The organism is Methylobacterium variabile (assembly GCF_001043975.1).
In the GTDB taxonomy this organism is placed as follows: Bacteria; Pseudomonadota; Alphaproteobacteria; order Rhizobiales; family Beijerinckiaceae; genus Methylobacterium; species Methylobacterium variabile.
Window position 1 is genome coordinate 1 of the sequence record NZ_LABY01000162.1, and the last position, 47,361, is coordinate 47,361.

The 47,361-nt window shown below is 67.3% G+C and carries 46 protein-coding genes and 1 pseudogene; 16 read left to right on the forward strand and 31 right to left on the reverse strand.

The annotated features are described in order from the left end of the window. From VQ02_RS21885 to VQ02_RS21910, 7 genes are all read left to right on the forward strand, one after another. Positions 1 to 809 (forward strand): DotH/IcmK family type IV secretion protein (locus tag VQ02_RS21885; protein ID WP_048446339.1); only part of this gene is annotated, 809 nt, incomplete at its 5' end. Positions 810 to 820: 11 nt separating this feature from the next. Next, positions 821 to 2,116, forward strand: coding sequence for a DotG/IcmE/VirB10 family type IV secretion system protein (locus VQ02_RS21890; RefSeq protein ID WP_048446373.1), 1,296 nt, complete (start codon positions 821 to 823; stop codon positions 2,114 to 2,116). Continuing rightward, a complete protein-coding gene (locus VQ02_RS37425; protein ID WP_157080746.1) occupies positions 2,116 to 2,274 on the forward strand; it encodes a hypothetical protein in 159 nt (52 codons plus the stop codon). The genes VQ02_RS21890 and VQ02_RS37425 overlap by 1 nt, the downstream gene beginning before the upstream one ends. Further along, the gene (locus VQ02_RS21895) at positions 2,274 to 2,528 is read left to right on the forward strand and encodes a hypothetical protein (protein WP_048446340.1); all 255 of its coding nucleotides are present in this window, start codon (positions 2,274 to 2,276) and stop codon (positions 2,526 to 2,528) included. The genes VQ02_RS37425 and VQ02_RS21895 overlap by 1 nt, the downstream gene beginning before the upstream one ends. A gap of 13 nt (positions 2,529 to 2,541) precedes the next feature. Next, entirely contained in the window at positions 2,542 to 3,027 is a 486-nt protein-coding gene (locus VQ02_RS21900; RefSeq protein ID WP_048446341.1) for a hypothetical protein, read from the forward strand. Next, the gene (locus VQ02_RS21905; RefSeq protein ID WP_048446342.1) at positions 3,024 to 6,011 is read left to right on the forward strand and encodes a hypothetical protein; all 2,988 of its coding nucleotides are present in this window, start codon (positions 3,024 to 3,026) and stop codon (positions 6,009 to 6,011) included. Before VQ02_RS21900 ends, VQ02_RS21905 begins: the two co-directional genes overlap by 4 nt. Before the next feature lie 14 nt (positions 6,012 to 6,025). Continuing rightward, positions 6,026 to 6,436: a hypothetical protein gene (locus VQ02_RS21910; RefSeq protein WP_245239812.1), complete on the forward strand. Its 411-nt coding sequence runs from the start codon at positions 6,026 to 6,028 to the stop codon at positions 6,434 to 6,436. Between the two features lie 81 nt (positions 6,437 to 6,517). Here VQ02_RS21910 and VQ02_RS21915 read toward each other — a convergent pair whose 3' ends face one another. The 4 genes from VQ02_RS21915 to traA all read right to left on the reverse strand — a co-directional run bounded on the left by VQ02_RS21915 (position 6,518) and on the right by traA (position 12,940). Then, the gene (locus VQ02_RS21915) at positions 6,518 to 7,429 is read right to left on the reverse strand and encodes a hypothetical protein (RefSeq protein ID WP_048446344.1); all 912 of its coding nucleotides are present in this window, start codon (positions 7,427 to 7,429) and stop codon (positions 6,518 to 6,520) included. Further along, on the reverse strand, positions 7,426 to 8,727 hold the full coding sequence (locus VQ02_RS21920) for a Fic/DOC family protein (RefSeq protein WP_048446345.1): 1,302 nt from the start codon (positions 8,725 to 8,727) through the stop codon (positions 7,426 to 7,428). The genes VQ02_RS21915 and VQ02_RS21920 overlap by 4 nt, the downstream gene beginning before the upstream one ends. Next, entirely contained in the window at positions 8,724 to 9,011 is a 288-nt protein-coding gene (locus VQ02_RS21925) for a hypothetical protein (protein WP_048446346.1), read from the reverse strand. The genes VQ02_RS21920 and VQ02_RS21925 overlap by 4 nt, the downstream gene beginning before the upstream one ends. Positions 9,012 to 9,229: 218 nt before the next feature. Next, the gene (gene traA / locus VQ02_RS21930; protein ID WP_053080495.1) at positions 9,230 to 12,940 is read right to left on the reverse strand and encodes a Ti-type conjugative transfer relaxase TraA; all 3,711 of its coding nucleotides are present in this window, start codon (positions 12,938 to 12,940) and stop codon (positions 9,230 to 9,232) included. Positions 12,941 to 13,492: 552 nt separating this feature from the next. Between traA and VQ02_RS21935 the strand changes: the two genes are divergently transcribed. Genes VQ02_RS21935 through VQ02_RS21945 form a run of 3 tightly spaced genes read left to right on the forward strand, consistent with a single transcriptional unit; the run spans position 13,493 to position 15,946 of the window. Then, positions 13,493 to 13,771 carry a TraC family protein gene (locus VQ02_RS21935; RefSeq protein ID WP_048446347.1) on the forward strand — a complete coding sequence of 93 codons (279 nt, stop codon included), beginning with the start codon at positions 13,493 to 13,495 and terminating at the stop codon, positions 13,769 to 13,771. Beyond that, a complete protein-coding gene (locus VQ02_RS21940; RefSeq protein ID WP_048446348.1) occupies positions 13,755 to 13,952 on the forward strand; it encodes a conjugal transfer protein TraD in 198 nt (65 codons plus the stop codon). Before VQ02_RS21935 ends, VQ02_RS21940 begins: the two co-directional genes overlap by 17 nt. Beyond that, on the forward strand, positions 13,949 to 15,946 hold the full coding sequence (locus tag VQ02_RS21945) for a type IV secretory system conjugative DNA transfer family protein (protein WP_048446349.1): 1,998 nt from the start codon (positions 13,949 to 13,951) through the stop codon (positions 15,944 to 15,946). Before VQ02_RS21940 ends, VQ02_RS21945 begins: the two co-directional genes overlap by 4 nt. A gap of 172 nt (positions 15,947 to 16,118) precedes the next feature. Here VQ02_RS21945 and VQ02_RS38325 read toward each other — a convergent pair whose 3' ends face one another. Further along, positions 16,119 to 16,292 carry a hypothetical protein gene (locus tag VQ02_RS38325; protein ID WP_167350778.1) on the reverse strand — a complete coding sequence of 58 codons (174 nt, stop codon included), beginning with the start codon at positions 16,290 to 16,292 and terminating at the stop codon, positions 16,119 to 16,121. A gap of 578 nt (positions 16,293 to 16,870) precedes the next feature. Continuing rightward, positions 16,871 to 17,044: a hypothetical protein gene (locus tag VQ02_RS37430; RefSeq protein ID WP_157080747.1), complete on the reverse strand. Its 174-nt coding sequence runs from the start codon at positions 17,042 to 17,044 to the stop codon at positions 16,871 to 16,873. Positions 17,045 to 17,593: 549 nt separating this feature from the next. On the opposite strand from VQ02_RS37430, the gene VQ02_RS21950 reads away from it, so the two are divergent. Next, entirely contained in the window at positions 17,594 to 18,064 is a 471-nt protein-coding gene (locus VQ02_RS21950; RefSeq protein WP_053080496.1) for a hypothetical protein, read from the forward strand. A 39-nt stretch (positions 18,065 to 18,103) separates the two neighbouring features. Here VQ02_RS21950 and VQ02_RS21955 read toward each other — a convergent pair whose 3' ends face one another. The 3 genes from VQ02_RS21955 to VQ02_RS21965 all read right to left on the reverse strand — a co-directional run bounded on the left by VQ02_RS21955 (position 18,104) and on the right by VQ02_RS21965 (position 24,813). Continuing rightward, entirely contained in the window at positions 18,104 to 19,030 is a 927-nt protein-coding gene (locus VQ02_RS21955) for a DUF2493 domain-containing protein (protein ID WP_157080748.1), read from the reverse strand. 335 nt (positions 19,031 to 19,365) lie between these two features. Next, positions 19,366 to 20,433 carry a DUF7146 domain-containing protein gene (locus VQ02_RS21960; RefSeq protein WP_048446350.1) on the reverse strand — a complete coding sequence of 356 codons (1,068 nt, stop codon included), beginning with the start codon at positions 20,431 to 20,433 and terminating at the stop codon, positions 19,366 to 19,368. 27 nt (positions 20,434 to 20,460) lie between these two features. After that, on the reverse strand, positions 20,461 to 24,813 hold the full coding sequence (locus VQ02_RS21965; protein WP_048446351.1) for a strawberry notch family protein: 4,353 nt from the start codon (positions 24,811 to 24,813) through the stop codon (positions 20,461 to 20,463). A gap of 242 nt (positions 24,814 to 25,055) precedes the next feature. Here VQ02_RS21965 and VQ02_RS34870 point away from each other — a divergent pair, with 242 nt between their 5' ends. After that, positions 25,056 to 25,676, forward strand: a complete 621-nt coding sequence (locus tag VQ02_RS34870; protein WP_053080497.1) for a Ros/MucR family transcriptional regulator — start codon at positions 25,056 to 25,058, stop codon at positions 25,674 to 25,676. 69 nt (positions 25,677 to 25,745) lie between these two features. Here the strand turns inward: VQ02_RS34870 and VQ02_RS21975 are convergent, their stop codons facing one another. From VQ02_RS21975 to VQ02_RS21995, 5 genes are all read right to left on the reverse strand, one after another. After that, a complete protein-coding gene (locus VQ02_RS21975; protein WP_048446352.1) occupies positions 25,746 to 27,965 on the reverse strand; it encodes a ParB/RepB/Spo0J family partition protein in 2,220 nt (739 codons plus the stop codon). Between the two features lie 113 nt (positions 27,966 to 28,078). Beyond that, positions 28,079 to 28,564: a hypothetical protein gene (locus VQ02_RS21980; RefSeq protein ID WP_048446353.1), complete on the reverse strand. Its 486-nt coding sequence runs from the start codon at positions 28,562 to 28,564 to the stop codon at positions 28,079 to 28,081. Positions 28,565 to 28,978: 414 nt separating this feature from the next. Beyond that, on the reverse strand, positions 28,979 to 29,278 hold the full coding sequence (locus VQ02_RS21985; RefSeq protein ID WP_048446354.1) for a hypothetical protein: 300 nt from the start codon (positions 29,276 to 29,278) through the stop codon (positions 28,979 to 28,981). Between the two features lie 61 nt (positions 29,279 to 29,339). Then, positions 29,340 to 30,107 carry a hypothetical protein gene (locus VQ02_RS21990; RefSeq protein ID WP_048446355.1) on the reverse strand — a complete coding sequence of 256 codons (768 nt, stop codon included), beginning with the start codon at positions 30,105 to 30,107 and terminating at the stop codon, positions 29,340 to 29,342. Next, a complete protein-coding gene (locus tag VQ02_RS21995) occupies positions 30,107 to 31,129 on the reverse strand; it encodes an ArdC family protein (protein WP_048446356.1) in 1,023 nt (340 codons plus the stop codon). The genes VQ02_RS21990 and VQ02_RS21995 overlap by 1 nt, the downstream gene beginning before the upstream one ends. A gap of 253 nt (positions 31,130 to 31,382) precedes the next feature. On the opposite strand from VQ02_RS21995, the gene VQ02_RS22000 reads away from it, so the two are divergent. Next, entirely contained in the window at positions 31,383 to 31,682 is a 300-nt protein-coding gene (locus VQ02_RS22000; RefSeq protein ID WP_048446357.1) for a hypothetical protein, read from the forward strand. Between the two features lie 49 nt (positions 31,683 to 31,731). On the opposite strand, the gene VQ02_RS37435 is transcribed toward VQ02_RS22000, so the two are convergent. From VQ02_RS37435 to VQ02_RS22020, 5 genes are all read right to left on the reverse strand, one after another. Continuing rightward, on the reverse strand, positions 31,732 to 31,896 hold the full coding sequence (locus VQ02_RS37435; RefSeq protein WP_156295503.1) for a hypothetical protein: 165 nt from the start codon (positions 31,894 to 31,896) through the stop codon (positions 31,732 to 31,734). A 99-nt stretch (positions 31,897 to 31,995) separates the two neighbouring features. Beyond that, positions 31,996 to 32,232, reverse strand: coding sequence for a hypothetical protein (locus VQ02_RS22005; protein ID WP_048446358.1), 237 nt, complete (start codon positions 32,230 to 32,232; stop codon positions 31,996 to 31,998). Positions 32,233 to 32,297: 65 nt separating this feature from the next. Continuing rightward, positions 32,298 to 32,621 (reverse strand): DUF736 domain-containing protein, encoded by a 324-nt coding sequence (locus VQ02_RS22010; RefSeq protein ID WP_048446359.1) that lies wholly within the window; start codon positions 32,619 to 32,621, stop codon positions 32,298 to 32,300. Between the two features lie 494 nt (positions 32,622 to 33,115). Next, entirely contained in the window at positions 33,116 to 33,511 is a 396-nt protein-coding gene (locus tag VQ02_RS22015; protein WP_048446360.1) for a type II toxin-antitoxin system VapC family toxin, read from the reverse strand. Continuing rightward, positions 33,511 to 33,753 carry a type II toxin-antitoxin system VapB family antitoxin gene (locus tag VQ02_RS22020; RefSeq protein WP_048446361.1) on the reverse strand — a complete coding sequence of 81 codons (243 nt, stop codon included), beginning with the start codon at positions 33,751 to 33,753 and terminating at the stop codon, positions 33,511 to 33,513. The genes VQ02_RS22015 and VQ02_RS22020 overlap by 1 nt, the downstream gene beginning before the upstream one ends. Before the next feature lie 198 nt (positions 33,754 to 33,951). On the opposite strand from VQ02_RS22020, the gene VQ02_RS22025 reads away from it, so the two are divergent. Then, entirely contained in the window at positions 33,952 to 34,851 is a 900-nt protein-coding gene (locus tag VQ02_RS22025; protein ID WP_048446362.1) for a MobA/MobL family protein, read from the forward strand. Between the two features lie 99 nt (positions 34,852 to 34,950). Here VQ02_RS22025 and VQ02_RS38330 read toward each other — a convergent pair whose 3' ends face one another. The 5 genes from VQ02_RS38330 to VQ02_RS22045 form a co-directional block, all read right to left on the reverse strand. Next, positions 34,951 to 35,124, reverse strand: coding sequence for a hypothetical protein (locus VQ02_RS38330; RefSeq protein WP_167350779.1), 174 nt, complete (start codon positions 35,122 to 35,124; stop codon positions 34,951 to 34,953). Between the two features lie 309 nt (positions 35,125 to 35,433). Then, positions 35,434 to 35,646: a hypothetical protein gene (locus VQ02_RS39375; RefSeq protein ID WP_245239813.1), complete on the reverse strand. Its 213-nt coding sequence runs from the start codon at positions 35,644 to 35,646 to the stop codon at positions 35,434 to 35,436. 210 nt (positions 35,647 to 35,856) lie between these two features. Further along, on the reverse strand, positions 35,857 to 36,117 hold the full coding sequence (locus tag VQ02_RS22035) for a type II toxin-antitoxin system prevent-host-death family antitoxin (RefSeq protein ID WP_048446364.1): 261 nt from the start codon (positions 36,115 to 36,117) through the stop codon (positions 35,857 to 35,859). Between the two features lie 72 nt (positions 36,118 to 36,189). After that, positions 36,190 to 36,576, reverse strand: coding sequence for a hypothetical protein (locus VQ02_RS22040; protein WP_048446365.1), 387 nt, complete (start codon positions 36,574 to 36,576; stop codon positions 36,190 to 36,192). Continuing rightward, positions 36,573 to 37,112 carry a hypothetical protein gene (locus tag VQ02_RS22045; RefSeq protein ID WP_048446366.1) on the reverse strand — a complete coding sequence of 180 codons (540 nt, stop codon included), beginning with the start codon at positions 37,110 to 37,112 and terminating at the stop codon, positions 36,573 to 36,575. Before VQ02_RS22045 ends, VQ02_RS22040 begins: the two co-directional genes overlap by 4 nt. A 229-nt stretch (positions 37,113 to 37,341) precedes the next feature. On the opposite strand from VQ02_RS22045, the pseudogene VQ02_RS39380 reads away from it, so the two are divergent. Both VQ02_RS39380 and VQ02_RS22050 read left to right on the forward strand, forming a co-directional pair. Then, a pseudogene (locus VQ02_RS39380) lies at positions 37,342 to 37,542 on the forward strand (hypothetical protein); the annotation flags it as partial. Further along, on the forward strand, positions 37,481 to 38,344 hold the full coding sequence (locus tag VQ02_RS22050; RefSeq protein WP_048446367.1) for a metallophosphoesterase: 864 nt from the start codon (positions 37,481 to 37,483) through the stop codon (positions 38,342 to 38,344). The pseudogene VQ02_RS39380 and the gene VQ02_RS22050, both read left to right, overlap by 62 nt. A gap of 210 nt (positions 38,345 to 38,554) precedes the next feature. Here VQ02_RS22050 and VQ02_RS35915 read toward each other — a convergent pair whose 3' ends face one another. From VQ02_RS35915 to VQ02_RS22080, 7 genes are all read right to left on the reverse strand, one after another. Then, positions 38,555 to 39,811 (reverse strand): hypothetical protein, encoded by a 1,257-nt coding sequence (locus VQ02_RS35915; protein WP_083469367.1) that lies wholly within the window; start codon positions 39,809 to 39,811, stop codon positions 38,555 to 38,557. Between the two features lie 376 nt (positions 39,812 to 40,187). Next, entirely contained in the window at positions 40,188 to 40,754 is a 567-nt protein-coding gene (locus VQ02_RS22055; protein ID WP_048446368.1) for a recombinase family protein, read from the reverse strand. A 485-nt stretch (positions 40,755 to 41,239) separates the two neighbouring features. After that, on the reverse strand, positions 41,240 to 41,482 hold the full coding sequence (locus tag VQ02_RS40065) for a DUF6894 family protein (protein ID WP_048446369.1): 243 nt from the start codon (positions 41,480 to 41,482) through the stop codon (positions 41,240 to 41,242). A gap of 728 nt (positions 41,483 to 42,210) precedes the next feature. Continuing rightward, the gene (locus tag VQ02_RS22070; protein ID WP_048446371.1) at positions 42,211 to 42,846 is read right to left on the reverse strand and encodes a recombinase family protein; all 636 of its coding nucleotides are present in this window, start codon (positions 42,844 to 42,846) and stop codon (positions 42,211 to 42,213) included. A gap of 906 nt (positions 42,847 to 43,752) precedes the next feature. Continuing rightward, entirely contained in the window at positions 43,753 to 44,190 is a 438-nt protein-coding gene (locus tag VQ02_RS22075; protein ID WP_053080499.1) for a ProQ/FINO family protein, read from the reverse strand. Positions 44,191 to 44,494: 304 nt separating this feature from the next. After that, positions 44,495 to 45,046, reverse strand: coding sequence for a hypothetical protein (locus VQ02_RS37440; RefSeq protein ID WP_157080749.1), 552 nt, complete (start codon positions 45,044 to 45,046; stop codon positions 44,495 to 44,497). A gap of 930 nt (positions 45,047 to 45,976) precedes the next feature. Continuing rightward, the gene (locus tag VQ02_RS22080) at positions 45,977 to 47,011 is read right to left on the reverse strand and encodes an IS110 family RNA-guided transposase (RefSeq protein WP_048446372.1); all 1,035 of its coding nucleotides are present in this window, start codon (positions 47,009 to 47,011) and stop codon (positions 45,977 to 45,979) included. Positions 47,012 to 47,361 lie beyond the last annotated feature (350 nt).

Here is a 47,361-nt window from a genome sequence, read left to right on the forward strand (position 1 = left end):
CCCGCGCGGTCCAGGATGCGCAGGGCGCCGGCAATTTCCCGGGCCGCGACGGGCGCATGCCCCGGGCGGAGCCGCGGCTCCTCACCGTGACGCAGGAGATCAGCCGCTCGGCGCCCGAGACGCTGCACCTGGCCTACGGCGTGGTCTCACCGATCACCTTCGTCGACGCCAAGGGCGCGCCCTGGCCGATCGCCTCGGTCGCCTACGATCCGCGCCTGTTTGCTCAGGACGGCACCGGCTGCGGCCAGGACACCGCGATGGGGGCGGCCCAGGTGCCGGCCGCGACGGGCGCCGACCGGCCGACCTCGATCAACCTGATGCCGTGCCGGTACGACACCTGGGGCAACATCCTGATCCGGCTCGAGGCCGTGCCCTACCCGATCCCGCTGATGATCCTCTCCGGGCAGAGCGAGACGGTGGACATCCCGGTCACGGTGCGGGTCGCCGGCACCTCGCCGCTCACCCCCGTGAAGGTGGTCACCGCGAGCACTGCCCCGGTGCGCAAGGCCGGCCCGCCGGGTCCGCCGCGCGGGACGGGCCCGATCGACACCACGGCGCTCCTGCATCTCTTCGGCTCCGGCACCCCGCCGGCCGGCGCCCAGAAGCTCGCCGCGACCGGCGGGGCGCAGGCCTGGCTCTACCGCGAGCGGATGTACGTGCGCGTCCAGGGCGATCTCGTCAGCCCGCAGCCGGTCGCCTCGGCCGACGCGTCGGGGGGCTACCGCGTCTACGAGTTCCTGCGCCCGGCCTCGCGCCTCGTCGCCGAGCGCGGCGACGGGGCCGAGACCGCCATCAGCGTCGAGTTCTAGGGGGGATGGCGATGCTCTCATCGAAAGTTGTCGCGGCACTCGGCGGTGTCGCCCTGTTCGGCGCCCTCGGCTCGGCCGCCTTCATCCTGCGGGACGTGCCCGGTGCCGACCAGGGCGCGGGGCTGGCCTCCGAGATCCGGGGCCAGACCCCGAACCCGCCAAACGACATGATGAAGCCGGTCAGCAAGGCCGAGGCGGACCGGCGCGCCGGCGTCAACCGCCAGGCGGCCGACGAACGGGACAGCGCCGGCAAGCCCTTCGTGGCGCCGACGGTGATCGCCGAGAAGCGCGGCGCGACGATGGGCGAGCTGCCCGACGCCAATCCGGAGCCGAAGCCCCCTGAGCCGCCTCCGGAGCCGAAGGTGGTCGAGCGGATCATCTACCAGGACCGGCCGGTCATCCAGACCGTGTACCGGGACGTGCCGGTCCAGCCGACGGCCGACCCCGAGCAGGTCGCGGCGATCAACGAGCAGATCAAGGCGCTGCTGAAGCCGACCCCGGGCGGGTTCCTGGTGCGGAGCTTCGCCAAGGGCGAGCGGCCCAAGCCCCCCGTGCCGCGGGCTGCCGCCGTCGCCCCGCCGCCTCCGACCGGGCCGTTCGGGATGGGCGTTCGGCACGCGACCGTGGCGCGTGCCGGCGACGTCGCCTACGCGGTGCTCGATCGCGGCTTCAACTCGGACGATCCGGCGGCGCCGATCTTCGCCACCATCGTCGACCTCGACGAGCGCCAGCAGCCCGGACCGCTCAACGGGATCCGGCTGCTCGGCCAGATCGTCTACTCGCAGACGCAGGCCTCGATCCGGTTCACCACCATGATCCTGCAGGACGGCCGCCAGGGGCCGATGCAGGCGGTCGCGATCACGGTCGACCAGGCCCGCACGGGCGTGGCCGAGGACGTCGACAACCACACCCTGGAGCGCTACGGCGGCCTCGTCATCGCCGGGCTGATCCAGGGCGTGGGCCAGGTCGGCCAGCAGCTCACCCAGCTCAACACCCAGACGGTGGTCGGCAACGGCTTTGCGGTCCAGTCCGGCCGCAACGTCGACTGGCTGACGGCGGGCCTCGGCGCCGCGCAGCCGGTGGGCCAGGCCCTGACCGCGGCGGCGGCGCGCAGCTTCAGCCGGCCGCCGACCCTGTCCTCTCCGACCAACTTCCCGATCGGCATCGTCTTCCTGCAGCCCGTCGTGGTGCCGCTCGACGCCGCCCGGGTCACGGTCGGGGCCGGCACCGGCTACGGGCCGGATCCGGCTTATGGCCCGAGCTACCGGCCCGAGACCCTGCCGATCTCCTTTGTGAGGAAGCCGTGATGGGTCCGTCCAAGGGGCTGGCCGACGTCCTGCGCGGCCTGATCGACCTCGTCCTTCTGCCCGTCGTGGTGCCTCTCGACGCGGCTCGGGTCACGGTCGGGGCCGACACCGCTTACGGGCCCGAGACCCTGCCGATCTCCTTTGTGAGGAAGCCGTGATGGATGGCTCGAAAGGCCTGGCCGACGTCCTGCGCGGCCTGATCGACCTCGTGCCGGTCCTGGCCTGGCTCGTGGTCGTCATCACGGCGGTCGCCGGCATCTTCCTCACTGGCTACGCGATGCTGCGGATCTACCAGGCCAACAACTCCGGCGACGGCACGGCGGGCAACTGGATCGTCGCCGGGGTGATCGGCTGCGCGATGACGATCCCCACGATCATCATCGCGCAATTCTCCTTCTACTTTGCCGAGTGAGGGTCTGGACGCGATGAACGACGGATCCTGGCACCTCATCGACAACCTGACCGCCAACGCGGCGGCCTATCTCGACGATCACCCCCTGGTGAGTAAGGCCGCCATCGCGCTCACCCTCGCGGCGGGCTGCTACGCGATCGTGGCCGCGCGGGCCTGGTCGGTATCGGTCTGCTCGGACCGGAGCTTGCGCCGGATCCTGCACGTTTGCGCCATGGCGGGCGGCGGCTGCCTGTTCCTGACCGGGCTGTTCTACGACAGCCTGACGCGCGGTCTGGACGGCGCGATCACGTCCCTGCCGCTGATCTACGTCTACTACCCGGCCTCGATCACGCTCTCCTGCGCCGCGATGGTGTTTGCCCTCGCGCAGGTCTACTGCGCCCTGCACGTCCGCCCGGCGCCTCTCATGCGGGGGATCGTCCCGGGCCTGCTCGGCGCCTGGCTCTTCGCGCTCGCGGTGCCCGTGTACCAATTCTCGGTCATCCTGCGAGGCGTCCAATGAGGACGGCGGACAAGTTCTGCGACCTCGCCGGGTTCGATCCCGAGCGTGAGGAGGCGGTGGTCTACGCCCATGACGGGTCGCAGGTCACCCTGATCGAGATCGACGGCATCCGCTCGATCGTCTCGCCCGACGACTACCTCGTCAACGTGGTCGAGCGCTTCGCCGGCGGGATCGCCCAGATCCTCAAGCGGCCCGGCCACCAGCTCACGATCTCCTACGAGTCCTCGCTCAACACCGCCAAGGTCATCGAGCCCTTCGTCGAGCGCCAGGGCCGGCGCGCCCGCCAGAAGGGGCTCTCGGTCGAGGCGCTGATCGAGGAGGGCCGGGCGGTCCTGGAGGAGCGGGCGCGCTCCGAGACCATCCTGCTCGCCGCCTGGACCCGGCCGACGGCCGGCACGCCCGAGGAGGTCCGCCGCGAGCAGCGGGACAACCGCCGGGCCTGGCAGGAGCTGCCCCCGGCCCATGACGCCCAGAACCCCTATTTGCGGCTCGGCTCGCTCGACGGCGTCCACGCCGCGTTCGTGCGCCGGGTCATGGAGGCGCTCGGCGAGGCGCGCCTTCAGGGGCGGATCCTGGCTCCCGATGGTCAGGGCCGGCGGCGCGATCTGGAGCAGATCCGGGCGGCCGTCCTCTACCACGAGACCCCCGACGGCTGGACGCCCTACGGGCCGGGCACGAGGCGCTACCCGGGTGCCAAGGAGCGCCACGACGACGACGTCAGCGACTTCTTCACGCCGACCGTCGCGCGCCAGATCATGACCTCGAACGCGCAGGCCTCGAGCAACATGCGCGCCCTCGACATGGGCGGGCGCCGCTACGCGCTCGCGGTCATGCGGATGTTCCCCTCGTCGATCCTGCCGTTCAACCGGCTGCTCGACTCGCTGCTCGAGAGTTCGTCCCGCTCGGCCGACATGCCGTTCCGGGTCTGCTTCCACCTCGAGGCACTGCGCGACGCGGATGTCGGCTTCCGGCTCAAGAAAGTCCTGGCGGGTCTCCTCGCCTTTGCAAGCCCGAGCAACAAGAACCTGTTCCGGGCGCTGCGCCAGCTCGAGGAGGTGGTCGAGAAGGACGGCGAGGCGATCGTCAAGGGCCGGGTGATCGCCACGACCTGGACCGAGCCGGGCGAGGATCCGGGGCTCCTGGAGCGGCGGCGCTCGTACCTGATGAGCGGGATGATGACCTGGGGCGAGGCGGTGATGACCGACGCCCCCCACAACCCGCTGCGGGCTCTCTGCGAGACGGTGGCCGGGATGACGGTGCAGGCCGAGATCCCGCCGGGCTCGATCGCGCCCCTCGGGGATCTCGCGGCGATGCTGCCGTTCCACCGCACGGCGCCGATCTTCAAGCAGGGCCAGAGCATGCTGGTCACGCCCGACGGCAAGCCGGTGCCCTACGAGGCGCTCTCGCCCGAGCAGCTGTTCTGGCTGACGCTGATCTACGCCACGCCGGGCTCGGGCAAGTCGGTGCTGATGAACAGGCTCAACGTCGAGTTCGCGTCGTTCTCCGCCGGCGCGGCGCTGCCGTTCCTGGCCGTCATCGACGTCGGCGTCAGCTCGTCCGGGTTCATCGAGCTGGTGCGCAACGCGCTTCCCCCGGAGCGGCGGCACGAGGCGTACTATGTCCGGCTCCTCAACACGCCGGACTTTGCTGTCAACTTCCTCGACCTCGGGCTCGGCCGGCGCATGCCGCTCGAGCGCGAGCGCAGCTTCATCGAGAACTTCCTGACGACGCTCCTCAACGTGTCGAACTCAGAAGTGGCGTTGCTGATCCCGCGCCTCATCACGCGGGTCTACCAGCTCAAAAGCGACCTCCAGTTCTCGTCCTCGCCGGCGGTCTACCAGCCCAACGTCGACCCCGAGCTCGATCGGCTGATCGCGCATTACGGCATCAAGGTCGGCGACCGGTCGAAATGGTGGAGCATCGTCGACGCGTTCGTCGAGCGCCGGCTCTCCACCGCCGCGCAGCGCGCGCAGCGCTACGCGATGCCGGTGCTGGAGGACTTCGCCCGGGTGCTCGCCGAGCCGATCATGGTGCAGGACTTCCCCGCCGAGCTGATCCGTCACGTCCAGCGCTCGCTCGAGAGCGCGATCGAGAAGTTCCCGATCTTCTCCCGGCCCACCCGGCTCGATCTCGGCGAGGCGCGGGTGGTGTCGATCGACCTTCAGGACGTGGCCATGCGCCACAAGTCGCCGGAGGCCGAGCGCAACAACGCGCTGATGTTCATGATCGCGCGGCACGTCTACCTGTCGAAGATCTCCGGCTTTGCCGAGGAGATCGCGAAGATGGATTTTCCGCCCGAGGACGCGATCCGGGCAGAATACGTCCGGTACTGGGAGGCGCGCTACGCCGAGGTGGCTGAGACGCCCAAGCGCCTGTGCATGGACGAGTATCACCTGACCGGCGGCGTCGAGACGATCGCTCGCCAAGTCAAATCGGATGCCCGCGAGGGCCGCAAGTGGGGCCTGGAGCTGATCCTGGTCTCGCAGCTGCTCGCCGACTTCGACACGCTGGCCAACATGGCCTCGACGGTGCTGGTGCTCAACGCCGACTCGAACGAGATCCGCGAGCAGGCCCGCAAGACCTTCGGGTTCGATCAGGCGGTGAAGTCCGCGCTCGAGCGCCAGGTCCACGGGCCGCAGGGTCGGCGCGGCGCGAACATCCTGGCGCGCTTCAAGCTGCGCGAGGAGGAGCGCTGGATCGTGCTCAACAACTCGCTCGGGCCCCGGATGCTGTGGGCCCTGACCACCAAGGCGGAGGACCGCCTGGTGCGCGACGAGCTGTACCGCCGGATGGCGGTCAACGAGGCGCTGCGCATCCTGGCTGCACGCTTTCCCGATGGCACCGCCATCGAGACGTGGGGTCGGATGTCCGCGCTTGCGCGGTTCGGTGAGGACCGGATCGCAAAGACGATCGTCGATCAAGTGTTGGGGGAACTCATGAGCGACGCTCAACCCCAGATCGACCGATCCAGAACCGCCGCATGACAATGGAGGTCCCAATGAACATCAAGGATATCTACTACCGGTCCCTGGTCACCGCCACGATGCTGGGCCTGAGCACGATGTCGGCGCTGGCTCAAGCGACGGGCGGTAGCGCCTCGGGCGATCCCTCGGCGCCGATCGAATTTCTGAAGAACTCGCGCTCGAAGGCGTCGAGTTCGGCGCTCAACGCGTCCTCGATCGCCACCGGCGGCAACAACGCCGGCATCGTCATCTCGATCATCTTCGCCGTGGTCGGCATCGGGCTTGCCGGCATCTCGGGCGTGAAGCTCTACAAGTCGTCGCAGGACGACAACGCCCGCGAGGATGCCGGCCGGTCCCTGGCCGGGATCGTCGTCGGCTCTGCCGTCACGATCCTGGGCGTCATCATCGGCGTGGTCACCACCTACATGACCGGCGCGAGCACCTGACGGCCGACCCGGCCGGTCCAGCGTGGCACGACGACAGCGCCGAGCGGAGCCTCTTCGCTCGGCGCCGCGTTTCGAGCGATCTCAGTACGCCGTGATCGCAGACTGCAAGTTCGGATCGACGTGGCGAAGCCACGCGTAGTCCGGAAAATGGATCCGTTGCATCGCGAGAGCCGCGGCCGCGAGCGCCGAGACGGCCGCGGCGAGGCCCTCCTTCTGCTCGAGCACCTCATGGACCTGGCGAAGCGGAGCATCTTCCCGGCCGTTCCGTTCAGTGATTGCCTGGAGCAGGGCGCCGTACAGGGTCGGTAGGAGAGTGACAGGCTGATCCGCCAGGGGATTCGCCGCGTGGCGGTCTGCGGCCGCCCTGACAGCCTTCAGGACGGTGTCGCGTGCCTTGCGATCGGTGAGGGGAGCCACCGCGTCGATCGTCAGGAACAGGGCGCCGGCGAGGTGCCAGGGAATAGCGTCCAGCTCCGTCTCGACGGCTCGGGCATCGAGGAGGTCGCGGACCCCCTTGAACGTGTTTGGAACGCCTGCCTGGACCTGGAACGCCTCCTGGTCTTTGTCTGGCACACGCATCACCCGGTCGGCCGGCATGAACCGGCTGCCGATTTCCTCCCGCCCAAAGCCTAGACGCGGCAGGGTGATGAGCGCTTCGATGTGGTGGCGGCTGCGCTTGCGCCAGGCGAAGTAGCCGACGAGCGCCGTGAGCAGCGCGGTCACCAGGCCGAAGGCGACGCTCGACTTGTAGATCGACACGTACGCGAACGGCTCGCCGGCCGGCATGCCGGTGAAGTACCGGCCCCAGCCGGTAAACCGCCACAGGGAGGCGCTCTCGATCAGTCGCAGGACGGCGTATATCCGGCCGAGGACCGGGCTGAACGTCCACCACACGAGGCTGAGGACGGCCAACGTCGCGAAGGCGACGACGCCGAGGACCACGACCCTGGCGGGCGTGACGGTCTCGGCCGAGTTCTCATGCAGGGTCGTCATCGCGTGTGGCCGAGCTGGGGCTCGTCACGGCCGAGCGCCTGTGTCTGCGCGAGGGTCTGCTGGCGATCGTCGACCATCAGAGCCTGCGCCACCGGTTTGAGGACGGCACGGATTTCAGCGAGATCCTGCCCCTGAGGCAGCAGGCTCCTGGCCTGCTCGGGGCTGCCCTGGATCAGCATCACAGAGCCCTCGCGGCCGAAGCGCTCGATCAGGCTCTTGTCGATCTGGCGCACCTCCGCGACCAGCCCGGGATCGGCGACGATCTCGCGGGCCGTGCGGGTCTGCAACGCCTCGGCGAGCGCGGGGCTCGGGCCTGGGATCTCGATGCGGTTGCGCACGGCATCGTCCGGGCGCTGGCCGGCGAGCAGCACGTAGCTCGCCGGGATCAGCACACGGCCGACGACCTGGCTGCGCGCCACCTCCTCACGCGGCTGGGAGCGATCCAGGGTCTCGTCGTTTCGCAGCACCCGCACGTCGACCCGCGAGTTGTTCTCCGGCATCACCCGGAACGAGGCGAGCGGCACCGCCGCGATGTGCCGCTCCAGACGCACCAGGGCGTGGTGGTAGCTCGTCGCGACCACCTGGCCGCGGACCTGGGTGCCGGGCTCGGGCAGGACGATGCGCGGCGCCCCCATCAGGCGGGTCGCCTCGAACGCCTCGGCCGAGAGGCGGCCGAGGACCGGATGGGCGCGCTGCTCCTCCGAGTAGCGGGCATTCCGCACCATCAGCGTCAGGGGCTGGATCTCGCCGCGGGTGGCGAGCACGAGCTTGTCGCGGGTCTCGCTCGGGATCCGGTTGATCAGCGCCTGGTCGAGGGGCTGCTTATGGTGGCGGGCGTACTGCTCCATGAACGCCAGCAGGGTGCGGGTGTTGCCCTCCCGGAAGGGGTGGGCCTGGAACAGCGTCGCCATGGTACCGGCCAGGCGCATCGCCGGCCGGCTCTCCTTCAGGTTTCCGGGCTGCTCCTGCGCGAGGCTGGCGAGGGCGGTCCGCATCTGCTGGTCGATCCCGGCCGGCGGCGTGTAGGCGACGCTGCGGCCGTTCAGCACGATCTCGGGCTTCCACAGCTCGACCGTGCGGGTCTCGCCCGCCCACGGGTAGATCTCGCCAAACAGCCGCTTATGGATCGCCGCGAAGTGCGCCTGGTCGAATTGCCCGAGCACCGGCTCCTTGAGCATCTGGCGCAGGGCCTGGAACGAGACGAGCTGCTCGCGCTCGGCCAGGGCCTCCGGATCGCGGATCTCCGCGGTGTTCCTGAGGGTGTCGGTACCCTCGTAGACGTAGGGAGCGCCGCTCACGCCATCGCTCCCTTGGCACGGGCCCGACGCGCGTCGAGGGCCTGGAACACCTCCTCGTTGGTCACGAGGCCGGCCCCCGAGAGGAGGGCGCCGAGCTGCACGCGCATGCTCATCTCGTTGCCCGAGCCGCGCATGATCGCGACGGCCTGCTCGTCCTCGGGCGAGGTGAGCGCGGTGACGAAGGGCGCGAACTCGCGCTCGTCGACGCCCGAGGCCAGGGCCTCGAGCAGGGTGAGGGCCTCCTCGCGCCGGGTCACCAGCGCAGGCAGATCGCGAAAGCTCATGAGTGCGGTTCCTCGGTTGAAGCCCGGCCGATCCGGCACGCAGGCAGCGACTCTCGTTCCGTCCTCGAGACGGCAAAAACTCTCGGCTGTTCTCTCGCCTACCCTTACCCATCGTCGCCGCGGGGCCAATACGAAGCGCGTGTCGTCCGCGTCACAGGTTCAGCCGGAGATTGTGCTAACAACCAAATCACCGGGGCCGATCCGGGTGTGATCGGGCGTTACAGCGTCAGTCCCGGATCCCGGTCACGGTCGAGCTCCTGGCGCCGTTCTTGGGCTTGCTGCGGCTGCACGTCGAGGCGCTGGTCGAGTTCCCGGCGCAGGACCTGGGCGATCAGGTGATCCAGGCTGCCCTCCTTGAGGTAGGAGGCGACGAACCCACCGCCGGACAGGATCTCGCGCTCCTCGCTTGTCAGCCACTGCGCCGGGCCGAGGCCCTTGTGCGCCGCGTTGCCGATCGCCCCGTTGGCACCGAAGCGGCGGCCTACGGCGCTCGCGAATGCCTCGATCTCGGCCCGCTGCTCGGAGGTCGCAACCGCCTTCGCGACCACGGCATCGAACGCGCGCGGATCGGTGCCAGGGGTTCGGGCGATCGTGGTCAGTGCCGATGCGGCGGCCGGCGACAAGCCGGGCACCTCGATCGCGATGCGCATGCGGTAACGCTCCTCCTCCGGACGCGCCTTGTCGGCCATGATCGAGAACCGGTTCTTGAGCTCGACGGCGGTCCATTGGATCGCCCCATAAGCAGCCTCGGCCTTCTCGCGTTCCTCCTTCTCGGCCTTGGGAACGAACCAGCCCTTTCGACCCCGCAGGCCGCCATAGGCTTCGGGGTTGTCCAGCAGGTCGCCGATCCGTGACGAGTAGCCCCGACCAGAGGTTCGAAGCTGGGCGTAGATCGCATCGAACAGCTTGGCGGGATCCTTGACCGACATGCGGATCTCGGCGTGCAATGAGGCGAGCTCACGCTTGAGATCCCGTTCCGGATCGACGCGGCTTTCGAGCACTTCGTCGATCGCCGCTTCGTCGTAGGGAACGGCGGCCAGGAACGGCTTGAGCGGGGCCTTGGCGACCGGAGCTTCAACGGCGGCGGGGCGTGATGCGGAAAGAGACTGCCAAGCCGTGGCAAGTCGACTGGCGAGGTCGTGCACGCGGCGCCAGCGCGCCTGAGCCGCGACGATCATCGTGCGTGCGCGCTTCACCAGCGCAGGCACCAGAACGGCGTGACCGTTGAGCCCACGGCGCTCGGCGAAGGCCGAGGCGAGGGCGCGCATATCGGCCGGACGGACCCGGTCCGCAATCTCGGTTTCGGCACGCTCCAGACGAGTCAGAGCGGCGTCGAGTGCAGCGAGCGAAGGCGAGCCAATCGACGGGTCCGGCGACGGAACGACAACGGCATCCTGCCGGCCCCGTACCGCCTCCAACCGTTCGGCCAGAGCGGAGAAGCCATCGGCCATGCGACCGGCATCGAGCAGCGGAACGTCGCCGGGACGATCCACCCGGATCGCGTCGTCCATCAGCTCCGGCGGGCGGGTCAGTGCGACCGCTGCCTCGCGGAATGCAGCCTCGTCGGCATAGTCGAGGGTCGAGGCCTTGGAGCCGTCGCGCGACAGCCGTCGCGTCAATCCGGCGAGGGCGGCCGCGTCCAGAACATCGCCCGTAGCGGCGGGCCCGAGCTTCTTCATGCGCCAGGGCGGGATGAAGTCGACGTGCGCGCCATGAACCGTGACGGCATGGCGATGGCGCGACATCGTCACGTAGGTCAGGTGCTGGTCCATGCCGGGCGTGGCCAGCATGTGCACCCGATCGACGGTGTCGCCTTGCGACTTATGAACGGTCGCCGCGTAGCCGTAATCGAGGTTGCGATAGGCCTCCGCCTGGATTTCGATCTGCGGCCCATCGCCGACACCATCGCGATCAAGCCTGACCGTGAGACGACCGCTCGATGCCGCTTCGACGGTGGCGAGCATGCCGTTCTTCACGCCGAGCTGACGGTCGTTCTCCAGGAACAGGACGCGATCCCCGGGAGCGAACATCCGCTCGCCGCGCGCCGTGACGAACCGCGCCTCATCGGCGAGATGGCCGTCCTCCTTCAGCGCGGATCGCGCGAGGGTATTGAGGGCCAGAACGTCGACGTTGGTGTGAGCGAGGATCAGCGTCTGGGATGGGCGACCGTCGGGCTTCAACCCGAGATAATCCGGCTTCCAGGCCGCGATCAGGCCGGCGCGGGCAGCGTCCCGGTCCGGGGTGAACCGGATGAGCCCGGCCGTGCGATAAACCTCGAGCGCCTCAGCGACCCGCCCCCTGGCAAAGTCCTTCGTCGCCTGTCGCATCTCAGGCAGGACCTGGCGCCGGACCTCGGAGAGTTCGGCGTAGCCGATGGTCTCGGTGATCGCCCGAAAGCCGGCGCCGGCCTCGATCGGCTGGAGCTGCATCGCATCGCCGACGATCACGAGCTTGGCCCCGCGCCGCTCGACCTCTTGCACGATCCGTGAGAGCTGCTCGGATGCGACCATGCCGGCCTCGTCGACGACGATCACGTCGCGTGGCTGGAGGACATCGCGCTCGTGCTTCCAGCCAAGCTCCCATGAGGCCAGGGTGCGGCTCGGGATGCCGGCACTGCGCTCCAACCCCTCCGCCGCCTTGCCGGCCAAAGCTCCACCGATGACGCGGTATCCGCTGGCCTCCCAGGCGGCGCGTGCCACCCCGAGCATGGTCGATTTGCCGGCACCCGCGAACCCGACCACGGCCGAGATCCGGTCCGGTGCCGTGACGTGACGCACGGCATCGCGCTGCTCCTCCGACAACTCGGGGCGCGCCGCCAAAGCATGCGCCAGCGCGCGATCGGAAACACCGTGGCTGGTGTCGGCGTAGAGCCGGCCGGTGGCGGCCTGCATCGCGACTTCGGCGTGGAGCAGCGCCCGTGTCGTCCAGCGTGCCGGGGAGACCACGCGCCCGCTCTCGGGGTCGAAGACCTCCTCGGCCACCGCCACGAGCTGGGGCGATTGCCCGAGCCGCAAACGCACCGCCTCGAAGGCGGCAGGATCGTCGATGTAGCGGAACACCGCCTTGGCGATATCGCGCTCATCGAACACGCTCTTCTCGCGCGACAGGATCGGCAGCAGAGTCTCGGGATCGTCGATGATGGCTTGTGCATTGCGGATGCGCTTCTGCTTCTCCGCCTCGACGCGATCGGCGACCGTACCTCGGGCGACCATGTTGGAAGCCTGGACGCCGATGTGCTCGGTCGGCTCGATCTTGATGCCGGCCTCGACGTGAGAACGGTGGTCGATGCGAAGGTCGAAACCCGCCGCCGCAAGATGCCGGTTGGAGACCTCGCCCCAGGACCGACGCCACGGCATGAGATGCTTCATCGGGCCAGCCATCCGCTCGTAGCGTGGCTTGCCGTCGTCGCGGTAGAGGATGTTGCCGGCGCGGTCTCTGGCGAACTCGAACTTGGCAGCAAAGCCCTTCTCCGAGAGCTTGCGAAGCGGGACCATGACGTGGATGTGCGGGTTGCCGGGGGCATCGTGAACCGCCCAGTCGGCGACAAACCCCTGTGATGTGACCTCGGTCTCGACCCAGTCGCGGGCGAGCGCGATGTTCTGATCTAGCGTCAGCTCGATCGGCAGGGCGATGTTCATCTCCATCGCGAAGCCGGTGCCCTTCAGACCCTCCTTCTTCTCGACGGCGTTCCAGAGAAACTCCGAAGCACCGTTCTCATCGCGGCCATCGATGGCGGTCCGAAACCAGGCCGGCACCTCCGAGGGCAGGCTGAGTTCGGTGTGAACGACGTGCTGCTTGCCGGTGAACGAGATGATCCGGCCATCGCTCTCGCGGGTCATGACCGTGGCGCGCCGATAGGCGGCCGAGGCGACGGCGCTCTTGCCGTTGCCGGAGCTGATGACCTGAGACGCGAGATGGTAGATGGCCATGCGAGGCTCCGAGCTTGGCCATTAGCACCTAACTCAGGGAAATGCAAATTTCCCCATAAGTGCGCACTTTCGCTCTGCTTCAGTGACTTTGCGGAGGCGCTTCGCTCCGTAGCTCCGCTTAGAATAGGCCCCTTCGGGGCCGCAAGCAGCAACCCGTTGGAACCGGCCTGCCAACCTACGATTTCGGGATTTCCCTTGGAGGATTTGGCTCGCCGGGGGCCGTCTGCAATCGGCCAATCTCGGCCGTATTGCATGGCTCCGGCTCGGCCGCATCGGTGTCATGCGTGTGGATCAAGTCGCGCCGGCGCCGGGAGGTCAGCGTGGCTATTGTGGGGGGGCTGGAACGGATCTTTGGATCAGCGTCGGTCCGCGATGCCGTCGGCGCCGACGCCGGAAGACAGGACCAGACCTCTCCATGAATGACCCTGTGACAGGTGAAACACGCTCGCCCTTTGAGGCAAAGATAGTGACGCATCTTACGCAGGTGTGCGTTTGCGCAATCGCCCTTTGCTGGTATGCGCGATGAACCCCCTACAGAGGAGCATAGCAGCCATGGCGCGATCCAAGTCCCGCGAAGCGATCGTCAAGGAGATCGAGGCCCTCCAGTCCAAGCTGAAGAAGCACGACAAGGCCGAGGCCGAGCGGCTCGGTGGCCTGGCGATCAAGGCCGGGATTGGCTCGATCGACATCTCGGATGAGGACTTCACGCGCGAGCTGGAGGCGATCGTGAAGCGATTTCGTGGCGAGGCACCCCAGGTGGCGGAGCCAAAGGCAAAGGGACCTCGAGGCGCTGGACAAGCTCCGGAGGGAACTCATGATGAAGCGGCATGAGGAGCGTCGCGCCGACGCCTATCGCAAGATCCAGCTCGGCGGTCTCGTCATCAAAGCCGGCCTCTCCGACCTGCCGAGCAACGTCCTGCTCGGCCTCCTGATCGAGGCTCGCGAGCGGATCCGCGACCCTGACGTGGTCGAGCAAATGGCTCGGCTCGGGGACAAGGAGTTCAAGGCATGAAGTGGCTCTACGGTGCCATCGCCGTCGCGATCGGCCTCGCTCTGCACCTCGCGTTCTCGCTGGTTCTCGCGCCTCTCGTCGGGTCGTTCTACGTCGTCGAGCCCGGCCATTCGATGATGGTCCAGGCCATACGGGTGGCCGCGGTCGCGTTCCCCGCGCTCATCCTATTTGCCATCTGTGGCCTGGCCCGGCCCGGCGACAGCGGCCGGGTCGTCGCCGTGTTCTCCTCGCTGTTCCTGATCGGGCTGTGCGTATGGACGGTGCGCGAGGAGATCGCCCGGCTGACCGCCCTCACCCCGGGGGCGGACACGCGAGCGTTGCTGCGCAAGACCGACATCCCGCTGTTCTGCGCGGTGTGCTTTGCGGGCTTCGTCGCCTTCGTCGCGCCGGTCGTTTCCCTGGTCCGGGTCAAGAAGACCACACGCGGCTACAACAAGCCGATCCGCTCGAAATCGGCCGCCCACGGCGACGCCGAATGGGCGACGATGCGGCTTGCCGGCGAGCTGTTCCCGGAGGATGGCGCACTGGTGCTGGGCGAGCTGTACCGACCCGATCTCGATGCGAAGAGCCAGTCGCGGATCTTCAAGCCGGGTGATCGCAGGACGTGGGGCTCCGGGGGCCGCAAACCCCTGATGGGGTTCAACGCGGATCTGGGCTCCGGGCACGGCCTGATCTTCTCCGGATCCGGCGGGTTCAAGACGACGGGCACCGTGATCCCGATGCTGCTGTCGTGCCCCTGGAACACTGTCGTGCTCGATCCCTCGACCGAGCTGTATCCGATGCTCGCCGACTACCGGAAAAAGATGCGCGGTCCGGGAAACTTCCGGCGCGTGCACTGCATCACGCCGAAGGACCTGGAGAGCGGGTTCAACGTCCTCGACTGGATCGGGCGGGGTGAGGACTCGGCCGAGAAGGACATCGCGGCCGTGGTCGGCTGGATCGCCACCGGCCAGGTCAAGCGCGCCGACCCCAATGATTTCTTCCGAAACTCGGCGCTCCAGCTCATCCGCGGGGTGCTGGCTCACATCTGCCTCAACAGGGGTTTTGATGCGACCCGGCCGCGCACGCTACGCACCTTGCGAGAGCTGATCTCGCAGCCCGAGCCCGATTTCCTGATGCAGCTCGGGTGGATCCTTCGCGCGGAGGAAAAGGACTCGTTTGCCGCGCTGGCGCTTGGCCCGTTCAAGTCGATGACGCCGCAGACGTTCTCGGGCGTCTACGCCACCGCGGCCGACCTGACGAACTGGCTGTCGTTCAAGGAATATGCCGCGATCGTGTCGGATGGGGCGTTCTCCAGCCTCGACCTCGTGGAGGACGATGTCGACGTGTTCGTCGCGCTCGATCTCCAGACGCTTCAGGATTATCCGGGCCTCGCCCGGGTCATCATCGGCGGGCTGTTGAATGCGCTCTACCACGCCAACGGTGAGGTGAAGGACCGCGTCGCGTTCATCCTCGACGAGGCGGCACGGCTGGGCAACATGAGCCTGCTCGAGGTCGCCCGTGACGCCGGCCGCAAGTACGGCATCGTGCTCGTGATGGTGTACCAGGCGCTGGGCCAGCTACGCCAACAATGGGGCGACAAGGACGCCGTCTCGGCGTGGTTCGAGTCGACCTCGTGGCAGAGTTTCTCCGCCGTCACCGACGTTGACACGGCCAAGGCGTTGTCGGAGCGGTGCGGGTACTTCACGCAGGAAATCATCTCGTACAGCCAGCAGGCCCGGACGGGCAAAGGCTCGGGCGGCGTGAGCGTGTCGGCCTCGACGGCGCTTCACAAAAGGGCACTCATCATGCCCGACGAGATCATCAACACGATGCGGCGCGACGAGCAGATCCTGTGCGTGCCGGGTGTCGAGCCGATCCGCTGCGGCCGGGCGATCTACTTCCGTCGCGATGACATGAAGAAGCTCGTCAAGGAGAACCGCTTCTTCGCTCGTGAGAGCCAGGAGGCCGATGATTACAGGAACGAGATCAAGGCGAGCCCACAGGCGGCCTGACGGGCCGCTCGCCGTGGCGCCAGGCGCGGCGAAACCCGTCCGCAAGGACGGTTCGGCGGGCGCCCGGACGGGGGCCCGCCGAAGGCTTGTCCCGCGCGCTACGAACCAGCGTATGGCTCCCCGATCTTCGGGGTCGAAGGCCGCCGTTCGGGCGGCCCTGGAGGAGGGGGTTTTAGCCCTCCGGGGGAAGCTGGGCGACCCGGGTTTGGGCGGCCTTCAGCTCGGCCTGGATGGCGCGCCGCTCGCGCGGGCAGGAGATGGAGGCCAGCTCGGCGCGGAGTTCGGCGACGTGGGTCACGAGGGCGTAGCGGGCGTGGGCGGGGAGGGTCGAGGTGGGGCGCGGCATCGGCTGGGTTCCTGTGGCGCTCGGGACCGTCCCTGCGCGATGCGACCCCCCAAACAGGCGGCGGCTCCGCCTGCACCCCGAGAGGGGCCGGAGCGCAGCGGAGGACCGGCCGGACTGACGATTTTGTCCCGCGAGGAATGGCGCGCAGCGCCAGGGGAAAATCGTCTGGCCGGACGGTTGCGGGCGGAGACGCCGTCTGTTCCCTTGTCGCCATCGTGTAGGGACGGTCCGACGCTGTGGCGAACGTCGGCGCCGCGCTTCACCGCCGGTTCCGCTTGGGGCGGATCGACCGGACGCCGGGCTTGCCGGATGGGGCGGGGTGGCCGGCTCGTGGCCCTCGCCGCTCGTCCAGTTTGGCGCGGGAGGGCGCCCCTCACCGCGCCGCCGCCGCTCGTGATGGCGCCCGCTCCGGACGCCTCCAGCCTCGCGGCCTGACCAGATAGGCTGCCCTCGCCGGGGAGGAGCGCGTCCAGCCGGGCACCGATACCTCCACGATCCGGGCACCACTCAGCGCCGAGGTTCCCGGTCTCCCGACATGGTCGAAGGGCCGGCTCATGCCGACCCTCGTGGTGGCTCGCTCAGGCCCCCACAGGGAGGTCGTCGATCGCGTCCTGGATCGTCTCGATGCACTCCGCCACGACGCGCCGCGCGGCCAGGTCGGAGAGCGAGTTCATCTCCGCATTCATCGAGGCCAGGATCGCCTCGAGGTTCGCACGAAGATCGGTCTGCGGGATGTCGGTGGAGAGGAGCATCGGCTGGGTTTCCCTGGCGCTCGGGACCGCCCCGGCGCGATGCAACCCCTCAAACAGGCGACGGTGTCGCCCGCACCCTCGAGGGGCCGGAGCGCAGCGGAGGACCGGCCGGACTGGCGATTTCGTCCCGCGAGGAATGGCGCATAGCGCCAGGGGAAAATCGTCCGGCCGGACGGTTGCGGGCGGAGCCGCCGTCTGTTCCCGTGTCGCCATCGTGTTGGGACGGTTCGACGCCGGCGCGAACGTCACTGCCGCGCCTCCTCCTGCGCCCTACGCCATGGGTGAACCTGCCGGTCGGCGTTCTTTGCCGGATGGGCGGTGTGACCATCTGCTACCCCCGCCGTCGCTCCTGATTGCAGGTGGCTGACGCGCTGCGCCGCGTCTCGCGTGGCGCCGCTGCGGCCCCGCCAGTCTCGCGGCTTGACCAGATGCGCGACTCTTGTTGGGGAGGAGCGCTTCCAGCCTGGATCGGGTCGGCTCCGGTTCAGTGCTGACCCTGCCTTCCCTGCGTGCTACCCTGCGGCAATCAGGGTGATCCTTGGGGTAGTCATGGCCGTCAACCCGCTCGAGCCGTTCACCTGCCCCGAGGCTCCCGCCGAGGCTCTTCCGGCATCTTCCTGGTCGACTTTGAAGGCGATCTTCGATGGCACCACCTCGCTTCGGTTCGAAGTCGGGGAGCCGGCCAATCTGCGCCTCACCTTGACCTTCAGTGGCCTCCCCCTTTCGGCGACCGGCGTCGAGGACGTCGCCGACCTGATCGAGGGTTTCCAGCTTGACGGGGAAGCTTCCGTGTTCTGCGACCGCATTGGGTTCTCGCTGGTCCAGATCGGCGATGTCGTCTTCTATCGCGACGCGGATACCGAGGTCTCCCTCCCGCGCGGGGCCTACGACCGGCTGGCCTTACTGGTCACCGATCTGATCCAGGATCAACGCGTGCACGGCGCCTTCGAGGAGGCCTATCGGCGGCTTGCCAGGGAGACCCGGGCGGCCGCCTGGCACCCGAGCCACGTCGAGGGATAGCGGCCCGATCACGGGCCGCTCGCTCCCGGGGTCCGGCGCTCACGCGCCGGCCTTCACGCCCCGCGCAACGGGGATGCCCTTCGCCATCGCCTTGTCGGCGAGGTTGTCGGAGATCCCGCCACCGGGGAAGTGCACCACCCCGATCGGCGCCTGCTCCAGGATGGTGTCGTTGCGCCGGAACGGAGCCGCCTTGCTGTGGCGCTTCCACTCGGGCCGGAACACCACCTGCGCGACCTTGCGGTTCTCGGCCCACTTCGCCGCGATCAGCTCGGCGCCGTCGCCTCCACCGTGGAGCAGCACCATGTCGGGGTGCTTGGCCCGCACCTTGTCGAGGGTGTCCCAGATCACCGACACGTCCTGGAACTGCTTGCCGCCCGTGAAGGCGATCCGGGTGCCCGGGGGCAGGTGGATCTCGGTCTCGGCTCGGCGCCGGGCGCTGATGAAGTCGCGCGAGTCGATCATCGCCGCGGTCATCGTGGCGCGGTTGACCTGCGAGCCGGAGCGCGGGCGCCACAGCGACTTCGTGATCCGGGTGAACCGGTGGGCGGCGGCGTCGCGGGCGTACTCGAAGGCGTTGCGGCGTTCGCAGAGCGTCTGCCCGAGGGCGATGAGCCGCTCCAGCTCGACCGACAGCACTTCGCTGCCGTCCTGCTCGCGCTGGCTCTGGCGCTGCGCCTGCTCGTTCTCGTCGAGCTTGCGATTGATCTGCTCGACCCGGCGGTGGAAGACGTTCACGAAGCCCCAGAGCACGTCCTCGAGGTCGTCCTCCAGGCGGGTGTCGGCGAAGGCCTGCTCGAGGGAGGACATCGCGACGTTGAGGGCTCCGTCCATCTGGAAGGCGCCGGGCAGGGGCCGGGGATCGTCGTGCTCCTCGAACGGGCGGTAGCCGGTGACCGCGAGCTCCTCGAGCAGGCTCGGATCAGGCTGAAGGTCCTCGTCGAGGTCGTGGGTCAGGTGGTCGAGCATCGCTTGGCTCCTCGAGGGTCCGGGGACCGCGTCCATCGCGGCCTTCATGGCGACCCAAGGCCGGGCTCGGGGGCCTGGCGCACCCGCGCGAGGATCCGCATCGCACGTCTTGCGATGCGGCCGCGCGGGCCGGAGCGGAGCGGAGGACGGCTCTGCGACCGTCGATTTTGTTTCGCGATGCAAAGCCGCCCGACGGGCGGCGGCGGAAAATCGTCGGGCGTGAAGCCGTTGCGCCCAAGGTCCCCCGACCCGGCATCCCGTCGCCCTCTCAAGAAGGCCGTGGAGGCGGGCTCTCTCGCGGCCCCTGCGTGCCAGCGGGCCTCTCCACCCACTCCTCAGGCGGCAGCCGCCTCCCCGCCCTCATCGAACAGGAGATGCGCCACGGCATCGTTCGGGTCGAGCTGCGGGGCCAGGTGCAGGGCGAGATCGCGCGGGCCGAGGTGGCACAGGTCGCGATTGAAGTCGTCCTCCCGCGGAACGAGGTCACTGACCAGGATGCCTTGAGCCTCGGCGCGCTGGCGCAAGGTCCAGGCTCCCCGCTCCCCGGCCTCGTCGGCGTCGCGGGCGATGTAGAGCTGGCGCAGGCCCCCCGGCAGGATCAGGGCGCCGAGGTGCCCGGCCGAGAGCGCGGCGACGTGGGGGATGCTCGGCATCAGGCGGTGGACCGACAGCACCGACTCGACGCCCTCGCCGGCCACCATCACATCCGACACGGTGCCGGGAAAGCGCACGCCGTGGCCCAGCAGGTTGCCGAGCACGCGGCGGGGTTTCGGAAGTTCGGCCTTGCCACGCCCGTCCGGCGCGAGCCAGGTCCGGCCTACCGCCGTGACCGACCCATCGAGATCGGTGACGGTAGCGAGCAGGGCCGGGTGCCAGGTATCCGGACCCGGATGCTTGCGGGACGGCCGATAGAGGCAGCGCGGGTGGAAGCGCAGGGCGGCGAAGCTCGCGGCGTGCTCGATCCCGCGTGAGCGCAGGTAGGCCTCCGCCGGGGTGCCCGCGAGCGGCCGCCCGTAGCGCAGCATCCGCCGGGCCGACTCCGTGGTGTCACGCGCTGGTGGGAGCGCCTCGCGACGCTCCGGCGCGGGCGGTTCGGGCAGGCTGAGGAAGGCCCATGCCTCGGCCAGCGCGTCGCGCCAGTCCTCGCCGCGCTGAAGCCGGATCACGTCGAGGAGGTCGCCGTGCTCGCCGGTGGCTGCATCCTGCCACTTGCCCCGCCGGCCCTTGCCGCTGGCCGGGCCGGTCAGGCGCACGTAGAGGGAGCCGCCCTCGGTGTTGTAGACGTCCCCGACGCACCAGTACCGACCGGAGCGGTAGCCGTTGGAGAGGTAGCGCCGACAGAACCACTCGACATTGTTGGCGAGTTGAGCCGCGATATCCGAGGCGGGGGGTAGTGTCGGCATGATCGAACCTCCGTCGGGACACGGACATTAAGCGTGAGCGGTGACGGCGACGCAACGCAGGAGCGCGTGGCGCTCCATCATCGCGGCCAGAATGGCCGCGCCGCGCTCGCCGACCGGGATGAACAGACGCGTACGAAACGAGATCACCTCGGAGAACAGCCCGATGGTCTTGAGCCCCGCCCGCGCACTCTCGCTCGCCCCGATCACTTCGATCCGATCCTCGCCCATCACCCTTGCTCTTTTCACCTGAAGACCGCCCGCGAGCTGCAGGCTGGTCCGCCCGCCGAGCACCGCGGCGTAGGCCTCGGCCGGCGCCAGGGCGGCGCCAGCTCCAAGGTTCAGCCGCTCGCGGGTGACGTGCAGGTCCTGGGCCTCGACCACGCGCCCGACGATGCGCTCTCCGGCGTCGGTCACGAGGCGGAAGACGCGCATGTCGATGCCCGGCAGCCGGTCCCAGATCGGCAGCAGCAGGCCGGTGACCACGTAGAGGGTGCGCTCGTCGAACTCGGGCAGGCTGGCGAGTTCAGCCGCCCACGCCGCCGCGAAGGCCTCCGGCGTCACATCCTCGAACGAGGAGCGGGCGTACTGGTCGCGGTCGAGAAGCTGGCGCTGGAGCGGGCGCACCAGGCGGACCCGGGCGACCACCGAGCCGTCCTCGCGCGTCTCGCTCGCCGCCTTGCCCATCAGCGCCGGCCGGCCGGAGCGCGCGTTCACGACGGGGCGGTAGCCGTCGGCGATCATGTCGAGCGCCGTGGCGAGGTCGAGCGGCCGGAGCCGGCGGCGCTCGGCGATGGTCAGGAGGTGCGTGTGCGCCCCGCTCGCCGGGTGGGTGTAGGCGACCTCGCGATCGGTGACCGTGAAGCTCTCGGCGGTCAGGACCTCGACGCCGACGTCGTAGACCCCGGCCGAGATCGCGCCCTCGATCACCAGGGCCAGCCGCTCCTCGAACGCCTCGAACAGGACGTTCTGGACCGCGATGCGCAGCGCCAGCACGCGGTTGAGGAAGCGGCCGATCGGCGGCAGCTCGTCGAGAACGGAGCCGTTCTCGGAGGTGAGCGCGAGCCCAGTCATCGCCTCGAACACCTTGAGCGGGCAGCCCTCGATCTCGCCCCGCACGATCGCCCAGTAGAGCTGGCGAAGTGCCGTCGCCGCGTACGGCCCTTCGAGATTGTCCTCGGGCCGGAACAGGCCCTGGCCGCCGGTCTGACGCTGGCCGCGGGTGATGGCGCCGAGGGTGTCGAGGCGCCGGGCGATCGTGCTGAGAAACCGCTTCTCGCCCTTCACGCTGGTGGTGACCGGGCGAAACCGAGGCGGCTGCGCCTGGTTGGTGCGGTTGGTGCGGCCGAGCCCCTGGACCGCCGCGTCGGCCTTCCAGCCAGCCTCGAGCAGGTAGTGGACGCGCAGGCGCTGGTTCTTGGCGCCCCGGTCGGCATGGTAGCTGCGCCCGGTGCCGCCGGCATCCGAGAACACCAGGATCCGCTTCTCGTCGTCCTGGAACGCCTGCGTCTCCGAGAGGTTGGCGGTCGCCGGCCGGTTCTGGAGCGCCAGGCGATCAACGCCGTCCTTGCCCGCCTGGCGCACGATCCGGCGCGAGCGTCCCGTCACCTCGGCGACGACGTCCGTGCCGAAGTGGTGCAGGATCTGGTCGAGGGCCGATTGCACGGGCTCAAGCCCGCACAGGTGCTCGATCAGGCTGTCGCGGGTCTCGACAGCCTCGCGGCACAGGACGGGCTGGCCGTCGGCATCGATCACCGGCCGGGACAGGATGTTGCCGCCGTCGTCGGTGTAGGGCTCGTAGAGCTGGGTCGGGAAGGCGTGCTTCAGGTAGTCGATGACGTACTCGCGCGGCGTGACATCGACGTTCAGGTCGCCCCATTCCTCCGAGGGGATCTCGGCCAGGCGCCGCTCCATCAGCGCCTCGCCGGTCGAGACGATCTGGACGACCGCCGCGTGGCCGGCCTCGATCCCCGCCTCGATCGCCGCGATCAGCGAAGGGCACTTCATCGCGGTGAGCAGGTGGTTGAAGAAGCGCTGCTTGCTCGACTCGAAGGCGGAGCGCGCCGCGGACTTGGCCGCCCGGTTCAGCGTTCCGGATGTGCCGGTGACGCCCGAGGCTTTCAGCGCCGCGTCGAGGTTGGTGTGGATCACCTGGAAGGCGTCGGCGTAGGCGTCGTAGATCGCCGTCTGCTCCGCCGTCAGCGCGTGCTCGAGCATCTCGACCTCGACGCCGGCGTAGGACAGCGAGCGGGCGGTGTAGAGGCCGAGCGCCTTCAGATCGCGCGCCAGCACCTCCATCGCCGCGAGCCCGCCCTGGTCCATGGCGGTGACGAAGTCCGACCGGGTGGGGAACGGGAAGGCGCCGCCACCCCACAGGCCGAGGCGGTGGGCGTAGGCGAGCTTCTCGACCGTGACCGCGCCGGTGGCGCTGACGTATAGTACGCGGGCATCAGGCAGGCGGTACTGGAGTGCGAGGCCGGCGCGCCCCTGCTGCGAGGCCTCGACCACGCCGCGATCGCCTGAGCCGGCCGCGGCGTTGGCGAGCGCGTGGGCCTCGTCGAGAGCGATGACGCCGTCGAAGTCCGGCCCGAGCCAGGCGAGGATCTGGTCGAGGCGCGAGCCCGAGCCGTTGCGACCGGTTCCGCGCAGGGTCGCGAAGGTGGTGAACAGGATGCCCTCGGACAGCGTCACCGGCTTGCCGGGGGCGTAACGCGACAGGGGCACGATCTGGAGCGGCTCCTGGCCGAGGTGGCGCCAGTCGCGCTGGGCGTCCTCCAGCAGGGCTTCGTTCTTCGAGATCCAGAGCGCCTTGCGGCGTCCCTGGCCCCAGTTGTCGAGGATGATCCCGGCGACCTGGCGCCCCTTGCCCGCGCCGGTGCCGTCGCCGAGAAAGAAGCCCTGGCGGAAGCGCACGGCGCCATCGGCACCCTTGGCCGCGGCCGAGAGGACCGTGCTGGTCTCATCCACCGTCCAGTAGCCCGGCAGGTGGCGGGCGTGGGCGGCGCCGGCGTAGATCACGGTCTCGAGCTGGCATTCCGAGAGGAGGCCGCCAGTGACGATAGCAGTCGGCAGGCGCGGGGTGTGGCTCGGCCTTGGCAGGCGGACCGAGGCCATCGCCGTCGACTGTACCAGCGGGGTCGGGTGGGGTTGCGCGCCCTCGATCCGCAGGGTCTCCAGGGCGTAGGCCTCGTACAGGGCGGCCTCGGCCGCGAGCGTGGCGGGCAGCTCCTCGATCACCGTGTAGGTGACCTCCGGGGCGGTCTCGCCAGCGGCAGCCGGGGCGGCGTCCGGCGCGCGGGAGCGCGGGGCCGGGGCGGGCCTACGGGCGAAGCCCGGGATCGCGCTGCGTCCAGCCGGCGCGGCCGGCTCCAGGCGGCCTGGGACATTGGCCTGGACCGCGGCCAGCAGCCCGGCCGGATCGTCCATCAGCCCGAGCGGGGCGACGTGCGCGCCCGTCTCGCCGGCGGGCAGCCGGTCGAACACGCTGAGGCGCACATCGACGGACGTACCGTGTTTCGCGTAGGCGCGGCCCGACAGCCCGGCCGAGAACACCAGCCGCCCGCCGCGCTCGCCAAGCGCCGCGAAGGCCTTCGCCGCGGCCGGGCGATCGGGTCGGAAGCTCTCGCCGGTGATGGCGACCAGGCGCCCGCCGCGGGCAAGCCGGGACAGGGCCGAGCGCAGGTGATCGCCCGTGGCGTCGCGATAGCGGCCCTCGACCTGGGCCGCCACGGAGAAGGGCGGGTTCATCAGGATCACGCTCGGGGTAACGCCCGGATCCAGCCTGTCGTGGATCTGGGCTGCGTCGAGCTGCGTGACCGAACCGGCCGGGTACAGCGCCGTCAGGAGCCCGGCCCGGGTCGCGGCCAGCTCGTTGAGATGGAGGCGCGCGCCGCCCAGCTCGGCGTGGATCGCGAGCAGCCCGGTGCCGGCTGACGGCTCCAGCAGCTCCTCGCCCGGCCGCAGGCCGCAGGCGAGGGCCGCGACGTAGCCGAGCGGCAGCGGCGTCGAGAACTGCTGGAGCGCCTCGCTCTCCTCGCTGCGCCGCGTATGGGTCGGCAGGAGAGCGGCGACCCGGGCGAGCATCGCGAGCCGGGCGGCCGGGGTCGCGGCCTTGGCCCGGATCGCCGGCCAGAACCGGCGCAGGAACAGAACTTGAGCGACCTCGCCGGCCTCGTAGGCGTCCTTCCACAGCCAGAAGCCCTCGGCGTCGCTGCCGCCGCAGGCGGCTTCCATCGCCGCGCGCAAGGCGGCGGTCTCGATCGCGCGGCCTTTCGCGAGGGCATCCGCGAGGCGCGTGCCGGCCTCGACGATCGCGGCCGGGCTCGGGCTCGGCACGAGGGCGGTGCTAGCCTCCAAGTATTTGGCGCTGATGGAGAAGTTCATGGTCGCGGCTCCTGGTCGATCAGGCCGGGCCGCGGGTCTCTCTTCCCCTCGCGCCGGCTTAATCCCCCGGAGGGCTCCTCTTCCTCTCAGATCACGGAATTTTTATACCGTCCCGAAGTATTGAGGACACACTGCCGGTCCTTCCACACCGTGGATTCCCTTACAAACCATTAAGACCATTGACCGATTGCCAAGTCATGGGCTTGCATGAAACAGTCAGACACAGCGGAGGGATTCGTCGGTTGAACCGGCCGCACAGAACAAACCACGACACGATCGTCGAATGCACGGCCCGGATCGTGATGGCGTACGTTGCCGGCAACAGGATACCGCCGGATCGTGTCGCCCCGCTGATCGAGTCGGTGTTCGAGGTGGTCAAGTCTCCGCGCGACTTCGAGGTCGACACGGCCGTCCCCGAGGCCCCGGCTCTCACCTACGTCGCGTCGGACCATCCCCGCCCGCAGGCTCCGGCACGCCTTCTCACGCGCAGGGAGATCGAGGACTCGGTCCAGGAAACCTACCTCGTCTGCTTCGAGGACAATAAGCACTACCGGATGCTGGCCCGGCACCTGCGGCTGTTCGGCCTGACGCCGGATGCCTACCGTGAGAAGTGGGGTCTGCCCGACGACTACCCGATGATGCCGGCGGCCGACCACAAGCATCGGTCCGAGCTCGCCCGGCAACGCAACCTCTGGCAATACGATCGCAGCGCGGCCAAGCCGCGCAAGAAGTACGTCATGAAGGCCAAGAAGCAGCCGCAAGGCGTCGAGGACCTGTCCAAGCCGAAGGCCTACAGCATGGATCTCACCCGAGGCAGGTGGAGCCTGAAGGGGGAGATCGCGCAGGCAGCGACCCCGGGCTGACGCCCGGGACCGGTGCCGATCAGGACTGCGACGGGCCCGAGCGCTCGGCCCGCACCCACCCTGGGCTTCTCATTCGGCGGCGATGGCGTAGCCCAGGTCAGGCTCACCGTCGGCCGGGCCGTCCTCGCCGTCGAGGAAGGGCGGAAGCGGCTCGGACCCGTCCTCCTCCGCAGCTTCGCCGAGGAACGCCGGCAGCGCGGCCTCCTCGGTCGCCGTCGCCCCCTCGGCACTCAGGCCGGGCGTGCGCAGCAGTTCGGGCAGCCAGCCGCTGTCGGCCATCAGGCGCTCGGCCTCGCGCGCCATGTCGGCCTTCTTGAGATGGTCGAGGAGCTGGGCCTTGTCCTCGCCCTTGGCCTCGCGCACCGCCGCCAGGATCTTGCCCTTCGTCACGCGCGAGAAGTAGTTCGCCGCCGTCGGTTTCCAGTCCCGGGTCATGTCGAGCCCGACGAGTTGGGCGAGCTGGTCGGCATGCGGCATCACCTCGGCGGGCCGCCGATCGTAAGCGCTGTGCATCGCGTTGATGGAGAGGCCGGCGCAGAGCGCGAACAGGTCCGTGCGCTCCTCGGGCGCCAGTCCCACCAGGAAGTCCCAGATCGCCCGGTGGTCGGCCGGCAGGCGCCTCGCCCACGCCTCGCGCTTCGCGTCGAGGGCGCTCGCCGGCCGGTAGGCGTCGAGGCCCTGGACGGTGTGATCGGGGCGGGCCGAGGAGGACGAGACCTCCAGGCACGACGCAGCCCGGTAGGCCGTGACGATGACGCGGATCACCATGGCGTGCAGGACCGCGATGAAGGCGGCCTGGGGATCGTCGGCCAGCGCCTCGCGCAGCGCGATGGTGCGGTAGGTGGTCAGCTCGATCCGGTGCTGCTCGGAGAGCGGGCGCTCGACCTCCTCCGGCTCGGACGCGGGGGCGAGCGCGGGCGTGCTACCCCCGATCGTGATGACCGTGCGCATCACCGCCGGAGCCGGGGCAGCGACACTGCCCGAGGGGGACGCGACCGGCTCGCCGATCGGCGCCGGCGCCGCTCCGGCCGCGGCCGCGCCGTGGTCCGCCCCCGCAGAGGCCTCCGTCTCCGCCCGGGGCTCGTCCTCGGGCCGGACGTAGCCGCGGCGCACCTTCGGCGTGCCGTCGTAGTCGAGGGTGACGAACGCACCGGCGATCGCGATGTCGGCCGGGTCGTAGATGTGGGCGCGGGCCTCGAACGCCGCGATGTCCCTCTCCAGCTCGGAAATCCGATGCGCGACGTCGGTGGGCCATTCCTCGTCGCTGTAGCCGTACTCGTTGTCGAGCCCCTCGCGCTCGGCCAGGGCCGCCTCGAAGGCCTCGTGCTCGGCCTCGCTCAGCTCGGAGCGGGTCGGCAGGACGCGCAGGCCGTATAAGCGGCTGCTCATCAGCGACAGCGACACCTCGATCCACTTCCAGCCCTCCGCCGCGACCGTGGTGCTGAACTCGGCGAGCTTCGCCTCGGCCAGGCGGTCGAGCAGCGCCGCATCCTCGAACCAGCCGTCGCCGCGATCCGTGAACAGGTCGCGCAGGATCGTGCCGCCGGCGGCCTCGTAGGCCTCCTCGCCGACGAAGATGGCGCGGGCCTCGCCCATGCTCACCGTGCGCTCGGTCAGCGCCTGGCGGATGCCCCAGTTGCTCAGGGCGCCCCGCTTCTTCAGCGCCTCCCAGACCTGAACCTGGCGGGCATGGTCCTCGCTGACCGAGAACGCCATCAGGCATTCGAGCGTCATCTGACCGGCGCCGTAGGCCTCGAGCAGCGCCGGGCTGACGCCGGCGAGCCGCAGGCGCTGGGTGACGATCCGCTCGGTCACGAAGAAGCGGGCGGCGATGTCGGCGGTCGACATGCCGGTGTCGGCGAGCGCCTTGAACGCCCGGTACTGGTCGAGCGGATGCAGGGCCTCGCGCATCGCGTTCTCGGCGATCGAGTCCTCGGTCGCGCTGATCGCGCTGCCGGCCGCGCGCACGATGCAGGGCACCTTGACGGTCCTGGCCATGCGCCCGGTCGCCACCAGATGCTCGAGCGCGCGAAAGCGGCGCCCGCCGGCCGGCACCTCGAAGCGGCCGGTCTCCTGGCCCGCCTCGTCGAGGAGCGGGCGCACGCTCAAGGACTGGAGCAGGCCGCGATGGGCGATGTCGGCGGCGAGATCCTCGATGCTCATGCCGTCGGCGATCCGGCGCACGTTGGCCTGGGACAAGCTGAGCTTCTCGAACGGGATCCCGACCGCCTCGGTCAGGACGATCTTGGCGGTGGCGGCGATCTTGGCGGCGGCCTTGGTCCTGGACATGGCTCATCATCCTTCGCGTCGGGTGGTCGGCTCTCTGTCGACCTCGAAACCCTCACGCAGGCGAAGCCCCCCTCTGACTCCAGAAGGGGGCCGCGGAACCGTTGGTCGCCAGATCAGGCGGCGACCTGCACGCGGGCGCCCACGGCCTCGCGCGGGGCCAGGGTCAGCGGCGGGACGGCGGTGGACACCGCCTGATCGAGCCGCGCCAGGATCTCGGGCAGGCCCTCGCCGGCCTCGTGCGCGTTGCGGAGCGCCGCCAGGGTCATCACCGGCTCGCCGCCGTCGTCGGCCAGCTCGGCGGCTGGGCTCGCCAGCCCCGGGCGCCAGTGGCGCAGGCCGGCGTCGAACACGCCGGAGCGTGCACACCAAGTGCGGAGGTACGACAGCCCGTGCTTCTGGCAGTAGGCGTCGAGGTCCGAGGTGAGGCCGAAATCCTGGAGATCCTCGAAGGTCACGCTCGTCCCCTCGGCCAGGGCCTCGTGCACCAGGCGCTCGGCCTCGGCGAAGTAGCGGCCCGTCGCGGCGATCAGGCCGGCGACGGCCTGCGCGCCCTCCAGGGGGCCGCCGATGGTCACGGTGGTCATCACGTACTCGCCCATGTCTCGCTCCTGAGCTGCAGGCCCGACGGGAGCGCTCGTCCCGCCCGGGAAGCCTGCACGAAGGAAAGGCCCTCCTCTGACTGTGAGGCGGGCGGAGACTGGCGAAAGGATCGGGAAGGCGCTATCTTCGGTCGTGGAGTGGGAGGACAGGTTTCCCTGTCCCCCCGTTTCGCTAGAATGTGAAGAATTGGACCCGGAGGCGCAGCTGCCAACTGCTCCGGGTCCTTTTCACATCAAGCGTAATGCTCAGTGGCAAGAACCACATCGGCATTACTCCCATCGCAGGCGAGGCCTTCGCCGAGGCCGGGGCGGCCTATCCTCCCCGGCAGGGCCGGTTGGCTCGGCCCCTCTGCATCCGCCTGCAATACCGTGTGTCGTATCCGGCAACCCGGGTCGCGTCGATGGCTCGCCCGCTCAGGAGGCTGCGTCCGGAGCCGGCAGGGCGCGAGCGGCCGGCCCGGGAAGGCGAGCCGGTGCTGCCGCGGCATCGGCAGCCTGGATGCGCACCACCATGGCGCTACCGGCCGTGAGGTCGTGCAGGTCGACCAGGACGGTGAGGACCTTGGCCACGTCGCCGGCGAGATGAGCCCGCGCCTCGTCGAGGGTTGGGGCGTGGTGGCGACGCACAAGCTCGCGAGCGGCGGCCTCGAGCACCCTCGCGGGATCCAGGACATCGAGGTCGAGGGACATCGTGTAGGACGAAGGATCGGCCATCTGCGCCAGGCTCCGAAGGGTTCAGGGTCAGGGCCTCTCTCGACTTCGAGAAAGCCCGACTTTATCCCTCTGCCTCTCGCTCTTCTTGCGCCAGCCGCCGGACGATGACGGACCGCGTATCGTCCGCTTGGGCGAGGCGGCGGATTATCGCGAGGTCGTCATCCGAGCAGGTGCCGCGCACGATGATGTCGACCCAATGCCCGCTGCGGCCGACGTGGCTGTCGCGCAGCCGGTGGTTCGACGAGGTGTAGAAGCTCTCGCTCGGATCGATCAGCCGCACGCGCGAGGTCAGGAACAGGATCCCGGACCCGAGATTGCCGCAGAACAGGCGCTCGTCGGCCCCCGTCGTCTTCGGCCCGCCGCCCACCGTGCGCTGGCCGATCTGCCGGAAGGCCTCGGAAAAGCTCGCCGGGTTCGGCGTCGTCCGGGGGGTGAGCGTGTGGCCGCCGCCCCACGGCGGCCGCGCCGGATCGATCCGGCCGGTCGCGATCTCGTGCAGCAGGGTGCCGAGATAGCTCGGATCGGCCGGATACGGACAGATCCGCCACAGAGCCCGGATCGCGCGGCGCTGGTCGACCTCCAGGGCGGACAGGCGGTTGCGAACCCTGCGCCAGCCTTCCGCCCGCTGCCGCCGGCTCTCCTGCTGCTGACGCTCCCATTGCCCGGTGCGCCGGACCATCTCCTCGTCGACGTCGAGCTGGCGCTCGGCGATCACCGCGGCGAAGAGGGGCAGGGCCGCCTGCTCGCGGACCTGCTTGCGCTGGTACGCCGCGCGCTTGCGCGACGTGTCCTCGAACGCCGTCGGCCGCGGCCAGCGCTTGAAGCGCATCACGCCGCCTCCCGCTCGATCGTCGCCGCCGCGTCCTCCGCACCATCCTCCTCGCCCTGCCCGCCGGCGCCGTCCGGGGCGAGGTCGGCCGGCAAGTGGCCGAGCAGCCAGTCGGCCGAGCGGCTGGCCAACCCTGCGGCCTGCACGATCGCGCGCGGATCCGAGCGCAGCACCTCGAGCCAGTTCGCGATATAGTCGGCGTGGCGCACCGTCGGCACGATCCCGAGGCTGGCGCAGACGAAGGCCGCCGAGATCTCGGCCACGAGCTCCTCGCGTGCGTACCCCTCGCTGCCGAAGCGGCCGGTGAAATCGCGCGCGAGCCGATGGGCGGCTCCCGTGGCGTGGCTCATCTCATGCGCCGCGGTCCTGTGAAAATTCACCGGCTCGAAGAACGATTGCGGCGGCGGCAGCACGATCACGTCGTCGGCCGGGCGGTAGAACGCCCGCTGCCCGCCAAGGTGGATGGTGAGGCCGGTGCCCTCCATCAGCGCGCGGAAGCGCGGCTCGATCAGGTCCTCGCGCGGCGGCGGGGGCGGCACGTAGAGGTCCTCCGGCAGGCCGTCGCACTGCGCACAGTTGAACACGGTGTACTGCTTGAGGAAGGCGATCGCGCGCGCCTCCTCGCCCGCCCGCGAGGCCCGGTCCCGCTCCTGCTCGGGGGTGAAGCGATTGGCGTAGACGACGGGCGTGCCCTTCTCGCCGCGGCGCACGCAGCCCCCGAGGGCGAGCGCCTGGCGGAAGGTGAGCCAGCGCTGGGTCGGGTAGCCCGCCGCCATGCCGCTCGACCACAACAGCATGACGTTGATGCCCGAATACGCTCGGGCGGTCTGGGCATTGCGCGGCATCCCGACCGCGGCGGCTCCCGGCAGGTCGCCCCACGGCTGCACCCACGGCACCCGGCCCTGTTCGAGCTGGGCGATGATCGTGTCGGTGATGCGCTGGTAGAGGTCGATGCGCGGGCCTGGAGCGGCCTCGGAGCGGCGGGCAGCGGGCTTCCGGGAAGAAGAGGGTCGGCGGGCCATCGGGGAGGTCTCGCGACGGGCGCCGGAGCCTCTCTCCGGCCTGATCTCCCGTCATGGCCTCGCGAGGCCTTCTCTCACTCCGGCGCGGTCCCCTGACCCATCCTCGAGGCGGCCGGCGGGAATGAGCGGATCAGGCAGCCCCTTCCTCACCGACTATCGTCCTGGTTGGTGGATCACGCCAAATGCCTATCTTATGATTGCAAGCAGACCGCGCGGGATACCCTGCGGCAGGCTCGAACCAAGGAGACGTCGTGTGCCTTGCTCGACCGCATCTGACGCGACCTTGGAGCACCGGACGATCGAGGCGCACCGGCACTACCTTGCGGCGCTCATGCGGGTCGAGGCGCTGGACGAAGCCGACGACGGCTCGGACGGCGAGCGGGAGCGCCTCGATGCCGAGGCAGCTCATCTGCAGACGTTCGCAATCCTGAACCTGCTCTTGAACGAACTCGGCTACGTACTGAAGGGCTTGGTGACCCGGTCCGAACTCGCCATGGCGCTGGCCTGCGAGGTGGGGAGCTACGGCGTGTACCCCGGCCACTTGGATAGCTGAGGCCCGGGCTGGCAGAAGGCTCGCGCCGGGACGCGAGCCGAAGTGCTCATCAGGTCAGCTTGATAAGAGCGGCAAGGGCTCCGAAGGTCGTCACGAGCCCCGCCACGATCATGCTCCCGAGCCGAATGGTCAAGCGGAGCGTCTCCAGCTCCATGGCAGAGCGGAGTTCGTCCTTGGCCGCGCGCAAATCCTCCTTGGTCACGAGATCGACCATGATGAACTCCCGGGGCCCACGGCGTGTACCCCGGCCACTACGACAGCGTAGACCCGGGTCGGCAGGAGGCTCGCGCCTTGGCGCGAGCCAAGGTCCAGATCAGGTCAGCTTGAGAAAGGCGCCGAGGGCCGCAATGAAGGCCCCGACGATGCCACCCAGGCGCACGGTGATCTGCAAGGTCTGTAGCTGGAGGGCGGAACGCAGATCCTCCTTGGTGGCGAGGTCGACCATGATGAACTCCCGGGCCGCTTCGGCATGCGCCTCGGCGTGATCGGTGGGGATGCCGGCCGCACGCAGTGTCTTCGAGTAGCCGAGTGTATCAAACGCGTAAGCCATCGTACTTGCTCCTTCTGTCGCAGGTCCGGCCCCGCCGCGAGGGGCGGGGCCCGTGAGAGCCGGGGTCAGTCCTGGCGGCGGCCGGTGGAGCGGGTCCAGATCAGCGAGTGGGTCTTGCCGTCCTCCTCGGCAAAGAGCCGGGCGTAGAGCGGAGCCGGCAGGCTCGGGTCGTCGATCTTGACCGAGATGTAGTCCCGCCCCTCGTTGGACCGCTTGGCCCACCCGGCGCCGATCTCCGCCCTGGCGAGGTAGATCCGGTGGGTCGGCGCGTTCTCGGCCGTGCGCTCCGTCTCCGCCTGGATCGTGACCTTGCGAGCCTGGATGGTGAGGGTGGCGATGTCGCCGGTGAAGCCGGTCTGGGTCTGGGTGAAGGTGCCGATGGTCGCCATGGTCGTGATCCTCTCGTCCGGTTGCTCTCGGCCGCGCCCCTGCGGCCTCGATGGCGTTCGTTGAGCCGGAGGCGACCGGCGCCGCACCTGCTTGCAGGCCGCAGCGTCAGCGGAGGACGGCGAGGGACGGTTTTCTTGATCCGCGAGGAGACGCCGCAGGCGGCGGGGAAGAAAACCGGCATCCGCCGTTGCGGTGGTCCCGGTCGCCCCGGGTAGAACCGCCCATCACCGAGGCCTCTGGGCTGCGGCCAGGCCCTCCGGACCGCGGGAACGCCACCTGGCCGGCTCGGGTGACGCACCTGACCGCGACGGTTCCGGTCCCCGCACCCCGCCTCTGGCCGGAGGCCCGCACCCGGGGACGATCTACGCGCGCCGCTCCCCGCCGGCCCTGACCTATTCGCGAAGGCCTGACGATGGCACGGTCCTGCCTGAGAGGGAGGTAGGAGGGGGCTTCAAGCTCAAGCACGGCTCGAGCTTCTGCAACCGCCGACGCGCTACGCTGCCGCGATGTCGGTCAACGGAAAGCCACGGCCTTTGAACAGCAGCGGCATGCGATAGGCCTGGGCACAGGCATAAGCGAGGCAATCCGCAGGGGTGAGCCCGGCCGTGTGACGGCCCTGGCCGTAGCGCTCGAAGGCCTCCAGCGCACCGTCGGCAGTCTTGGGCGACATGGCGACCACCTGGATGCTTGCCAACGTGAGGTAATCCCGCACGGCCTGCCGGGCGTCGGGCAGCGGCAGATCGAGGATGCGCGAGAGGGCAAGCGTGGTCTCGAAGACCGCAACCGGCGAGGTGAGCCGCTGGCGGGCCTGCTGGAGCCGTGCGACGAGGGCGGCGGCCTCGGGCTCGCCCGACAGGATCGCGACCAGAGCGGAGGTATCGACGAACATCACCGGTTGCCAAGGAGATGGTCGCGCAAAGCGGCCTCGGCCGGGCGTGGGTTCGGGCCGGCCCGCTCGCGAAGCCGGTGGGCGAAGTCGAGCGAGAGGGCGACGAGGTCACGCTGGCCCTTTTCGCGGTCGATCTCGTTGCGTAAGGCTTGGTGAACAGCTTCGGTCTTGGTGGTGCGCTTGAGCGTTGCCAGTTCTTGAGCGAGGGCGTCGACCGCCGGATCCTTGATGAACAGCGCCATGGATATCACAAGTGGATATAGCCGATATCCCAATCAGGATATCCCAGGAGCAGTGTGGGGCAAGCCCGCCGCGTGACGGGTAGAGGGGCGAAGGTACGCTGACCGAACGCGAGGATCGCTCCTCGCAGGGGACGAAAAGCGGCTCTGATGCCGTCGGCATCACTCAGGGGTGGTTTTTGCACTCGTGTCGAGGAGCTTATGGCTATCTACCATTTGAGCACCACCAGGATCACCCGACGCAAAGCGCAAAGCGCGGTCGCTTCGGCTGCGTACTATGCGGACGAGGCACTGACCGACCATCGCACCGGCTTGCACCATGCGATGCCGCCTAGAGACGGTTTGCTTCATAGCGAGATCCTGTTTCCGAGCGAAGCTCGCATGGCGACGCCCTGGGATCGGCAGAGACTCTGGAACGCCGTCGAGGCACGGGAGAAGCGTGTCGACTCCCTCGTGGCGCTGCTCTGGATCGTCGCGCTGCCCCATGAGCTGTCGACTGCGGATGCTATTGCCCTGGCGCGATCATTCGCCGACACCCTCATCAATCGCTGGGGCTGCGTCATCGACCTCACGGTGCGGAATACCGGCTCGCTAAACCGCGTTGGCTATTTGCTCACGACGACGCGCCGGTTTGACGGTGATAGTCTTGGGGAGCAGATCGACTTCGTTATCAATGCCCAGACTCGGTACAACCGTGGCATCGAGACGTCGCAACGATCCGATTTGCTGGCCATTCGGGCCCAATGGGCCGAGATGGTCAACGCGGCGCTCGCCGCGGCCGGCTTCAGTGCGCGGGTCGATCACCGCAGCCTGAAGGATCAGGGCTTCGATCTCATCCCCCAGACCCACCTCGGTTCGACCGTAGCGCGACGGACCCGACGCGGCGAGGACATGGATCACAAGGCGGGCTCGGTGGATCGCGACATCTACAATGCAAAGTCGATCCTGAAGCAGCCGGATATCATCCGGCGCCTGCTCGAAAGCCGCGGAGAGCCCTTCGACGCGCAGAGTGCCAGACGTGCGATCGATCGCTTCGTCGACGATGCGCCCCTGCGAGAAGGGCTCTACCAGCTCGTCATCGCGGAATGCGAGCAGCCTTGAACCCGGCAAGATGGCAGGCCGCACCAACGGCGTGCGACGGCCTGCGGATCGATATCGACGGTGCGACCCATGCTGGACGGGGTCGCACCGGCGGGAGGATCACTCCTCCCCGTGGGGGTCGAACTCGGTGACGACGTCGGCCGGGTCGCCCTCGAACTCGTCGGAGGTGACGACGCCGAAGCCGGCCTCGGAGCGGAACACGGTGACCGGGACCATCAGGGAGGCCGCGAGGCTGTGGGCGTAGCGGTTCGCGAGGGTGAGATCGGTCGCCATCGGGGTCTTTGCTCCGGCTGGAGCGGGGGCGATCCCCGCTCGACAGCGGCCCCTAGAGGCCGAGAGCGGCCGCGATCACCGCGTAGGCGAAGCCGAAGCGGCCGCCCGCTTGCGGAGCGGACCCCTTGCGGGTTGATCGTAGAAGGCCGCGACGGCCTATCGGGGTGGCGGACGAGAGAGCGGGGTCGTCCACGCCGGCGCGGGCCTGACATCGACATGCCAGCGTTCTCTAAAGCGATATCAGACCAATAAGCCGATCGTCCTGGCCCGACGCTGCCCGCCATGCCGCGGCCGGGGGGGCGTATGCTGTTAGAGGGTCCGGTCGATCCGCCCCTGCGCCGTGGTGAACAGTGGACGGATCGCTGCCCGGATCTGGTTCATGAACCCGGGCCCGAACGAGCCGCGTGCCGTCTGGTTCGGGTCGAAGTGGAAGGACCGCTCGGCGACGTCGTAATTGTACTCGCTGACCGTGATCCAGCCGCGCTTCAGCGTCGATAGGCCGGCCCGGCGCAGCTCGAGCACCGGGATCTCGAGGGCGGTTTGCCCCTCGGTCGGTGCGGTACCCGAGATGGCCAGCAGGACGAGATGCGTCAGGCCCTGGCGCGGGTCGGGGATGGTGATCGCCAGACAGGTCGGGCGGTCCTTGGGTGCATGGAGACGGCCTTTCTCGCTCTGCCAGCGCCACAGGTAGGGATAGGTGATGACCGCTCCCGTCGGGAAGGGTTGGCCATCCTAGTCGCCTCGGTGGTCGGACGATTGGCGATCGAGCTCGGCCAGGATGAGGCTCGCTAATTTCTCCGGCGTTTCCCCGGCGCCATAGGCCCGGCGCGGATCGGCCTGCTCGGTCAGTCGCTGGTAGGTGTCGGCCGAGAGCACCACCAGGGAAGGGCGGCCGTGCTTGGTCAAGGTGAGCGGTGCTTGGCGCGCCTCATCGTGATAGCGGCCGAAATGGCGCACGAACTCGGCGGTTGTGACGGATCGGTCGTCCGGCATCGTCTACCCCTCTGGAAAATACAGATTATACAGATAAAACAGGATCGCGACCGGCGTCATGCGCGGATGGCACTACAGGCCGAGATCCTCCTGGAGGAAGCGGGCCGGGATCGCTTCCTCGGCGCCCTCCCACACGATGCGGCCGCCCTGCCAGATCGTGACGTAGCCGCCGCCCTTCGGCATTGGCGCCAGCGGTGCTGCCTGGAAGTTCCGGCAGCCGAACTCGCCCACCGTGGCCGAGAAGGCGGGCCTTGGATTGTTGCCGATCAGGACGCGGTCGCAGGCGCCGGTCGGGCGCCGGACACGGCGGCGGGAGTGGCCGAGGCGGAACGCCTCGTAGGCCTGCCGCTCGCCCTCGGGCGGCGGCCTCCAGTGCCGGCAGTGCTTGCACTGGCCCGGACGTGTCCCGACGGGCTCCTCGAGCGCCGGTCCGCCGTTGTGTCCGAAGCCTCCCGTCACGACCGGTCCTCCCGCGAGGGCGCTAGCGCCAGCCAGGCCCGGAGGTCCTGGCGCATCCGGCCGATCTGGTCGTTGATGACGGTGACGCGGGCATCACGCCGAACGCACCCCATCTCGACGAAGCCGCGCACGAGGGCGTGCATCACCTCGACGTAGAGGCGGCTCCCGACGAGGGCGAGGTCGGTGATCGGCTCGTCGCCGTAGCGGGTCAGGCCGGCGATCTCGGCGCCGGCGTGGATCCCGCAGCTGTCGGGCCGGGTCGGCGAGGCCGGCCGGGGCCAGCGCGTCGTCACCCCGCCTGCGATCATCCGCTCGGCGAGATCGGGGGTCAGGCGCTTGTTGTAGAAGTCGATCGCCGTCGAGGCGGCGCGAAAGCCGTAGAGGGCCGACAGGAAGGCAACCTTGGCGCGACGGCCGTCCGGGTCGGCGGCACGCAGCGTCCGCCAGAGCGGGCCATCGTACCGATCGAGTGCGGGCATGTAGCCGGGGTCTGGTCGCTTGGTGGCAGAACAGGCGAGGACGAGGAGGCGGGCCATGATCGGTCATTCGTGGCGGGCGCCGGAGCCTCTCTCCGGTCAAGAAACCCGTCGAAAAGCCGGGACTTCTCTCTATCCTCGCCATTCCGTGACCCAACCGACGACCGTCGTGCCGAGTGGTGGCTCCAGCCTCGGTGGTCGGTAATCGGTAGTGGCGAGCGGATTTTCCAAGAGCTTTCAGGAAAGGAGGGATTCGCCCTCAACGAGGCCGTGCTAGCGTGGCCGCATCGTGCCGATCCGCCCCGAACACCGCCACTTCTATCCGATCGACTGGCCGCAGCTCTCGGCCGTGATCCGCTTCGGCCGCGCCGGCGGGCGCTGCGAGGCCTGTGGGCGGCCGCACGGGCAGTTGATCGTCTGCCTCGACGATGGGACCTGGCACGACGCCGAGGCCGGTGCGTGGCGCTCTGGCCGCGGCCGGCTCCTACGCCGTGATCAAGCCCAATCCCACCGCGCCCTGGCCGGCGAGCCTCACCCTGCGCATCGCCGTCCTTGCTGATATCCATGCCTGCGATCCCTTGATGAGGATCGAGCGCATCGGCGGGATCGTCGAAGCCACCAACGCGCTCGGGGCCGACCTCATAGTCCTGGTCGGAGATTTCATGGCCGATCAGCGTTTCGTCACCCGCAACGTCTCGGCCGCCGAATGGGCGCCGGTGCTGGCTAAGCTCACGGCGCCGCTCGGTGTCTACGCGGTTCTCGGCAACCACGATTGGCGGGCGGACAGGGAGGCCCAGATGCGTGGCGCTGGGCCGACTATCGCGGGCACGGCGCTCCCCGACAACGGCATCCGGGTCCTATCGAACGAGGCAGTACCGCTCGCAACTCGGGCCGGCCCCGTCTGGCTCGCCGGCCTCGAGGATCAACTTGCCCTGGTGCATGGCCGCTGGCGCTTCGGCCGCAAGCGGGTGGGCCTCGACGACCTGCCCGCCACCCTGGCGGCGGTGCCGAACGGCGCGCCGATGATCCTGCTGGCACATGAGCCCGACATCTTCGCCAAGGTGCCGGCCCGGGTCGCGCTGACCCTGTCGGGTCACACTCATGGCGGGCAGGTGCGGCTGTTCGGCTGGCCGCTGGTGGTGCCCTCTTGCCGCCGCTACGCCTACGGCCACGTCCGTGAGGCGAGCGACCTCGTGGTCTCCGGAGGCTTGGGCCTCAGCGTTGCGCCGATCCGGTTCGGGGTGCCGCCGGAGATCGTGGTGGTGGAGCTGGGGGCGGAAGCGGTGGCGTGAACGGTGTACCCGACTCTTGCCACCTACCGGATCGGCTGATGCCCACCGCGATGTCGATCATACCTCCCACCGCGGTGCGGGTCGCGCGATGCGGTCGTTACCCGTAGGGCCGAAACCCGGCACGGGGTTCGGGGAGCGAAGCGAGTAGGACGCGGTTCCGAAGGAACGCGCCAATCGGCTGTGGTAACGTCGGGCAATAATCTAAACTACTCATGCATGGTCTGGCTCTATAGCTTCAGGCAAGCTCAGATCGTCCAAAAGCTCGGCACGATTTTGAGTAGAAAGCCAAATCAAAAATCCTTTATCGACCACGTGCAAGCTTGTATTGGCTGTGTCGTAGTCGATTACAAGGGGCCTAGTGCCCTTTTTGTTCTGCAAAGAGGCCGCAGAATTTAAAATCTGTGTAATATTTCCATTATTTAGATCTTTACCTTTTGGGTGCTTTGACTTTATTAACGAAGCGATCCTGCGAAGTCTGATGCCCTTCTCAAGCTGCTCGACGGAGCTACAGAGTATTGCATAGACTACCCATTTCGGCATCTCCAAATCGGTTTCCTGAAAGCCGTCGGCAAAGCCCATCAGAAAGCCTCTGTACCTCCCAGCTTGCTCTGAAACAACTTGACCGACAACCTGTGCAGGATCGATGTCGACACCAACCACACGAGGATCACCCTGACAAGTTTCAAAGACGCTTGAAGCGCGGCATGCTCGCCGGCAAGCTTCTTGAACGATGTGAACGCTATCAAAGCATCTGCTGAGTAAGCCCTCTCGAAACCCTTCGTCAACCACGACGTTCAAGAGTGCGGCGCCCGCATCAATTACTTCGGCAAGGCTATCGCGTGTCCAAGTATCAACGTCAACCGATAAGACGCGATCAGTTAAATCACCATTAAAACCGATGAGCCGGTTTTCCTCACGCCATACACCCACAATGATAAATGTGAGTTTGGAATTTTCGTGAAACGTTTTTAGGGAAAAGCTAAAATTCCTCTGCGACTCATCAGGTAGATAGTGAAAATCTTCGAGCACTATATAGCGCTTGGATTTAATTTCTTCCAACGCCCGAATGATGTCGTTAGGATCGTTTGGATCAAGTTCTATTGGCTTTAAGGTTTCTTTTTCAGTGCTGGTATTTTGATATTCGTAACCGGCATTACCCGAACCCTCTGTAATAAGCGGGATCTTAGCTTTGGCACCGACGCCTGCGACAACTTTGTGAGAACCTGAAGCTGTTTTTTCGAGAGATTGGCGAATATTGAAGCCCGCTTCCTTTAATATAGAAGCATGCAGTTCGGCTAGTGTCCATTTATTTTGACAAGATACTACAATATAATCAGTTTCAACCAAACAATTTTTGCGCAACGATGTTTTACCTTGCTTAGAACTACCATAAATCACAATATGTTGGCTTCGGGACAGACTTTCAATAAATTTGTCATCGACAATCTTTCGAACAACGTAGTTCATAGGAAGATCGCGATTTATTCCGAACACTTCATCGGTTGTGTGAGCTGTTTTCAACGCGATAATTCCTTTGTGAATGCTGTTACACCAGATAGGGGTCGGAACCCGAAGCGACAGCTTACCTCTGATCGCGGCGCTCGTCCTCTCGAACTTCTACCCAAGCTCACGCTTTGATGACTGCATGGTAAGGGCCCGCAATAGTGGTGCATGCCACGACTGCGGAGTAGGCCGCGCGGGACGGTCGTTACCAGCAGGGCCGAAACCCGGCACGGGGTTCAGGGAGCGAAGCGAGTCGGACGTGGTCCTCAAGGCACGCGCCCTTCAATATGGTCTCACCGTTTCGTTCTCTGGCGACCCCCCAGCGTGTGAGACCAGTAAGTCAGGCCTGCATCTCCTCCTTCGCCTCGAGCGCCCGGTAGACGCTGGTGCGGGAGATCCCAAGGGCCCGGGCGATGGCAGCGGGTCCTTCCCCTGCTGCATCCCGGCGCCGGATTTCGTCCACGGGCATGGATTTCGGCCGACCCTTGCCGGCGTAGACGCCTGCTGCCTTGGCCGCCTCGATCCCGGCTCGCTGACGCTCCAGGATGAACTTGCGCTCCATCTCCGCCACCATGCCGAGCACGGTGACGACGATCCGCCCAATGTCACCGCCCGTGGTCATTTCGGGGTCGAGGATGCGCAAGGAGGCGCCCTTCTGGTCGAGGTCGTGCACCAGGTTGAGCACGTCCCGGGTGGAGCGGCCGAGACGGTCGAGGCGGACCACCACTAGCTCGTCACCCTCGCGCAGGAACTGCATCACGGTGGCGAGTTCGGGCCGGTCGTCGGCGGATTTGCCCGACATCTTCTCCGAGCGGATCACGGTGCAGCCGGCGGCCTTCAGCTTTTCGAGCTGAATGGTGAGGTCCTGGTCGGTGGAGGAGACGCGGGCATAGCCGAACCGGGCCATTCTGGACCTCAAACGTACCAAAAGGGTGGCTTTGAACGGGGGTGTGTAACATATACCGAAAACAACCCTTTTGGAACGCTCGAGGGACGTACCACGAAGCCGCACCAGAACGGTATACTGTTAAGATGCGAATATATGTCGGAAAACAGGTGTTTTCCGACATCCAAGATGGCCAGTCGGGCATGTTGGCTGACGCCTGACGCTGACGAGCGCTTCATGGGTCTGCTGGCGACCGATTTTGTTGAAAACTCGGAGGCGGCACCTGCGCCGTCGTTCCATGAGCCGACCAGAAGAATGTTCATCTTCTGAAGGTGTCGCTGATCCGCGTGCGTATCGAGCTGAGCTAGCTCACCTAGAACTTCCTTCTCCGCAGGGCGTTATGCCGGGCGCCGCTCCGGCTGGCGATGGAGTTTTTCAACACAATCGACCCGTTGCGGACCGTCAACGAAGAAGATCGCCTACCCGAACTGGCTTCACAGCATGTCTCAGGCGGTCTCGACCAACCACTCGGCTCGGAGACTGAATGAGGCTTTGAAGACCTCTTGCCCCGCCTCGTTGCGCATCAATACCGAAATCTCTCGGTCCGCGTGCGGCGCTATGTAATCTCGCGCGATATCAGGTAAGACCCTGATCGCAGCATCCCGGGCAGCATGCACATTAGGGAACTCGGTTCCTACATCGTCGACCGTCAAGCCGCCGTCTTGTATGTCAAAGAAGAAACGAGGCATAGCAAACTCAGTAAAGCACGCCGATAGCGCGGAAATTTCGTATTCGCCGGAAGGCTTCAATGCACTCCAACGATCCTGTGTCTGTATCCGGACAGGGTTGGTGGCACGTTAACATACGTATAAACGTAATTATTTGTTGTAGATCGCGCCAACAAATGCTGAAAAACCAATCAAATGTTAATTGTATAAATGGATTTGATCGAAGTCGCAACAGCTTGACCTTAAGAAGGTCTTCTTCCCACCCCATGCGGTCCTTCGGCAGATCAGGCTGGTGTACGGAAAACATGTGTTTCCCGACAGGGGTGGTCAGTCGATCTTGCCGCGTACGAACCCAGCCATGGGGCTAGCACGGCAAATCCCGTCGAGTTGAGCAGATGCATGGGAACGTCGCCGGCAGGGTTTCCCGTACATGCCGGTCTGAGGCATGCGGGCGCCGCCCTCCGGCCTCATAGTCCTATAGGCTACGTCAAGCTTCACTCCGAAGCAGCCGATCTAGATTTCTGCCGGGATCGGAATTCCTGCCTGTGCATTACAGGTGGCATGTCACCCGACGATTGCACCTCCGAGCTTCTCCAGCGCGCCCAAGATACAATCGAGGCGGCAGAGCGCGTCCGCTCGAACAATGCCTGTCTCCGGGCGCATGGATACGAACTCGCCCTCAAGACCCGCGACACGGCAGAGTTGCTTCGCCGTATGCAGGAAGATGCGGCGGTCCGGCCACAGACAGCTCAGGCCACCCATCGGGCGAGGATCGCTTCGGCCTCCGCCGGGTCTTCCTGGATCCTGTAGATGGTCTGTCGGCTTAGGCCGGAGTTCCGGGCGACTGCTGAGACGGTGGCGCCCTGGGCGAGTTGGGCCCGCACGGAGTCGAGCTGAGTCCGGGTGTAGCTGGGCTTGCGGCCGCGGTATGCATCGTCCCGGGCCTTGGCGTGGGCGATCCCGGCGCGCTGCGCTTCCTTGGTCGCCTCGGCCTGGGCCTGGGCCGTCGCGCTCATGAAAGCGATGAGCGCATCCCGCACGGCCTGCTGCATCGGGTCCTTAGTGGCGCCGTCGAACACCAAGCCGTTGATGACCGTACGGACGATCACGCCGCGGCGCATCAGCTCGCGAATGGTGTCGGTCACGTCCTGGTAGTCGCGGCCGAGCCGATCGACCCACCGGACCACGAGCACGTCGCCGCGCCGGAGCATATCGAACAGCCAGCGCCCCTGCAGCCGATCGGCGAGCCGGGTGCTGACGCCACTCACGCCTTCGTCCGCAACCACGGCGTCGATCGCGAAGCCCGCGGCCTCAGCCTGCGTCCGCTGGTGGGCGGCGGTCTGGTCTGTGGTGCTCACGCGGGCGTAGAGGATGGTCTGCGACATGGCCGAAGCGTCCGTTGATCTCATGTCCGCATAAAACCACGTCCGTAAGGCAAAAGCGACCCTAGCGGACAGGGATTCGGACGGTCTCGGCCCTGTCCGCTGCGGTATACCCATGCGGACGCCATCGGCTGCGCATAGCTCACCCCGGCTAGGTTTGGGCTGCTCTCTAAGAGGACCGCGACGGCTTATGGTGAGGTCTACACGCCGCGTCGATCCTGGTCCGTCTGAGCAGCAGCTACAAGCCATGCGTCACATTCTGAAACGCGATAGAAACTTGACTCTATGTCAACTTTGCGCAAAATTACATAAATGGCAGATTTTTTCGAAGCCAAATAAAGAATTGATTTTCCGGAGGATTAGATGATGCGTCTTTCGACCGCTTTGATGACTGTCGGCTTGATCGCTGTCGCAACGACCTCATTTGCGGGTAGCGGTGTGGGGGGTGCTGGCGGTCAAGCCGGTGGAAATGGCAATAGAGGTGGGAACGGCACATCGGGGGGAATGCCGGGGTGTGGCGGCGGAACCAATCCGTCTTCCGATGGAAAATTCTACATTCCCGGCACTAAGCGGGAATGCAATCCAAGCGACGATGATCGCAAGAAACTAAGATAGAATTGTAGCAAGTCACTTGCTGTTCGACGCATTTCACTCTTTATGCTGGCTCCATACGCCCCCCTTATGCGAGGGCGAGCAGGGTTTGGAGAGGCCGCGTAGACGCCCTCTGGGGCGTCGAAGTCGTCGGTGGTGCAGCGCCAGGCAGCCGGCTGAGGTCAAGGTACGCGCGGCCTTGAGACCACACACCGCGTCAGCGACCGTCACCCGCAGGGCCGAAACCGCGCAGCGGGTTCGGGGAGCCGCCGCAGGCGGCGAGTAGGGCGCGGCCCGTAGGGGACGCCCCTCTCAGCCTCAGACACCCTGCGCGCCTGATTGCGCAGCATCTTCGACAGGACCAACTGCCTCGGCGCCGGCGGTAGCCGCAGCGAGTGCAGCCGCCTTTCGCTGCCGGGCTCTCTCCTGGTCGACCTCGTAGGTGCGCTGCATGTCGTGCCGATCCTTCTCCCTCACCGGCTCGACCGGATTGCCATCAAGGTCGTAGCGCATCGATCCAGGCTGGGCGACCGCGTGCCGGTAGCTGAAGCTGCGGACGTAGTCGCGGATCGCCCTCTCGCAGACATTGACCGTCACCTCGGGTCTGCAGCGGGCGAGGATCTCGGGGCCGAGACCGACCTGGAAGGGGCGCATGGGATCGCGCAGTGCGGCCGGAAGGACGCTGATCGTGGCGACCAGAAGAGCGTTGAGCGCCTGGGCTCGGGCGAGGACAGCGGACCCAGCAGTGCTCGGCACCCGGCTTCTCGCCCAAGGACGGAACGGGCGAGTCTGCTTGACGAGTGTATCCGTCGCCGCGGCGCGAGTAACTGGCTCAGGGTTCGGCGCCGACACGATCTCGGTGGGCTCGACATGCGAGTTGGCTCCACCTGGCCGAGTTGCGCCTGTCCAATCGCGGCGAAGAGGCGTAGCGCGAGATCGGCAATATATCGATGGTCCCTAACGCTTTCATCGGCACCGTCTACGCAACGAATTGAAAACCGGGCCACGAGGCAAATATTATTCTAATATTTTAAAAATCATAGCATTCAGATAATCATTACTAAGTAGCTTTAGATGTGCGACGCGATCTAGGACAAACCAAACCAAATGTTAAATCATCTCTCTGCCGTCTAATTCGCCATTGGCATTTGCCATTTTCAAAAATTGTCATGTCTTCCGCTGTAGCCTCTCTAAACAAGCGGGCTACATTGACAGAAGCTTGCTTTACATCTGGAATAATGAGCGCTGAAGTGATAAGACCAACGGCCTGAAGCGATCTTTCATCATACCGTAGGCCAATATCTATTAGATTTCTAGATATTACAAGACTTCCACATTTTTCGCTCCAATATGTTCTTTCAAGTTTCAGAAACAACAATTTCAAATTTCCAACTTCCATCCCAATTTTACCGTTACATTCACCAGTGAATGGCAAATTGATATTTTTTTTCTTAGATAAGAAGCTAATTCTATCCTCTAATTCCTCTGGGTGCAAAGCCGAAGCTGTCAGAAATAGCGATGCTGGTACTATCACATAGGCCAATAAATCTACCGAAATCGAGGTGTAAGCTCGACTGAGCAATCGGAGAAATTCATTGAGCATGGCTACCACCCTTTTGGCTGGTTCCTATGACTTGGCGATTGAGCATTCGCGATCAAGACCCCAAGGCCACATTCAAGGAAAAAAAGCCGCAGCTCAATTTTTACAGGGCGGACGGACGAGACCGACGCTCCTACGGATCTCCTGCAACTCAGTGCGACATCACGCTGGTACCTAATTCGGGCGTCTGGTCGTCCCGAGGGGTCCCGATGCAGTCGCGTCGGAGAGCTACACGCAAGGCGCCAGATCGCCTCTCGGCCAGCGAGGTTTTAGCCCCTTGCTTGGTCCAGAAGTCCGGTGCGGAACTCGCGTCCTCCGCATGCCCACAACTCAACAGTCACGAGCCGCAGGTGAACCGGCCGCCGGCGTCGCCTCTCCCCGCTCATAACTTAGGCTCTGATCACCCCTTCTCCAGATAGTTCATGCGGGTCGCCGCCCTGGGTGATAATGTCCTTCTCTGATTGCGGAGAAGTCAAGCAGTCGAAGCCAACTGCTCTACCAGGCGTAGCGCCTCGTAGAGGGCGGTCTTTCTTTCCGATCTTCAACCTGTAAGCGGCCTCGGGAGCCGTCAATCCGATCGCCATGAGCGCTCGCGCCCGCATCAGGACGTCCGGGTTCACGACGGGCTTGCGCTCCCCCCTTCCGGCCCAGCGCCGCGGCTGCCGTCAAACCGGCCCGGGTCCGTTCTCAGATCGTTCGGCGGACACCTCCCTGGCTGGGATCGCGGCCGTTCGATGGTCCCCCGCGAGGATCATGCTTCTCTTCGAGGTCGGCGCAGCGCCGCCTCACGATAGGGTCCGACAGTTCGGGCGCTGCAATCTTTATCGCGCACTCGGCCGGCCGGAGCCGGAGGGTGCCGGACATTATCCGCAGTCGCCCCAACCGCGTCCCGCGGGGGGACATCGCTCCGCCACGACGGCGGAACCCGTGTGGCGGGACCGGTCAGCTCGCAGCGGCGGCGTCCCGGGTCCAGCGGAAGTCGGTGCCGTCACTCCACAGCCGATGCAGGAGCACGGCCAGCTTGCGGGCGACGGCGACGGTGGCGCGCTTCAGGCCGCGCCGCTTGGCCAGCGCCATGCCCCAGGCCTTCAGGGCCGACCAACGCTGCGTGCGGGTGATCAGCGACAGCGCCGCCTGGAACAGAGCTTGGCGCACCATGTGATCGCCGCTCTTGCTGATCCGCCCATTCCGGTCGATCTCGCCGGAAGCGTACTTGCGCGGCGTCAGCCCGAAATGCGCGCCGACATCGCGCGAGCGGGCGAAGCGCTCGGGGGCGTCGATCGCGGTGGCGTAGGTGAGGGCCACGACCGCGCCGACCCCCGGCACGGTCATCAACCTTCGGCAGACCGGATGCTCCTTGGTGGCGCGCAGCAGCATGCGGTGCAGGACATCGATCTGGCGCCGCAGGTCGTCCCGGGCCTTCAGCATCGGCACGACCATGGCCATGAGGCGAGGCCGGTCCGCCAAGAGGTCGACGACCCGATCGTGGAAGGTCGCGGGTGTGACCGGTCCAATCTTGAGCCCGAAGGCCTTGAGCTTGCCGCGGATCTCGTTGTCGATCGCGAGTTGGGTCGCCAGGAGCGTCTTGCGGTTGGTGAGCAGCAGGCGCAGCTCCTGGCTCAGGGCGGTCTTCACGTGGACGGCAGTGTACCAGCCGACCCGGATCGCCTGGGCGATGGCGCGGGCGTCGTTGCGATCGGTCTTGACCGCCATGGCGGCGGTCGCCCCCTCCACGCGGCGGGTCTCGATGCAGACGGCGGGGTACCCAGCCTCCCGCAGCCCTTCGTACAGCCAGGGCGAGAGCGGGCCGGCCTCCAGACCGATCCGGTCCAGGGGCATCCCCAAGTCGGCCAGCCACATGATCAGGGCGGCCGGCTCCGATCCGGCCTTGCCCTCGCGGATGATGGTCCCGACCTCATCGACCACGCACAGCGCGGTCTCGTTGAGGGAGACGTCGAGCCCGGCGAAATACCTCATCACACCACCTCCTGACCGGCGGAAGACGGATCGAAAGCGCGGGTGCCGGCATCGGATGCTTGCGGAATGAGGCAGAGCCCGCAATCACCTTATCTTTATCAGACATAGTGTTCGCGGGATTTGCTCCCGCGGAGACTCTCTGAGGAGGCTGAGGACCGGTGTAGGAATGCCCATCGGGATCCATCAGGGGCGAATCATTCCCAGGCTCCGGCCCTGCACCGGCACAATCAGGGTGCAGCTCCGCTCCAATTCGGTCTTCGCCAGAGCCACCTGAACCGCTCCGGGATTTTCGGAGGCTGATTGGCTTGGGTCAGGCGGCCAGGGCTTGGTCGCCGACGTGAGCATGATAG

Coding starts and splice junctions, on each gene's coding strand:
- VQ02_RS21890 (WP_048446373.1), top strand. CDS start 821: ATGCTCTCATCGAAAGTTGTCGCGGCACTCGGCGGTGTCGCCCTGTTC.
- VQ02_RS37425 (WP_157080746.1), top strand. CDS start 2,116: ATGGGTCCGTCCAAGGGGCTGGCCGACGTCCTGCGCGGCCTGATCGAC.
- VQ02_RS21895 (WP_048446340.1), top strand. CDS start 2,274: ATGGATGGCTCGAAAGGCCTGGCCGACGTCCTGCGCGGCCTGATCGAC.
- VQ02_RS21900 (WP_048446341.1), top strand. CDS start 2,542: ATGAACGACGGATCCTGGCACCTCATCGACAACCTGACCGCCAACGCG.
- VQ02_RS21905 (WP_048446342.1), top strand. CDS start 3,024: ATGAGGACGGCGGACAAGTTCTGCGACCTCGCCGGGTTCGATCCCGAG.
- VQ02_RS21910 (WP_245239812.1), top strand. CDS start 6,026: ATGAACATCAAGGATATCTACTACCGGTCCCTGGTCACCGCCACGATG.
- VQ02_RS21915 (WP_048446344.1), bottom strand. CDS start 7,429: ATGACGACCCTGCATGAGAACTCGGCCGAGACCGTCACGCCCGCCAGG.
- VQ02_RS21925 (WP_048446346.1), bottom strand. CDS start 9,011: ATGAGCTTTCGCGATCTGCCTGCGCTGGTGACCCGGCGCGAGGAGGCC.
- traA (WP_053080495.1), bottom strand. CDS start 12,940: ATGGCCATCTACCATCTCGCGTCTCAGGTCATCAGCTCCGGCAACGGC.
- VQ02_RS21935 (WP_048446347.1), top strand. CDS start 13,493: ATGGCGCGATCCAAGTCCCGCGAAGCGATCGTCAAGGAGATCGAGGCC.
- VQ02_RS21940 (WP_048446348.1), top strand. CDS start 13,755: ATGATGAAGCGGCATGAGGAGCGTCGCGCCGACGCCTATCGCAAGATC.
- VQ02_RS21945 (WP_048446349.1), top strand. CDS start 13,949: ATGAAGTGGCTCTACGGTGCCATCGCCGTCGCGATCGGCCTCGCTCTG.
- VQ02_RS38325 (WP_167350778.1), bottom strand. CDS start 16,292: ATGCCGCGCCCCACCTCGACCCTCCCCGCCCACGCCCGCTACGCCCTC.
- VQ02_RS37430 (WP_157080747.1), bottom strand. CDS start 17,044: ATGCTCCTCTCCACCGACATCCCGCAGACCGATCTTCGTGCGAACCTC.
- VQ02_RS21950 (WP_053080496.1), top strand. CDS start 17,594: ATGGCCGTCAACCCGCTCGAGCCGTTCACCTGCCCCGAGGCTCCCGCC.
- VQ02_RS21955 (WP_157080748.1), bottom strand. CDS start 19,030: ATGCTCGACCACCTGACCCACGACCTCGACGAGGACCTTCAGCCTGAT.
- VQ02_RS21960 (WP_048446350.1), bottom strand. CDS start 20,433: ATGCCGACACTACCCCCCGCCTCGGATATCGCGGCTCAACTCGCCAAC.
- VQ02_RS21965 (WP_048446351.1), bottom strand. CDS start 24,813: ATGAACTTCTCCATCAGCGCCAAATACTTGGAGGCTAGCACCGCCCTC.
- VQ02_RS21975 (WP_048446352.1), bottom strand. CDS start 27,965: ATGTCCAGGACCAAGGCCGCCGCCAAGATCGCCGCCACCGCCAAGATC.
- VQ02_RS21980 (WP_048446353.1), bottom strand. CDS start 28,564: ATGGGCGAGTACGTGATGACCACCGTGACCATCGGCGGCCCCCTGGAG.
- VQ02_RS21985 (WP_048446354.1), bottom strand. CDS start 29,278: ATGGCCGATCCTTCGTCCTACACGATGTCCCTCGACCTCGATGTCCTG.
- VQ02_RS21990 (WP_048446355.1), bottom strand. CDS start 30,107: ATGCGCTTCAAGCGCTGGCCGCGGCCGACGGCGTTCGAGGACACGTCG.
- VQ02_RS21995 (WP_048446356.1), bottom strand. CDS start 31,129: ATGGCCCGCCGACCCTCTTCTTCCCGGAAGCCCGCTGCCCGCCGCTCC.
- VQ02_RS37435 (WP_156295503.1), bottom strand. CDS start 31,896: ATGGTCGATCTCGTGACCAAGGAGGATTTGCGCGCGGCCAAGGACGAA.
- VQ02_RS22005 (WP_048446358.1), bottom strand. CDS start 32,232: ATGGCTTACGCGTTTGATACACTCGGCTACTCGAAGACACTGCGTGCG.
- VQ02_RS22010 (WP_048446359.1), bottom strand. CDS start 32,621: ATGGCGACCATCGGCACCTTCACCCAGACCCAGACCGGCTTCACCGGC.
- VQ02_RS22015 (WP_048446360.1), bottom strand. CDS start 33,511: ATGTTCGTCGATACCTCCGCTCTGGTCGCGATCCTGTCGGGCGAGCCC.
- VQ02_RS22020 (WP_048446361.1), bottom strand. CDS start 33,753: ATGGCGCTGTTCATCAAGGATCCGGCGGTCGACGCCCTCGCTCAAGAA.
- VQ02_RS22025 (WP_048446362.1), top strand. CDS start 33,952: ATGGCTATCTACCATTTGAGCACCACCAGGATCACCCGACGCAAAGCG.
- VQ02_RS38330 (WP_167350779.1), bottom strand. CDS start 35,124: ATGGCGACCGATCTCACCCTCGCGAACCGCTACGCCCACAGCCTCGCG.
- VQ02_RS22035 (WP_048446364.1), bottom strand. CDS start 36,117: ATGCCGGACGACCGATCCGTCACAACCGCCGAGTTCGTGCGCCATTTC.
- VQ02_RS22045 (WP_048446366.1), bottom strand. CDS start 37,112: ATGGCCCGCCTCCTCGTCCTCGCCTGTTCTGCCACCAAGCGACCAGAC.
- VQ02_RS22050 (WP_048446367.1), top strand. CDS start 37,481: ATGGGACCTGGCACGACGCCGAGGCCGGTGCGTGGCGCTCTGGCCGCG.
- VQ02_RS35915 (WP_083469367.1), bottom strand. CDS start 39,811: ATGAACTACGTTGTTCGAAAGATTGTCGATGACAAATTTATTGAAAGT.
- VQ02_RS22055 (WP_048446368.1), bottom strand. CDS start 40,754: ATGGCCCGGTTCGGCTATGCCCGCGTCTCCTCCACCGACCAGGACCTC.
- VQ02_RS40065 (WP_048446369.1), bottom strand. CDS start 41,482: ATGCCTCGTTTCTTCTTTGACATACAAGACGGCGGCTTGACGGTCGAC.
- VQ02_RS22070 (WP_048446371.1), bottom strand. CDS start 42,846: ATGTCGCAGACCATCCTCTACGCCCGCGTGAGCACCACAGACCAGACC.
- VQ02_RS22080 (WP_048446372.1), bottom strand. CDS start 47,011: ATGAGGTATTTCGCCGGGCTCGACGTCTCCCTCAACGAGACCGCGCTG.